The organism is Pseudomonas sp. CFBP 8772, from assembly GCF_014841665.1.
Classification (GTDB): domain Bacteria; phylum Pseudomonadota; class Gammaproteobacteria; order Pseudomonadales; family Pseudomonadaceae; genus Aquipseudomonas; species Aquipseudomonas graminis_B.
On record NZ_JACYUI010000012.1, the window covers coordinates 1 to 57,671 of the forward strand.

At 59.7% G+C, this 57,671-nt stretch carries 50 protein-coding genes and 3 pseudogenes (1 of these 53 running past the window's edge); 28 read left to right on the top strand and 25 right to left on the bottom strand.

Annotation, left to right across the window (positions count from 1 at the left end; all coding sequences use genetic code 11):
• A partial coding sequence (locus IFT99_RS26145; RefSeq protein ID WP_206758800.1) for a hypothetical protein occupies positions 1-198 on the top strand: 198 nt, incomplete at its 5' end.
• On the opposite strand, the gene tyrS is transcribed toward IFT99_RS26145, so the two are convergent.
• Complete coding sequence (gene tyrS, locus IFT99_RS20960) at positions 179-1,378, bottom strand: tyrosine--tRNA ligase (protein WP_192134846.1); 1,200 nt, start codon at positions 1,376-1,378, stop codon at positions 179-181. The two genes, IFT99_RS26145 and tyrS, sit on opposite strands and share 20 nt — an antisense overlap.
• A gap of 211 nt (positions 1,379-1,589) precedes the next feature.
• Here tyrS and IFT99_RS26965 point away from each other — a divergent pair.
• The 3 genes and pseudogenes from IFT99_RS26965 to IFT99_RS20970 form a co-directional block, all read left to right on the top strand.
• Positions 1,590-1,836, top strand: a pseudogene (locus IFT99_RS26965) (peptidase M23); the annotation flags it as partial.
• A gap of 74 nt (positions 1,837-1,910) precedes the next feature.
• Positions 1,911-3,023, top strand: a pseudogene (locus tag IFT99_RS20965) (peptidoglycan DD-metalloendopeptidase family protein); the annotation flags it as partial.
• A gap of 3 nt (positions 3,024-3,026) precedes the next feature.
• Complete coding sequence (locus IFT99_RS20970) at positions 3,027-4,118, top strand: anhydro-N-acetylmuramic acid kinase (RefSeq protein WP_065991367.1); 1,092 nt, start codon at positions 3,027-3,029, stop codon at positions 4,116-4,118.
• A 62-nt stretch (positions 4,119-4,180) separates the two neighbouring features.
• Here the strand turns inward: IFT99_RS20970 and erpA are convergent, their stop codons facing one another.
• Positions 4,181-4,531 carry an iron-sulfur cluster insertion protein ErpA gene (erpA, locus tag IFT99_RS20975; RefSeq protein ID WP_065991366.1) on the bottom strand — a complete coding sequence of 117 codons (351 nt, stop codon included), beginning with the start codon at positions 4,529-4,531 and terminating at the stop codon, positions 4,181-4,183.
• 176 nt (positions 4,532-4,707) lie between these two features.
• Entirely contained in the window at positions 4,708-5,742 is a 1,035-nt protein-coding gene (argC, locus tag IFT99_RS20980) for an N-acetyl-gamma-glutamyl-phosphate reductase (RefSeq protein ID WP_192134848.1), read from the bottom strand.
• 133 nt (positions 5,743-5,875) lie between these two features.
• On the opposite strand from argC, the gene hemJ reads away from it, so the two are divergent.
• The 5 genes from hemJ to coq7 all read left to right on the top strand — a co-directional run bounded on the left by hemJ (position 5,876) and on the right by coq7 (position 9,299).
• The gene (gene hemJ, locus IFT99_RS20985) at positions 5,876-6,301 is read left to right on the top strand and encodes a protoporphyrinogen oxidase HemJ (RefSeq protein WP_065991364.1); all 426 of its coding nucleotides are present in this window, start codon (positions 5,876-5,878) and stop codon (positions 6,299-6,301) included.
• Positions 6,302-6,345: 44 nt separating this feature from the next.
• Positions 6,346-7,260: a DUF805 domain-containing protein gene (locus tag IFT99_RS20990; RefSeq protein ID WP_192134849.1), complete on the top strand. Its 915-nt coding sequence runs from the start codon at positions 6,346-6,348 to the stop codon at positions 7,258-7,260.
• 55 nt (positions 7,261-7,315) lie between these two features.
• Positions 7,316-8,101, top strand: a complete 786-nt coding sequence (locus IFT99_RS20995; RefSeq protein WP_065991362.1) for an SDR family NAD(P)-dependent oxidoreductase — start codon at positions 7,316-7,318, stop codon at positions 8,099-8,101.
• An 86-nt stretch (positions 8,102-8,187) separates the two neighbouring features.
• A complete protein-coding gene (locus IFT99_RS21000) occupies positions 8,188-8,526 on the top strand; it encodes an HIT domain-containing protein (protein ID WP_192134851.1) in 339 nt (112 codons plus the stop codon).
• 125 nt (positions 8,527-8,651) lie between these two features.
• Positions 8,652-9,299 (top strand): 2-polyprenyl-3-methyl-6-methoxy-1,4-benzoquinone monooxygenase, encoded by a 648-nt coding sequence (coq7, locus tag IFT99_RS21005; protein WP_065991360.1) that lies wholly within the window; start codon positions 8,652-8,654, stop codon positions 9,297-9,299.
• Positions 9,300-9,404: 105 nt separating this feature from the next.
• On the opposite strand, the gene speD is transcribed toward coq7, so the two are convergent.
• The gene (gene speD / locus IFT99_RS21010) at positions 9,405-10,199 is read right to left on the bottom strand and encodes an adenosylmethionine decarboxylase (protein ID WP_037019204.1); all 795 of its coding nucleotides are present in this window, start codon (positions 10,197-10,199) and stop codon (positions 9,405-9,407) included.
• A gap of 235 nt (positions 10,200-10,434) precedes the next feature.
• Entirely contained in the window at positions 10,435-10,857 is a 423-nt protein-coding gene (locus tag IFT99_RS21015) for an OsmC family protein (RefSeq protein WP_037019202.1), read from the bottom strand.
• 206 nt (positions 10,858-11,063) lie between these two features.
• Here IFT99_RS21015 and crp point away from each other — a divergent pair, with 206 nt between their 5' ends.
• The gene (gene crp / locus IFT99_RS21020; protein WP_065991358.1) at positions 11,064-11,708 is read left to right on the top strand and encodes a cAMP-activated global transcriptional regulator CRP; all 645 of its coding nucleotides are present in this window, start codon (positions 11,064-11,066) and stop codon (positions 11,706-11,708) included.
• A gap of 28 nt (positions 11,709-11,736) precedes the next feature.
• Here the strand turns inward: crp and IFT99_RS21025 are convergent, their stop codons facing one another.
• Genes IFT99_RS21025 through IFT99_RS21040 form a run of 4 tightly spaced genes read right to left on the bottom strand, consistent with a single transcriptional unit; the run spans position 11,737 to position 14,982 of the window.
• Positions 11,737-12,432, bottom strand: coding sequence for a lipoate--protein ligase family protein (locus IFT99_RS21025; protein WP_192134853.1), 696 nt, complete (start codon positions 12,430-12,432; stop codon positions 11,737-11,739).
• 49 nt (positions 12,433-12,481) lie between these two features.
• Positions 12,482-13,318, bottom strand: a complete 837-nt coding sequence (trpC, locus tag IFT99_RS21030) for an indole-3-glycerol phosphate synthase TrpC (protein ID WP_065991356.1) — start codon at positions 13,316-13,318, stop codon at positions 12,482-12,484.
• The gene (trpD, locus tag IFT99_RS21035; RefSeq protein ID WP_192135072.1) at positions 13,315-14,364 is read right to left on the bottom strand and encodes an anthranilate phosphoribosyltransferase; all 1,050 of its coding nucleotides are present in this window, start codon (positions 14,362-14,364) and stop codon (positions 13,315-13,317) included. Before trpD ends, trpC begins: the two co-directional genes overlap by 4 nt.
• Positions 14,365-14,382: 18 nt before the next feature.
• Positions 14,383-14,982, bottom strand: coding sequence for an aminodeoxychorismate/anthranilate synthase component II (locus tag IFT99_RS21040; RefSeq protein WP_065991355.1), 600 nt, complete (start codon positions 14,980-14,982; stop codon positions 14,383-14,385).
• 469 nt (positions 14,983-15,451) lie between these two features.
• Here IFT99_RS21040 and estP point away from each other — a divergent pair, with 469 nt between their 5' ends.
• On the top strand, positions 15,452-17,392 hold the full coding sequence (gene estP / locus IFT99_RS21045) for an esterase EstP (RefSeq protein ID WP_192134861.1): 1,941 nt from the start codon (positions 15,452-15,454) through the stop codon (positions 17,390-17,392).
• Between the two features lie 57 nt (positions 17,393-17,449).
• Here estP and trpE read toward each other — a convergent pair whose 3' ends face one another.
• The 10 genes from trpE to IFT99_RS21095 form a co-directional block, all read right to left on the bottom strand.
• Positions 17,450-18,931, bottom strand: coding sequence for an anthranilate synthase component I (gene trpE / locus IFT99_RS21050; protein WP_192134863.1), 1,482 nt, complete (start codon positions 18,929-18,931; stop codon positions 17,450-17,452).
• Between the two features lie 68 nt (positions 18,932-18,999).
• Positions 19,000-19,782: a phosphoglycolate phosphatase gene (locus IFT99_RS21055; RefSeq protein WP_192135074.1), complete on the bottom strand. Its 783-nt coding sequence runs from the start codon at positions 19,780-19,782 to the stop codon at positions 19,000-19,002.
• 47 nt (positions 19,783-19,829) lie between these two features.
• A complete protein-coding gene (gene rpe, locus IFT99_RS21060; protein ID WP_192134865.1) occupies positions 19,830-20,501 on the bottom strand; it encodes a ribulose-phosphate 3-epimerase in 672 nt (223 codons plus the stop codon).
• A 157-nt stretch (positions 20,502-20,658) separates the two neighbouring features.
• On the bottom strand, positions 20,659-21,807 hold the full coding sequence (locus IFT99_RS21065) for an iron-containing alcohol dehydrogenase (protein ID WP_192134867.1): 1,149 nt from the start codon (positions 21,805-21,807) through the stop codon (positions 20,659-20,661).
• 746 nt (positions 21,808-22,553) lie between these two features.
• Positions 22,554-23,378, bottom strand: a complete 825-nt coding sequence (locus IFT99_RS21070) for an ABC transporter permease (RefSeq protein WP_065991348.1) — start codon at positions 23,376-23,378, stop codon at positions 22,554-22,556.
• Positions 23,379-23,389: 11 nt separating this feature from the next.
• Positions 23,390-24,637, bottom strand: coding sequence for an ABC transporter permease (locus IFT99_RS21075; protein WP_192134869.1), 1,248 nt, complete (start codon positions 24,635-24,637; stop codon positions 23,390-23,392).
• A gap of 111 nt (positions 24,638-24,748) precedes the next feature.
• The gene (locus IFT99_RS21080; protein WP_192134871.1) at positions 24,749-25,780 is read right to left on the bottom strand and encodes a polyamine ABC transporter substrate-binding protein; all 1,032 of its coding nucleotides are present in this window, start codon (positions 25,778-25,780) and stop codon (positions 24,749-24,751) included.
• 90 nt (positions 25,781-25,870) lie between these two features.
• Positions 25,871-26,995 carry an ABC transporter ATP-binding protein gene (locus IFT99_RS21085; RefSeq protein ID WP_065991345.1) on the bottom strand — a complete coding sequence of 375 codons (1,125 nt, stop codon included), beginning with the start codon at positions 26,993-26,995 and terminating at the stop codon, positions 25,871-25,873.
• A 290-nt stretch (positions 26,996-27,285) separates the two neighbouring features.
• Positions 27,286-27,915, bottom strand: coding sequence for a response regulator (locus IFT99_RS21090; protein WP_065991344.1), 630 nt, complete (start codon positions 27,913-27,915; stop codon positions 27,286-27,288).
• Positions 27,912-29,900: a PAS domain-containing sensor histidine kinase gene (locus IFT99_RS21095; RefSeq protein ID WP_446731151.1), complete on the bottom strand. Its 1,989-nt coding sequence runs from the start codon at positions 29,898-29,900 to the stop codon at positions 27,912-27,914. The genes IFT99_RS21090 and IFT99_RS21095 overlap by 4 nt, the downstream gene beginning before the upstream one ends.
• A gap of 222 nt (positions 29,901-30,122) precedes the next feature.
• On the opposite strand from IFT99_RS21095, the gene IFT99_RS21100 reads away from it, so the two are divergent.
• Positions 30,123-31,106, top strand: a complete 984-nt coding sequence (locus IFT99_RS21100; protein WP_192134873.1) for an alpha/beta hydrolase family protein — start codon at positions 30,123-30,125, stop codon at positions 31,104-31,106.
• A gap of 53 nt (positions 31,107-31,159) precedes the next feature.
• Here IFT99_RS21100 and IFT99_RS21105 read toward each other — a convergent pair whose 3' ends face one another.
• From IFT99_RS21105 to IFT99_RS21115, 3 genes are read right to left on the bottom strand one after another with little or no spacing between them, the layout of a single operon-like run.
• The gene (locus IFT99_RS21105) at positions 31,160-31,933 is read right to left on the bottom strand and encodes a DnaJ domain-containing protein (RefSeq protein ID WP_192134882.1); all 774 of its coding nucleotides are present in this window, start codon (positions 31,931-31,933) and stop codon (positions 31,160-31,162) included.
• Positions 31,934-32,602 carry an N-acetylmuramate alpha-1-phosphate uridylyltransferase MurU gene (murU, locus tag IFT99_RS21110; protein ID WP_192134884.1) on the bottom strand — a complete coding sequence of 223 codons (669 nt, stop codon included), beginning with the start codon at positions 32,600-32,602 and terminating at the stop codon, positions 31,934-31,936.
• A gap of 58 nt (positions 32,603-32,660) precedes the next feature.
• Complete coding sequence (locus tag IFT99_RS21115; protein WP_065991339.1) at positions 32,661-33,704, bottom strand: aminoglycoside phosphotransferase family protein; 1,044 nt, start codon at positions 33,702-33,704, stop codon at positions 32,661-32,663.
• Positions 33,705-33,833: 129 nt separating this feature from the next.
• On the opposite strand from IFT99_RS21115, the gene IFT99_RS21120 reads away from it, so the two are divergent.
• From IFT99_RS21120 to IFT99_RS21170, 11 genes are all read left to right on the top strand, one after another.
• Positions 33,834-36,617, top strand: a complete 2,784-nt coding sequence (locus IFT99_RS21120) for an LPS-assembly protein LptD (RefSeq protein WP_192134886.1) — start codon at positions 33,834-33,836, stop codon at positions 36,615-36,617.
• Positions 36,598-37,920 (top strand): peptidylprolyl isomerase, encoded by a 1,323-nt coding sequence (locus IFT99_RS21125; protein ID WP_192134888.1) that lies wholly within the window; start codon positions 36,598-36,600, stop codon positions 37,918-37,920. The genes IFT99_RS21120 and IFT99_RS21125 overlap by 20 nt, the downstream gene beginning before the upstream one ends.
• A complete protein-coding gene (gene pdxA / locus IFT99_RS21130; protein WP_192134890.1) occupies positions 37,917-38,906 on the top strand; it encodes a 4-hydroxythreonine-4-phosphate dehydrogenase PdxA in 990 nt (329 codons plus the stop codon). The genes IFT99_RS21125 and pdxA overlap by 4 nt, the downstream gene beginning before the upstream one ends.
• Positions 38,903-39,709, top strand: coding sequence for a 16S rRNA (adenine(1518)-N(6)/adenine(1519)-N(6))-dimethyltransferase RsmA (gene rsmA / locus IFT99_RS21135; protein WP_065991336.1), 807 nt, complete (start codon positions 38,903-38,905; stop codon positions 39,707-39,709). Before pdxA ends, rsmA begins: the two co-directional genes overlap by 4 nt.
• 118 nt (positions 39,710-39,827) lie before the next feature.
• Positions 39,828-40,208 carry a Co2+/Mg2+ efflux protein ApaG gene (gene apaG, locus IFT99_RS21140; RefSeq protein ID WP_192134892.1) on the top strand — a complete coding sequence of 127 codons (381 nt, stop codon included), beginning with the start codon at positions 39,828-39,830 and terminating at the stop codon, positions 40,206-40,208.
• Positions 40,208-41,089, top strand: a complete 882-nt coding sequence (locus IFT99_RS21145; protein ID WP_192134894.1) for a symmetrical bis(5'-nucleosyl)-tetraphosphatase — start codon at positions 40,208-40,210, stop codon at positions 41,087-41,089. The genes apaG and IFT99_RS21145 overlap by 1 nt, the downstream gene beginning before the upstream one ends.
• Before the next feature lie 53 nt (positions 41,090-41,142).
• The gene (glpE, locus tag IFT99_RS21150) at positions 41,143-41,463 is read left to right on the top strand and encodes a thiosulfate sulfurtransferase GlpE (protein ID WP_065991333.1); all 321 of its coding nucleotides are present in this window, start codon (positions 41,143-41,145) and stop codon (positions 41,461-41,463) included.
• A 287-nt stretch (positions 41,464-41,750) separates the two neighbouring features.
• Positions 41,751-43,673: a PrkA family serine protein kinase gene (locus tag IFT99_RS21155; protein WP_065991332.1), complete on the top strand. Its 1,923-nt coding sequence runs from the start codon at positions 41,751-41,753 to the stop codon at positions 43,671-43,673.
• A gap of 118 nt (positions 43,674-43,791) precedes the next feature.
• Positions 43,792-45,063: a YeaH/YhbH family protein gene (locus IFT99_RS21160; protein WP_074886967.1), complete on the top strand. Its 1,272-nt coding sequence runs from the start codon at positions 43,792-43,794 to the stop codon at positions 45,061-45,063.
• A complete protein-coding gene (locus IFT99_RS21165) occupies positions 45,060-46,622 on the top strand; it encodes a SpoVR family protein (protein ID WP_133775468.1) in 1,563 nt (520 codons plus the stop codon). The genes IFT99_RS21160 and IFT99_RS21165 overlap by 4 nt, the downstream gene beginning before the upstream one ends.
• A 70-nt stretch (positions 46,623-46,692) precedes the next feature.
• Positions 46,693-47,922 carry a multifunctional CCA addition/repair protein gene (locus IFT99_RS21170; RefSeq protein WP_192134895.1) on the top strand — a complete coding sequence of 410 codons (1,230 nt, stop codon included), beginning with the start codon at positions 46,693-46,695 and terminating at the stop codon, positions 47,920-47,922.
• Positions 47,923-47,969: 47 nt separating this feature from the next.
• Here IFT99_RS21170 and folK read toward each other — a convergent pair whose 3' ends face one another.
• Complete coding sequence (gene folK, locus IFT99_RS21175) at positions 47,970-48,497, bottom strand: 2-amino-4-hydroxy-6-hydroxymethyldihydropteridine diphosphokinase (protein WP_192134897.1); 528 nt, start codon at positions 48,495-48,497, stop codon at positions 47,970-47,972.
• Positions 48,488-48,841 carry a dihydroneopterin aldolase gene (folB, locus tag IFT99_RS21180; RefSeq protein WP_065991327.1) on the bottom strand — a complete coding sequence of 118 codons (354 nt, stop codon included), beginning with the start codon at positions 48,839-48,841 and terminating at the stop codon, positions 48,488-48,490. Before folB ends, folK begins: the two co-directional genes overlap by 10 nt.
• Before the next feature lie 74 nt (positions 48,842-48,915).
• Between folB and plsY the strand changes: the two genes are divergently transcribed.
• Positions 48,916-49,485 carry a glycerol-3-phosphate 1-O-acyltransferase PlsY gene (plsY, locus tag IFT99_RS21185; RefSeq protein ID WP_065991326.1) on the top strand — a complete coding sequence of 190 codons (570 nt, stop codon included), beginning with the start codon at positions 48,916-48,918 and terminating at the stop codon, positions 49,483-49,485.
• Positions 49,486-49,532: 47 nt separating this feature from the next.
• Here plsY and tsaD read toward each other — a convergent pair whose 3' ends face one another.
• A complete protein-coding gene (gene tsaD, locus IFT99_RS21190; protein WP_192134899.1) occupies positions 49,533-50,558 on the bottom strand; it encodes a tRNA (adenosine(37)-N6)-threonylcarbamoyltransferase complex transferase subunit TsaD in 1,026 nt (341 codons plus the stop codon).
• 196 nt (positions 50,559-50,754) lie between these two features.
• Here tsaD and rpsU point away from each other — a divergent pair, with 196 nt between their 5' ends.
• The 4 genes and pseudogenes from rpsU to IFT99_RS21210 form a co-directional block, all read left to right on the top strand.
• Complete coding sequence (rpsU, locus tag IFT99_RS21195) at positions 50,755-50,970, top strand: 30S ribosomal protein S21 (RefSeq protein WP_002551877.1); 216 nt, start codon at positions 50,755-50,757, stop codon at positions 50,968-50,970.
• Positions 50,971-51,232: 262 nt separating this feature from the next.
• Positions 51,233-53,200 (top strand): DNA primase, encoded by a 1,968-nt coding sequence (gene dnaG, locus IFT99_RS21200; RefSeq protein WP_065991325.1) that lies wholly within the window; start codon positions 51,233-51,235, stop codon positions 53,198-53,200.
• Between the two features lie 67 nt (positions 53,201-53,267).
• Positions 53,268-55,112 carry an RNA polymerase sigma factor RpoD gene (gene rpoD, locus IFT99_RS21205; protein ID WP_192134901.1) on the top strand — a complete coding sequence of 615 codons (1,845 nt, stop codon included), beginning with the start codon at positions 53,268-53,270 and terminating at the stop codon, positions 55,110-55,112.
• Positions 55,113-55,552: 440 nt separating this feature from the next.
• A pseudogene (locus tag IFT99_RS21210) lies at positions 55,553-57,671 on the top strand (EAL domain-containing protein) (its annotated part continues 824 nt past the right edge of the window); the annotation flags it as partial.

The following is a 57,671-nucleotide window of genomic DNA, read 5'->3' on the forward strand; positions in this document are numbered from 1 at the left end:
ACAACCTGCTGTCAACTGCCTTTTTCACCGCTGTCGATTCAAGCATCTGAACCGAAGCACTCCTCGCTGCTTACTTCGTCCAACTCTTTGATTATCAAGGAGTTTTCCGTTTCGTCTGCGCCGGAAGTGGGGCGAATTATAGACAGATCCAGAGACGCGTCAAGCCCTTATTTGAACTTTATTCCGAACGAAGTGTAATCCGGCCGAACGCCTTCTTGCCGGCCTGACATACATGGGTCGCGCCCAGCCTGAATACAAACCCGCGATCCACAACTTCACCATCTATACGCACGCCGCCAGATGCCAACAGGTCGCGAGCGACCGCAGCGTTCTTAACCAGCCCCGCCTTATTAAGGACGGCAGCAATCGGCATGTCTTCGGCTGCAGCGACGTCGATCTCCGGGAGATCCTCCGGAAGCTCTCCATCCTTCATACGGTTTCCAGCAGAACGATGGGCAGAAGCCGCAGCTTCCTCACCATGGAAGCGCGCAACGATCTCTTCGGCCAGCTTGATCTTGATGTCACGTGGATTGGCGCCCGCTTCGCAATCCGCTTTAAAAGCAGCGATCTCTTCCATGGAGCGGAAGCTCAGCAGCTCAAAGTAACGCCACATCAGCGCATCAGGGATGGAGACGAGCTTGCTGTACATAATGCCGGGCGCTTCTTGGATACCTACGTAGTTACCCAACGACTTGGACATCTTCTTGACGCCGTCCAATCCTTCCAGCAATGGCATCGTCAGAACACACTGAGCCTCCTGACCATATGCACGCTGCAGCTCGCGCCCCATCAGCAAGTTGAATTTCTGATCGGTCCCGCCCAGCTCAACGTCGGCGCGCAAAGCAACCGAGTCGTAACCCTGGACCAGCGGATAAAGGAATTCGTGGATGGCGATGGACTGGTTCGACTTGTAACGCTTGTCGAAGTCATCACGCTCCAGCATGCGCGCTACGGTGTACTGGGAAGAGAGTCGGATGAAGTCTGCAGGACTGAGTTGATCCATCCAGGTGGAATTGAACGCCACCTCGGTTTTGGCCGGATCAAGAATCTTGAACACCTGAGCCTTGTAGGTCTCGGCGTAGTCGAGCACTTGCTCGCGGGTAAGCGGGGGACGGGTGGCACTCTTGCCACTCGGATCACCAATCATGCCGGTGAAGTCGCCGATCAGGAAAATCACCTGATGACCAAGATCCTGGAATTGACGCAACTTATTAATAAGCACCGTATGCCCGAGGTGAAGGTCGGGCGCGGTCGGATCAAAACCGGCCTTGATGCGAAGTGGCTGCCCACGCTTGAGCTTTGTGACCAGCTCGGCCTCGACCAGGAGTTCATCTGCACCACGCTTGATCAGCGCTAGCTGCTCTTCAACCGACTTCATAACCGCCCCGTAATGCCGTATTTCAAAGGGAAACAACCATACAAGATCAGCGCCCAAATACAAGTTCTGACAATAGGAGCGCGACGAATCGCGGAGCGAGCCGATCGCAAGCTTGCCTCAGGCGAGATTTGGTTATATTTTATACAGTTATTTCATCTTCATCATGTCATTCATCTTTTCCATTTCATCTTTTTCAAAGTCAAAATTACCTATGACCGACACTCCGCCTAAAGCGCCACCGCTTTATCCGAAGAGCCACCTGCTCGCAGCCAGCGGCATCGCCGCACTGCTTAGCCTGGCTCTCCTCGTATTCCCATCCAGCGACGTCGAAGCCAAACGAACCAACCTTGCTCTGGAACTGGACACACCTGCCGACCAGATCAAGCAAGAACAAGACGCTCAAGAACAGACTCAAGCCACAGAGGCACCCGTAGATTCTCCCTTCGCCCAGATCGAAGGTGATGCGGCTGAACCGGCTGATGCCGCGAAGACAGCAAGTGACACCAGGGCCGCCCCGAAAGAGGTTGCTACTGCCAAAGGCCCGACGCACCGGGAAGTGGTGGTCTCAAAGGGCGATACGCTGTCGACGTTGTTCAGCAAAGTCGGCCTGCCTGCGACGGCGGTGCACGACGTTATTGCCAGCGACAAACAAGCCAAGCAGTTCAGTCAGCTGAAAAATGGCCAGGTGCTACAATTCGAGCTCTCGCCTGAGGGCAATCTCAAGCAGTTGCACAGCAAGCTGAGCGAGACAGAAAGCATCAGTTTGTCTCGCACAGACAAGGGCTATACGTTTACCCGTGACGTGAGCAAACCTAATGTACGCACGGCCTATGTGCATGGCACGATCAACAACTCACTGTCGCAATCCGCCCAACGCGCAGGCCTCAGCCATACGATGACAATGGAGATGGCAAACATCTTCGGGTACGACGTCGACTTCACCCAGGATATCCGCAAGGGCGACGAATTCGATGTGATTTACGAGCAGAAGGTTGTCAACGGCAAGACGGTCAGTACAGGCAATATCCTTTCGGCTCGCTTCGTAAACCGTGGCAAAACCTACACCGCTGTGCGGTATACGAACAAACAGGGCAACACCAACTATTACACTGCGGACGGCAACAGCATGCGTAAGGCGTTCATCCGTACGCCGGTCGAATTCGCCCGCATCAGCTCACTGTTCTCATCCGGTCGCAAACACCCGATCCTGAACAAGATTCGCGCCCACCAAGGCATCGACTACGCTGCACCTCGTGGCACCCCAATCAAAGCCACTGGCGATGGCAAAGTCATCCTTGCCGGTCGGCGCGGCGGTTACGGCAACACTGTGATCATTCAGCACGGTGAAACCTACCGGACGCTGTACGGCCACATGCAGGGTTTTGCCAAGGGCATTCAGTCCGGATCCAGCGTCAAGCAGGGCCAGGTCATTGGCTATATTGGAACCACCGGCCTGTCCACGGGTCCTCATGTTCATTACGAGTTCCAGGTAAATGGCGTTCATGTCGACCCGCTGGGGCAGAAGCTGCCGATGGCTGATCCGATCGCCAAGTCCGAAAAACAGCGGTTCATGCAGGAGAGCCAACCTTTGATGGCTCGCATGGACCAGGAAAAGGCCACCATGCTGGCCTCGAGTAAGCGCTGACCCATGACTTTGTATGTAGGTGTAATGTCCGGAAGCAGTCTGGACGGACTCGACTTCGCGCTGGTAGAACAGGATGACCGACCACGTTTGCTCGGCACCTACTACATTCCCATGCCGGACGACCTTCGCGCCGAACTGCTGGGGCTCTGCGCCAGCGGCCCGGACGAGTTGGCCCGCGCCGGCATCGCCGAGCAGAAATGGGTTCGTCTCGCGGCTCAAGGCGTGCTGGCCCTGCTGGACCAGCAGAGCGTGTCAGCCGGTGAAATCCGCGCGATCGGCAGTCACGGTCAGACGATTCGTCATGAGCCGGCCCGCGGCTTCACCATCCAGATTGGCAACCCTGCCCTGCTCGCCGAGCTAACGGGCATCACCGTGGTCAGCGACTTCCGCAAGCGCGATATCGCCGCAGGTGGCCAGGGGGCGCCGCTGGTTCCCGCTTTCCATGAAGCGTTGTTCGACGATAACAAAGACTACCGCGCCGTGCTCAACGTCGGTGGTTTCAGCAACCTCAGCCTGATCGAAATCGACAAACCGGTTTCCGGCTTCGACTCAGGGCCAGGCAATGTGCTGCTGGACGCCTGGATTCAGGCACAGCGGGGCGTGAGCTATGACCGCGATGGCGCGTGGGGCGCGAGCGGGACAGTCAATGATGCGCTGCTGAAGTCCATGCTCAGTGATCAGTTCTTTCAAACGAAGGGGCCTAAGAGCACGGGTCGTGAAGTATTCAACCTTGGCTGGGTTCACCACCATCTGTTCCAGATGCCAACGCTGAGACCCGAAGATGTGCAAGCAACACTGCTCGAAGTCACCGCATTGAGCATTACCGAGTCCCTGCAATCGGCACAGGCGCAGACCAAAGAACTGCTGGTCTGCGGCGGCGGCGCTCACAACAAGGCGTTGATGGATCGGCTGGCGGCGCTACTGCCGGCAACAAAGGTTTCTAGCACTGCAGAGTTCGGCGTTGATCCTGATTGGGTCGAAGCGATGGCGTTTGCCTGGCTTGCCCATTGCGCGCTGGAGAGCGTACCCGCCAACCGTCCAAGCGTGACGGGGGCCAAAGGCCTGCGAGTGCTGGGCGCGATCTACCCGGCCTGACCCAACGCCCACCATGCAAAACGCCGCGCAAATGCGCGGCGTTTTTGTATGTATCGCCTGGATCAGATCGAGAACGAAGAGCCACAGCCACAGGTAGTCGCGGCATTGGGGTTCTTGATCACGAAGCGAGAGCCTTCAAGCCCCTCCTGATAATCCACCTCCGCACCTGCCAGGTACTGGAAGCTCATAGGGTCGACCACCAGACTGACGCCCTCGCGCTCGACGATGGTGTCATCATCGGCGACGTCTTCGTCAAAGGTGAAACCGTACTGGAAACCGGAACAACCGCCACCGGTCACGAAGACACGGAGCTTCAGGCGATCATTACCCTCTTCATCGACCAGAGTTTTCACCTTGTGCGCGGCACCGTGGGTGAATTCCAAAGCCACTGGGGTAAAGGATTCAACGCTCATGTTCAAAATCTCCCGGCGCTAAGCCGTCATAATGCGTAATGACGCGCATTATCCGCTTCTCCTAGAAAATTGGTCAACTATTGTGACGGCAGCCACAGGTCGCAAGCGACAAGCCGCAAAAAACAGCCGCTATCACCAGCGAGTTGAGACTTGCCGCTTGAGGCCTGAAGCCGCTATTACGGCAACATCCCCGCATGGGACAGGCCTAGGCGTTCATCAAGGCCAAACATGATGTTCATGTTCTGCACGGCCTGGCCCGAAGCGCCTTTGACCAGATTGTCGATGACCGACAGCACCACCACCAAATCCCCGTCCTGAGGCCGATGCACGGCCATGCGGCACACATTGGCGCCACGTACGCTCCGGGTTTCCGGATGGCTTCCGGCGGGCATCACGTCGACGAAAGGCTCATTGGCATAGCGCTTTTCGAACAACGCCTGCAGATCGACCGACTTGTCCACGACGGTTGCGTACAACGTGGCGTGAATCCCACGGATCATCGGCGTCAGGTGCGGCACGAACGTCAGCCCGATATCGCCACCTGCAGCACGGCGTAGCCCTTGAGTGATTTCGGGGAGATGGCGATGGCCTTTAACGGCATAGGCCTTGAAGCTCTCGCTGGTTTCGGAATACAGCGAGCCCACACTGGCGCCGCGACCTGCACCACTGACACCCGATTTGCAGTCCGCGATCAGGCGCAATGGATCAGCAAGGCCCGCTTCGAGCAGTGGCAGAAAACCCAACTGAGTGGCGGTCGGATAGCAGCCAGGCACTGCAATCAGGCGCGCGCCCTTGATGTGCTCGCGATTGACTTCCGGCAGGCCGTAAACCGCTTCGTCGAGCAATTCGGGCGCGCCGTGGGGCTGGTTGTACCACTTGGCCCACTCGACCGGGTCTTGCAGACGGAAGTCAGCGGAGAGGTCGATGACCTTGGTGCCCGCGGCGAGCAACTCGCCCGCCAGCGCATGTGCGACACCGTGGGGCGTGGCGAAGAACACCACATCGCACGCGCCCAGCACTTTGACGTCCGGTACGCTGAACGCCAGGCCGTCATAGTGACCACGCAGGTTGGGATACATGTCAGCGACAGGCAAACCTGCCTCGGAGCGCGAGGTGATCGCAACCACTTCAGCCTCTGGGTGTTGCGCCAGAAGACGCAGCAACTCGACGCCGGTGTAACCCGTACCGCCGACGATACCGACCTTGACCATAACCTGCCCCTCAACCAAACCAGTGGAAAGCCGCTGATCATATGGGTCGATTGCCGATGGGACAACCGCGAACGTGACGTACGGGCGCGGAAGCCACTACTATTTGGCACCGTGTCCCTGGAAACAAACCAAAATGCTCTATCTCTGGATTAAAGCGCTGCACATCATTGCAATGGTGTGCTGGTTCGCCGCCCTGTTCTATCTGCCGCGATTGTTCGTCTATCACGCCATGAGCGAAGACTCCGTAAGCCGCGAGCGTTTCTGCACCATGGAACGCAAGTTGTACCGCGGGATCATGATGCCCTCGATGATCGCTACCCTGGTATTCGGTATCTGGCTGATCGTTCTCGCACCGGGTTTCCTGCAGCAAGGCTGGTTGCATGCCAAGCTCACCCTCGTTGTCCTGTTGATTGGTTACCACCACGTGTGCGGCGCGCAGGTCAAACGCTTCGCGCGCGGCGAACCTGGTCGCAGCCATGTGTTCTATCGCTGGTTCAACGAGGTACCCGTGTTGATCTTGCTGGCGGTGGTCATTCTGGTCGTCGTCAAACCGTTCTGACGCGCATTGCTCATATCGTATGAACTAAAGACAAGGAAGCCAGCATGGCGGAGCACTTCAAGATCGTTTTCGAGGGACAGCTGCGAACAGGCGTTGAGCTGGAGACAGCGCGCCAGAACCTGGCGCAGCTGTTCAAGACTGAGGTGTCCGGCGTTGATCGTCTCTTCACCGGCAAACCCGTGACCATCAAGCGAAGCCTGACGCGGGACGACGCGCAGCGTTATCTCGCGGCGTTGAACGATGCAGGTGTCGAGGGCCGTATCGAGCCCGAGGAGCCCGTGTCATTGAGGCTTGAGGACGTGGTCGAAGATACTCCACAGCGTCCGGCTTTCGAACCTGCGGCCTCGCCCTACGCACCGCCGCGCACGCCGGCCGCACAAAACTGGCCCGCCGTAGGCGACTTGAAGGTGTTCTCCATTCGGGGGCGAATCGGCCGTCTGCGCTACCTGGCGTGGAGTCTGGCGCTGGTGGCCGTCGGCCTGCTGGTCGCTGCCGTGTGCGTCGGCGTTCTCAGCGTTTCGCTGGTGGCGGGCGGACTGCTCGGCACCGTTGCCCTCGTCGCGTTCGTGGTTGTCAGCATCCAGATCGGCGCCCAGCGGTTGCACGACGCCGGTTGGTCAGCCTGGTTGCTGTTGCTGAATCTGGTGCCGGTGGTGGGCAGCTTCTTTCCGATCCTGATGATGGCAGTCCCTGGCAACACGGGCCCGAATCGGTATGGTCCGCCGCCGCCCGGCAACACACCGCACGTCAAGGTCCTCGCCATTCTGTGGCTCGCGGTGCTGGCGCTGGCCCTAGTGGCCGGGATGATGGGTGGTCTGAACACTGTTCAGGAGCAGGTCGAAGCCACCACCAGCGAATACGAGCAAGCGCTGCCTTACGACGATGACGCGGAACAACCGGTCGTTCCCGTTGATCCTGTCGATAGTGGTGACTCGTCCGACAGCAACGACGACCAATAACTATCTGGCAGCAAGGACGCTGTCTCAATACAAGCTGCAAACACTGGAGAATTGCATGACCCGTTATGCCATGGTCACAGGTGCATCCAGCGGTATTGGCCTGGCGATGGCCGAAGCGCTCGCCCGCCGGGGTCGCAACCTTATTCTCGTGGCCAGGCACCGGGAGATGCTCGAGAGCATCGCCATCGAGTTCACCCAACGCTTTGGTGTCGAGGTGCTGTTCCGTGCCTGCGATCTGGGTGAGCCGCTGCGCCTCTCGGGCTTTCTGCTTGAACTCGAGGAAGGCTCGCGAAGCATCGACTTGCTGGTTAACTGCGCTGGCATCGGCAACAGCGGGCCCTTTCTCGCTCAAGAGTGGGCGCAAGAGCAGGACCTGCTCGACCTTAATGTGCTCGCGTTGACGCGTCTCTGTCACACGGTTGGCAACCTGATGGCGGTGCAAGGCGGCGGCCAGATACTCAACGTTGCGTCGATCATGGGCTTTCAGCCGGGACCATGGATGAGCACCTATGCGGCGAGCAAAGCGTACGTCCTGCATTTTTCCGAAGGGCTTCGCGAGGAGCTGCACAAGACCGGCGTGAAGATTTCGGTGTTGTGCCCCGGTCCGACGCGCACAGCGTTTTTCCGCACCGCACAACTGGATGCCGGCAAGTTTACGCACGACGACCACATGACCGCCGAGGAGGTCGCGCTGTACACGGTACGCGCGCTCGACAAGAACCGTGCGGTGATCATCCCGGGTTGGCGAAACAGGCTACTGACACGCCTGCCGCGCTTTGCCAGTCGCTGGATGACGCGAAAGCTCTGGGGCTCGATGCTCAAATCTCGTACGTCAGTCTGACGGGGCACATCGCAACAAACGTCTGGGCGTGAACCGGGACGCTCAGTACACTGCCTTCATCCCCCTCGAAACGGAGCAAGAAGGCTGTGGATACTTTGTTTACCAAGATCATCAATCGGGAAATCCCGGCGAAGATCATCTACGAAGATGATCAAGTGCTGGCCTTTCACGACATCGCCCCCCAGGCGCCTGTGCATTTTCTGGTTATCCCGAAGAAGCCGATTGCCACCCTCAACGACGTGACTGAAGACGATAAGAGCCTGCTGGGCCACATTCTGTTCACAGCCCAGCGCCTGGCAAAAGAACTGGGTTGCGAGGACGGCTTCCGCGTGGTCATGAACACCAACGAAAAAGGCGGTCAGACCGTCTATCACATCCACATGCACGTGCTGGGTCAGCGCCAGATGAACTGGCCGCCGGGCTGAGTCATCCTCTCCGGTCTTCGTCGACCTGCCGGATGCGCGCCAACGCCCCGGCGGGCTGACACCGGACAAGCCCGGTTACACCGTTTGAGGTAGACTGACCGCCGTGGATTTACCCGGAGGCGCCCATGGCTACCGAACGTCACTACTCCCCTATCGACCGTTTCCTGCTTCAAGCCGACGCAGCGATGAAGACGCTGCTGCCCGTCAGCGCGCACGCACATCGTCCTTCGCCTGCCATCGTTCAACCCGATGTCAAGATGAATGAGTCCGACACCCGGCATGTCGCAGGGCTCATGCGCATCAATCACACTGGCGAAGTCTGTGCTCAGGCGTTGTATCAGGGGCAGGCACTCACCGCGAAACTACCTCAGGTGCGCAAAGCCATGGAGCACGCCGCCGAGGAAGAAATCGACCATCTGGTGTGGTGCGAGCAACGCATTCATCAGTTGGGCAGTCATACCAGTGTGCTCAACCCATTGTTCTACGGTGCTTCGTTTGGCATCGGCGCAGTGGCTGGCTTGATCAGCGATCGAATCAGCCTGGGCTTCGTTGCCGCGACGGAAGATCAGGTGTGCAAACACTTGAATGAGCATTTGGAGCAATTGCCAGTCGAGGATGAGAAGTCGCGGGCGATTCTCGAACAGATGCGCGCCGACGAGGAGCATCACGCAGAAAGCGCGATCGAGGCAGGCGGTTTCCGCTTCCCGGCGCCGGTGAAGTTCGGCATGAGCCTGTTGGCAAAAATCATGACCAAAACCACCTACAGGATCTGATCGAATCTGCGGTCGGCCGGCCTTTATCAGCGAATAAAGCTGCCGCGAAAGACCGGAAACAAAAAAGGCGCCTTAACAGGCGCCTTTTTTTGTATCACTGAGACCTTAGACCGGCATGTTGCGGCCGTAGAAGATTTCAAGCATCTCGTGCTTCACGCGGCCGGTCACCTGCTCGCGCTGTTCAGCGGAGAGATTGCTGGTGGCGTCGCCGAACAGGTAGTTGTCCAGCTCGAACTGCTTGAGCAGCATTTTGGTGTGGAACAGGTTTTCCTGGTACACGTTCACGTCAGTCATCTGGTAGCTGTCGCGCGTGTCATCGGAAAGGTAATTCTGGATCGAGTTGATCTCGTGGTCGATGAAATGCTTCTTGCCTTCGACGTCACGGGTGAAGCCGCGCACGCGATAGTCGACGGTCACGATGTCGGACTCGAACTTGTGGATCAGGTAATTCAAAGCCTTCAACGGGGAAATCACGCCGCAGGTCGACACATCGATGTCCACACGGAACGTGGCGATGCCGTCAACGGGGTGGATTTCAGGGTAGGTGTGAACCGTAATGTGGCTCTTGTCCAGGTGCGCGAGAATGGTTTCCGGCAGCGGACCCGGCGATTCTTCGATCTGGCTGTCAGTCGGCGTGACCGGCTGCTCGGAGATCAGAATGGTCACACTGGCGCCTTGTGGATCGTAGTCCTGACGCGCGATGTTCAGGATGTTCGCGCCAATGATATCGACGACATCGGTGAGAATCCGCGTCAGGCGTTCGGCATCGTACACACTGTTGATGTACTCGACGTAGGCCTGCTGGTCCTGCGGGGTTTCCGCATAGCAGATGTCATAGATGTTGAAGCTCAAGGTCTTGGTCAGGTTATTGAACCCGTGGAGCTTGAGTTTGCTTTTCACCGTTAAAAACTCTCTATATGGGTGCGGCGCTGGCCGCGTGATCAAGCATGCCCGTCAACTGAGCCCGGCTCAGCTGCGTAGGACGGTTAACACCTCTTCGCGTTGGCGATTTTGGTTGTCTGGTCGGAGGCGAGCCGGCTACCCGGCGGTCGCGCCCTGAAAAAGGGGCGCATTATGCAGACGTCAGAAGTCGCATGCCATAGCCTGCACCGCTTTTGTGAAAATTGAGCGTTGCTCAACCCAGTTCGATGATCTCGTAGTCGTGGGTGATTTCGACGCCGGCATTACCCAGCATGATCGACGCCGAGCAGTATTTCTCGGCGGACAGCTCGATCGCACGTTTGACCTGCGTCTCTTTGAGGCCGCGCCCTTTAACCACGAAGTGCAAATGGATCTTGGTGAACACCTTGGGATCTTCGTTTGCGCGCTCGGCTTCCAGGAACGCCTCACAACTCTCGATGGGCTGACGGGCTTTCTTGAGAATGCTGACCACGTCGTAATTGCTGCAGCCACCCAGGCCAATCAGCACCATTTCCATCGGGCGAACACCCAGATTGCGACCGCCGCTTTCTGGCGGGCCATCCATCACAACCACATGGCCGCTGCCGGACTCACCGAGGAACATCGCCTCACCCGCCCATTGAATACGCGCTTTCATCACCGGACTCCAATGCTTGAAAAATGGCGGCCAGCTTAGCACAGGGCCCTGCCGTCGCTGAGTGGACGGGACATTCCCGGCAACGACCGAAATGTAGGAAGTGTCTGAAAAATTGGCTAATTGCCGCTGTTGAACTGCGTCAAATGGCAACTACTGCCGATACCTCTAAGAATGCCTAAGGGCGCAGTTTTTTACGGGATACAGCCATGCTCGCCGTGCAGCCTCCGAACAAGATGAAAATCGCCGACAAACTGCTGCCGCACGCCCAGCGGCGGCGATGCCTGGCGAAGACCAATATCCTCTGCGCAGGCGAGGAGTCGGATTCGCTGTACCTGCTCATCAAGGGCTCGGTGACGATCCTGATCGAAGACAACGAAGGTCGCGAGATGATCGTGGCCTATCTCAATACGGGGGACTTTTTTGGCGAATTGGGACTTTTCGAGCAGACGGCCGCCGGTGCCCACCGCAGCGCCTGGGTGCGCGCCAAAACCGAATGTGAAGTGGCCGAGATCAGCTACGCCAAGTTCCGCGAGCTCAGTCAGCAGGATCCCGAATTGATGTACGCCATCGGTGCGCAAATCGCCGAGCGTCTGCGCAACACCACCCGCAAGGTGGGCGATCTGGCGTTTCTGGACGTCACTGGCCGCGTTGCCCGCAGCCTGCTCGATCTGTGCAAGCAGCCTGACGCGATGACCCACCCCGATGGCATGCAGATCAAAATCACCCGCCAAGAGATTGGCCGTATCGTAGGGTGTTCGCGGGAGATGGTTGGTCGTGTGCTCAAATCGCTCGAAGAGCAAAACCTGGTGCATGTCCGGGGCAAAACCATGGTGGTTTTCGGCACCCGTTAACACACGGACCGGGGTATTGGCAGGTGAGTCAGATTCCGGCCAGCAGGCGTGTATAGCGTTCACTCAAACGGCCAAGAAAATCCGGCGCGTCGAACAGCTCATGCAGAGCGATATGGCTTTGCGCTTCGCACCGCGCATCGAGTTCACAGGTTTCATTGAAGCGATTGACTGCGTTGACCATCTCAACGCGCTCGTCATCCAGCAGCATCGCGGCATGGGCCAACACCACCGGCCGCTTGCCACCCTGACTCTGCCGCCAGCGCTGCGCAGTACCCACCATCTTGCGAGCGTTGAGGTTGACGTTGAAACGGCCATCGCAGAAGGCCCCTTCGACTTCGCCCAAGGATGCAGCGCCACCCAGCTCACTCAGCGTATCGAGGATCGGCTGACACAGGCGCATGTAGGCGTTCTCGATGCGGTCGCGATCCAGATCGGTGTCCGGCTGCACATACACAAGCGCCACGTTGACCGTCGAGGGCGATTGCGGCACGGGCTCGCCGCCACTTTCACGCAACAGCACAGGCCAGCCACTGTCGGCGAGCGTTTCGCTGGCTTCAGTGGCGCCAGGAAGACGGCTCAACCGCCTTGGCATGACCAGCGCGCGGTCGGTAGGCCGCCAGAACAGCAACCCGCTCTCGGCGTGCCCATCACACACTGACGCCAGCAGATCCTGCTCGGCCTTGAGGCCGGCTTCAACGCACGTTGCCAAGAGCTGAAGGGTCATGCTGCCTCCTGACGTGAGTGGCGACGGCTTTCTGGCCTACACCGGTGGATCAGTCCAAACCGCCGGACTTGATCGCGGTGCCTTTCTCCGGGAAGAACAGTCGCTGCAATTCCACACCCGGCTTCTCGGCGCGCATGAATGCCTCACCCACCAAGAAGGAATAAACGTCGTTGATCTCCATCAGCTCGACATCCGCGCGGTTGAGAATCCCGCTTTCCGTGATGACCAGGCGATCACGGGGGATGCGCGGCAGCAGATCGAGCGTGGTTTCCAGACTGACGTCGAACGTGTGCAGATTGCGGTTGTTGACGCCCACCAGCGGAGTGTCGAGGGTTTTCAATGCCCGCTCCAGCTCGTCGCCATCGTGGACTTCTACCAGCACATCCAGGCCGACACCTTTGGCGACTGAGGCCAGCTCGGCCATCTTCACATCATCCAGCGCCGAAACGATCAGCAGGATGCAGTCGGCCCCCAATGCCCGCGCTTCGACGATCTGATACGGGTCGATCATGAAGTCCTTGCGGATAACCGGCAGCGAACACGTCGCCCGGGCCTGCTTCAAATACTCATCAGCGCCCTGGAAGAAATCGACGTCGGTCAGCACAGAAAGACAGGTGGCCCCGCCTGCTTCGTAGCTAGTGGCAATCTCCGCAGGATGAAAGTTTTCGCGGATCACGCCCTTGCTCGGCGACGCCTTCTTGATCTCTGCAATGACGGCCGGCTGCTTGCGCTTGGCCTGGGCAATCATCGCGGCAGCAAAACCACGCGGTGCATCGGCTGCTTTCGCCAGAGTTTCCAATTCGGCGAGGCTGACACTGGCACGGCGCGCAGCGACTTCCTCGACCTTTCGGGCCAGAATCTTTTCCAAAACCGTCGGCACACTCATTCTTCATTCTCCTGCTTGAATACCGCGGTAAAGGCACCCAGTTCTTCCAGCTTTTCGCGGGCCAGGCCCGTGTGTAATGCGTCGTGGGCCAACGCCACGCCTTCTTTCAATGACGAAGCATGATCAGCCGCGTAAAGCGCGGCGCCGGCGTTCAGCACGATCATTTCGGCGGCTTTCTGGCCGTGCTCGGACTTGCGCCGACCCAGCGCGTCACGAATCAATTCCAGCGACTGCGCCGGGCTGTCGACCACCAGACCGAACAGGCTCTGGCTTTTCATGCCCAGATCTTCCGGCTGTACCCAGTATTCGGTCACTTCGCCGTTCTTCAGTTCCGCGACAAAGGTCGGCGCGGCGATGCTGAATTCGTCCAGGCCATCCTGGGAATGCACCACCAGAACGTGTTTGCTGCCCATGCGCAGCAGCACCTCGGCCAATGGCCGGCACAGCGCCTGACTGAATACGCCGACCACCTGGTGCTTGACGCCCGCCGGGTTAGTCAATGGACCGAGCATGTTGAACAGTGTGCGCAGGCCCAGTTCCTTGCGTGGCCCTGCGGCGTGTTTCATCGCGCCGTGGTGGGTTTGCGCGAACATAAAACCGATGCCGACGCTGTCAATGCAGCGCGCCACTTGCACCGGGGTCAGGTTCAGGTAGACGCCTGCGGCTTCCAGCAGATCGGCGCTGCCACTCTTGCCGGAGACCGCGCGATTGCCGTGCTTGGCGACTGTGCAACCGGCCGCCGCGATCACGAACGAGGCAGCGGTCGAGACATTGAATATGTTGGCACCATCGCCACCGGTACCGACGATGTCGACCACGCCGTCGAGGGTTTTGAGTTGAACCTGATCCGCCAGCTCACGCATGACCGACACTGCACCAACGATCTCGTCAATGCTTTCGCTTTTCATGCGCATGCCCATCAGAAATGCGCCGATCTGCGCCTGGGTGCACTGGCCTGTCATGATTTCGCGCATGACCTCGCGCATTTCATCGGTGCTCAGGTCCAGTTGATTCACAACCCGGCCCAGCGCCGTTTTGATATCCATTGCCATGTCGATGTGTCCTTAACCCTGACGGGTGCCGCCGGTCTGCTTGAGGAAGTTGGCGAACAGCTCGTGGCCCTGCTCGGAAAGAATCGACTCAGGGTGAAACTGTACGCCCTCGACGTTAAGGGTTTTGTGACGCAGGCCCATGATTTCATCAACGGACCCATCTTCGCGCTGGGTCCAGGCGGTCAACTCCAGGCACTCCGGGAGTGTTTCGCGCTTGACCACCAGCGAGTGATAGCGGGTCACGGTCAGCGGATGCTTGAGGCCTTCGAACACGCCTTTGTCTTCGTGGATCAGCTCGCTGGTCTTGCCGTGCATGACCTGGCGCGCACGCACCACGTCGCCGCCAAACGCCTGGCCAATCGACTGATGACCCAGGCAGACGCCGAGCACGGGCAGCTTGCCAGCGAAGTGTTTGATCACGTCGATGGACACACCTGCTTCGTTCGGCGTGCACGGGCCGGGGGAAACGACGATACGTTCGGGGTTCAGGGCTTCGATTTCGGCGATGGTCATTTCGTCGTTGCGAATCACTTTGACGTCGGCACCCAGCTCGCCCAGGTACTGCACGACGTTGTAGGTGAAGGAGTCGTAGTTATCGATCATCAGCAGCATGGTGCTCAACCTTTTGAATGACTGACTTTTAACGTGGCCTTCCGTTTTCTGACCGCAGTTGCGCGCAGAGGGTCGCGGGAGGGATTCCGGCGAGTCACTGCAAAACCGAGGCATCAGAAGGCATATCAATGCAGATCCGGCGGAGCCGGCGGGGGAAATAGTCAGGCGCGCCAACGCCAACGGGCGTGGCCCTTGATAACGCGCATCAAGAAGCTGCTGACAATCGACACAGGAAAGGTCTCGTTCATACGTTGCCGCACAGTAGCGTACCGCCGCAGGGCGCGCAATATCGCAGTGCCCGGATGGCGCGGGGCAGCGGCCGATTGGCAGGATTTGAATGCCCGCAAGGTGCAGATCGCAGCCTGAAGGCCGGTACAGAATATTTGCCGTGAATGCCACGGCATCGTGGGCGATTTGTGTCGCGGCTGCTACCTTCTCGTACAGCACTAAAACAATAAGGGATGCCCCCATGATCAAAGCCACACTGCGCTGGCCGTTCGCGGCTTGCCTGCTCTCGCTCGCCTGTTCCTCGGCCCTGGCCGCCTCCTCCCCCTATTCAACGATGATCGTGTTTGGCGACAGCCTCGCCGACGCCGGGCAGTTTCCCGATGCCGGCGGACCACCCGGCGCCACCTTGCGTTTCACTAACCGCACCGGCCCGACATACCTGAACGGCAGCGGCGAGGCATTCGGTCTGAACTCATCGACGCTGCTGGGCGAAATGCTTGGCGTGGCGCCCGGGGATTTGCAGGCATCGACCTCCCCCGTCCGCGCGGCGCAAGGGTTGCCGGATGGCAACAACTGGGCTGTGGGTGGCGACCGGACCGATCAGATTCTCGCGGCGATCACCACCCAATCTCAGATTGCCAATACTGACGCCTCGACCGGCGTGACAACGGTGTTCCGGACGCGACCCGGTTATCTGGTTGAAAACAGCTCGCGGGCTGACCCCAACGCCCTTTACTACCTGACCGGGGGCGGCAATGACTTCCTTCAGGGCCGGGTGCTGAGTGCGGGACAGGCCGTCAATGCGGCGAACAACCTGGCGAACGGCGCACAAATCCTGTCCCAGAGCGGCGCGCGTTACATCATGGTCTGGCTGCTGCCTGACATCGGCCGCACACCCGCTGTATTCGGCACGCCATTGCAGGGGCCATCGTCGTTGCTGAGCGGGGTGTTCAACCAGCAGTTGGTCAATCGGCTGGGGCAAATCGATGCCGAGGTCATTCCGCTCAATGTGCCGGGGCTCATACGTGATGTCCTGACCGACCCGGCGCGCTACGGGCTGGCGGCCGATCAGAACCTGGTCGGCACCTGTTTCAACGGCAACAACTGCACCGCCAACAGCGTTTACGGGATTGGCGGCCTGACGCCTGATCCGACCAAACTGCTGTTCAACGACGGCGTGCACCCGACCGTCGCGGGTCAGCGTCTGATCGCCGACTACGGGTATTCGATTCTGTCCGCACCGTGGGAAATCACGCTGCTGCCGGAAATGGCCAACGGAACGTTGCGCGCGCAGCAGGATGAACTGCGCAGTCAGTGGCTGGCGGATTGGGGCAATTGGCAGAACGTCGGTGAATGGCGCGCCATCGTCGCCGGTGGCGGTCAGAAACTGGATTTCGACGCGCAAGGCAATTCCGCCAGCGGCGACGGTCACGGCTACAACCTCACGGTGGGCGGCAGCTATCGCTTCGCTGAAGACTGGAGAGCCGGGCTGGTTGCAGGTGCTTACCGGCAAACACTCGAAGCCGGCGCCAAGGATTCGGACTACAAACTCAACAGCTATATCGCGACCGCATTCGTGCAGTATCAGGCGCAGCACTGGTGGGCAGAACTGGCGGCCTCAGGCGGAAAACTCGACTACGACAACCTCAAGCGCAAGTTCGCGCTGGGCATCAGCGAAGGCGCGGAGAAAGGCGACACCGACGGCGACCTGTGGGCGGTCAGTGGGCGCGTGGGCTTCGACCTGGCCGAACAGAGCAGTCGCTGGCATTTCTCGCCGTTCATCAGCGCCGACTATTCCCACGTCAACGTCGATGGCTACTCGGAGGACAGTGCTCGCGCGACCGCACTCAACTACGACGACCAGACGCGCAAGTCAAAGCGGCTAGGCGCGGGGCTTCAAGGGAAGTTGGACGTCACGCCGCAGACCCAGGTGTTTGGCGAAGTGGCCCATGAGCGTGAGTTCGAGACTGACCAGCAGGACGTGACCATCGCGCTGAACAGCGTGCCCGGCCTGGATTTTGATCTGAAGGGCTATGACCCGCAGCGCAGTTTAAATCGCGCAAGCGTGGGCCTGAGCCAGAAGCTGGCGCCCGACCTCACACTGCGTGCCGGCTATAACTGGCGCAAGAATGATGACGTGACCCAGCAAGGGGTGAATCTGGCGGTGAGTCTGGATTTCTGAAGCTACCAGGCATGTGGGAGCGACCGGGGTGGCGCTCCCACAGGGACGTCTAAATCTTCAAGCCTCTGGCGTCTGCTGCGCCAGCGCCACGGCGCGGAACATCGCGCGGCGCTTGTTGAGGGTTTCTTCCCACTCCAGCGCCGGCACAGAATCCGCGACAATGCCGCCACCAGCCTGCACATGCAGCTCGCCGTTCTTGATCACCGCGGTACGAATAGCGATCGCGGTGTCCATGTTGCCGTTCCAGGCAAAGTAGCCCACTGCGCCGCCGTACACACCGCGCTTGACCGGTTCCAGCTCGTCGATGATTTCCATCGCACGAATCTTCGGCGCGCCCGACAAGGTTCCCGCCGGCAGGATGGCCCGCAGCGCATCCATCGCCGTCAGGCCACTCTTCAGCTGGCCGGTGACGTTCGACACGATGTGCATGACGTTTGAATAACGCTCGATGACCATCTTCTCGGTGAGCTTCACCGAACCGACTTCCGAAACCCGCCCGGTGTCGTTGCGTCCCAGATCGATGAGCATCAGGTGCTCGGCGATCTCTTTGTCGTCAGACAGCAAATCGACTTCCAGCGCGTAGTCTTCTTCCTCGGTGGCGCCGCGAGGACGCGTCCCGGCAATCGGGCGTACGGTGATCAAGTTGTCTTCGACCCGTACCAGCACTTCCGGCGAACTGCCGACGACGTGGAAGTCGCCGAAGTTGAAGAAGTACATGTAGGGCGTCGGATTGAAACACCGCAACGCGCGGTACAGGTCGATCGGTGCGGCCTTGAAGTCGATGGACATGCGCTGCGACGGCACGACCTGCATGCAGTCGCCCGCGAGGATGTATTCCTTGATCGTGTCGACGGCTTTTTCATAATCCGACTGGGTGAAGCTTGAACGGAACACCGGGTCCGCCGCCTGCGGACGGGTCAGGTCCAGACCACGGCGGGGCGTGATCGGCTGACGCAGTTTCTCCATCAACGCTTCGAGTCGCGCCAGGCCACCTTCATAGGCTTCAGGCTGAGCCGGATCGACCAGCACGATCGCGTGCATCTTGCCGGCCAGGTTATCGAACACCACGACGGCATCCGACACCATCAACAGAATATCCGGCACGCCCAGTGGATCAGGATTCGGGCATGCGCCCAGGCGCGGCTCTACATAACGCACGCAGTCATAACCGAAATACCCCACCAGACCGCCGTTGAAGCGTGGCAGACCGGCGATGGTCGGGACGTTGTAGCGGGCCTTGAAGGTCTCGACGAAGTCCAGCGGGTCTTCAGCTTCCAGGCGCTCGATCTCAACACCGTCGTGGGTCACGCTGACGGTGTGGTCGTGCACACGCATGACCGTGCGGCACGGCAGTCCGATGATCGAGTAACGCCCCCACTTCTCCCCGCCCTGCACGGACTCAAGCAGGTAGGAATTGGGCTCGTCAGCAAGCTTCAGATAGATGGACAGCGGCGTGTCGAAGTCAGCCAGGGTTTCGTAGGCAAGGGGAATGCGGTTGTAGCCTTCAGCGGCCAAACGCAGGAATTCTTCGCGGGTCATATCAGCCTCGTGGTCTGAGGTAAAACGGTCAGGGATGCAAACGCGCCGGGGCTCCGGCCAGGTTCAAGTCAGGCGCGCCAACGCCAGCGGGCCAGGGCCTTGATGACTTTCATCCAGAGTTTGCGAGTGACCACCACGATGGATTCTCTAAAGGAGGGGGCTTTGATGTCGGGCAACGTTATCTCAGCGCCCTGCGCTAAGCAACCGGCAGAACTGCCCGGAATCAGCATGCGCAAGTCATCGATCACCAGCGCCGGTGACTCTTCTGCGATAGGACGGCCGTGGTTGTAGCCGTAACTCAATGCCACACAGGCGACACCCGCCGCTTTGGCCGCCAGCACGTCGTTGCGCGAGTCACCCACGAACAGCGACTGAGACCCCGGTATACCGGCCATTTTCATGACAAAAAACAGCGCGGCCGGGTCGGGCTTCTGCTGCGGCAGCGTGTCGCCGCCGACGATCCAGCGAAAGAACCGCCCGAGCTTGAGGTCATCCAGCAAGGGGGCAACGAAGCGTTCCGGCTTGTTGGTGATCAGCGCCATCTCGACGCCCATCTTCTGCAGCCATTTCAGGGTTTCGCGCACGCCGGGGTAGACCTTGGTCAGGGCATGGCTGCCGCTATAGGCCTCCATGAAAATCGCCAGCGCAGCCTCGGTGGACTCTTCGTCCACGGCGGTGTGATCCATGCCGTTCGCCAAGGCGCGGCGAACCAGCACGCGTACGCCGTTGCCGATCCAGTCACGTACCCGTTCGATGCCCGCCGGCGGCCGGCCGAGCTGGATCAGGGTCTTGTCCACCGCTGCAGCCAGATCCGGCACCGAGTCGATCAGTGTGCCGTCGAGGTCGAACATGATCAGCCTGGGCAGACGTCCCGGAAACAGCTGTTCGAAGCCGCTGGTCAACGGGCCAACGCCAGTTCTGCGTGCATCTTCGCAATGACTTCGCGGTAATCAGGCGCATTGAAAATGGCCGAGCCCGCGACGAAGGTGTCAGCACCGGCTGCGGCAATCTCACGGATGTTGTTGACGTTGACGCCGCCGTCGATCTCCAGACGGATGTCGCGACCGGACGCATCGATCAGCGCACGAGCCTCGCGCAGCTTGTTGAGCGTGCCGGGGATAAATTTCTGACCACCGAAGCCCGGGTTGACGCTCATGAGCAGGATCATGTCGACCTTGTCCATGACGTACTCAAGCAGGTTCAGCGGGGTCGCCGGGTTGAACACCAGACCTGCCTTACAGCCGCCTTCGCGGATCAGTTGCAGGGAGCGATCAATGTGCTGGGTCGCTTCCGGGTGGAAGGTGATGTAAGTGGCGCCGGCTTCGATGAAGTCGCCGATGATGCGATCCACCGGGCTGACCATCAGATGGACATCGATGGGGGCGGTGATGCCGTATTTGCGCAACGCCGCGCAGACCATCGGTCCGATCGTCAGGTTGGGGACGTAGTGGTTGTCCATGACGTCGAAGTGGACGATGTCGGCGCCAGCGGCCAGGACGTTGTCGACTTCCTCTCCCAGGCGGGCGAAATCGGCGGACAGAATGGAAGGAGCAATAGCGAAGGGCTGCATGACGCACCTTTTATGAGCGAAATCACGGTGGCGCGCATTGTACTCCAAGAGTTTGAAACGTGCGTTGGGTCGCAAGTGAGTCAGTCAAGGGACGTGAGCTGTGGCCATAAACATACGCGCCGCGCCGCGCAGGCGGCACGTCATTGCGTCAGCCTGATCAATACGCCGCATGGTAGATTTTCTCGATGTCGGCGGCGGTCAGCTTCCGTGGATTGTTGCGCATCAGGCGTTCGATCCTGCTGGCCTCCTCGGCCATCGCGGGAATGGCGTCTTCGGGCACGTTGAAGCTACGCAGCCCGGACGGGATTTCCACCGCGGCGCACAAGTCGGCCATTGCTTTGACTGCCAGGTCTGCGGCGTCCCTGTCGCTCAAGTGCGCGACGCGGACGCCCATCGCATCGGCGATGTCGCGCATCCGTTCGACGCAGGCCAGCTTGTTCCACTCCATCACATACGGCAGCAACAGCGCGTTGCTCACGCCATGAGCGATGTTGAACCGCCCTCCCAATGGATACGCCAACGCATGGACTGCGCCAACCCCGGCATTGCCGAACGCCATGCCGGCCATGAGGCTGGCGGTGGCCATGTCTTCTCGCGCCTGCAAATTCGAAGGATTGGCGTAGGCCTTGGGCAGCGCCTTGACGATCAGTTTGATGGCGCCCAAGGCGATGGCGTCGGTGATCGGCGAGGCATTGACTGAAAGGTATGACTCGATGGCATGCACCAGCGCATCGACTCCGCTGGCTGCCGTGACACTGCGCGGACAGGTCAGGGTCATCAACGGGCTGACCAGCGCGACGTCGGGCAACAGGTAATCGCTGACGATGCCTTTTTTCAGCTGTGCCTGCTTGTCTGAAAAGATCGCCACGTTGGTGACTTCCGAACCGGTGCCTGCGGTGGTCGGGATGGCAATCAGCGGGGGGCCTTTGCGCTTGACCAGATCAACGCCGAACAACTCGGCCAGAGGCCCTTCGTGACTCGCGAACGCGGCGACGCCTTTGGCGATGTCGATGGCACTGCCGCCGCCCACACCGATCAGGCCGTCGTGACCGCCCTCTCGGTAGGCCCGGGTGCAGTCCTCGACGATAGAGATTTCGGGCTCGGGTTTGACCTGATCAAACAGGCCATAACGACGGCCGCCCAATTGCGCCAGCGCGAGGTCGACCGTTCCGGACTTAACCAGTATCGCGTCGGTGACGATGAGCGGGTTTTGAACGTTGAGCCGGGTCAGCTCGGCGGACAACTGCTCAATCGCGGCGGGGCCGGTGATCAGTTTGTTGGCGATCTTGAAAGCAGAAACACTCATCGGGCTCGTCCTTTATGTTGCTGTTGGAGCCGTGGCTCTTTTACAAGGCAGGATTGGCATGCGCTGAGTGAAACATAGACCGGATCGTGCGGGGCGTCAGTTTTGTGGTGCGGGAAGATCCCTCGGTGTGCGCTATCAATCTGCGGTGTGGCACCTGACGTCTTCCCGGCTAAAGCCAGTCCTACAAAGAGCAGGCGGTGTGTCAGCAACAATCATTGGACGCACGCGGTGTGTCAGCAACACTCACTGGGTGCACGCGCTGCATGTGTAGGACCGGCTTCAGCCGGGAAGAGGCCTTTGAGTGCGCTATTAATCTGCGGTGTGCCACCTGACGTCTTCCCGGCTAAAGCCGGTCCCACAAAGAGCAGGCGGTGTGTCAGCAATAATCATTGGACGCACGCGGTGTGTCAGCAACACTCACTGGGTGCACGCACTGCATGTGTAGGACCGGCTTCAGCCGGGAAGAGGCCTGCGTGGACACCGTCCATTTTGCAGTGTGCCGCAGGCCGCTTTCCCGGCTAAAGCCAGTCCCACAAAGAGCAGGCGGTGTGTCAGCAACAATCATTGGACGCACGCGGTGTGTCAGCAACACTCACTGGATGAACGCGCTGCATGTGTAGGACCGGCTTCAGCCGGGAAGAGGCCCTTGGGTGCGCTATCAATTTTGCGGTGTGGCACCTGGCGCCTTCCCGGCTAAAGCCGGTCCTACCATTCTCGTTTCAGCCAGTTCCTCCGGTGGGCTTTGATTACTCCACCGCCGTGCGCAGTTTCTCGCTCCGGCCGCGCAGCCATTCGAGCACCAGCAGGAGCACCACGGAGAATCCGATGAGCAGGGTTGCCGCGGCTGCGATGGTCGGGCTGAGGTTTTCGCGGATGCCGCTGAACATCTGCCGGGGCAAGGTCGCCTGGCCTGGACCGGCGAGGAACAGCGTGACAACCACTTCATCGAACGAGGTCGCGAAGGCAAACAGCGCCCCGGAGATCACCCCCGGCGCAATCAGCGGCAGGGTCACGCGCCGGAACGCCGTCGTTGGCGAAGCGCCCAGACTCGCCGCTGCACGCACCAGGTTGTAATTGAAGCCCTGCAACGTGGCAGACACGGTGATGATCACAAACGGCACACCCAATACGGCGTGCACCAGGATCAGCGAGATGTAGCTATTGCCCAGACCCAGCGGGGCAAAAAACAGATAACTCGCCACCCCGACAATCACCACCGGAACCACCATCGGCGAAATCACCAGCGCCATCACCAGCGCCTTGCCAGGGAAGTTACTGCGCGTCAGTCCGATGGCCGCCAACGTCCCGAAACCCATCGCCAGCACCGTGGCAGCCGGAGCGACAATCAGGCTGTTTTTCAGCGCGCGCATCCACTCGGCCGAGCCGAAAAAGTCCTGATACCAGTGCAGCGAAAAGCCCTGCAGCGGGTAGACCAGAAAACTCCCGGAGTTGAACGACAGCGGCACGATCACCAGCACCGGCAGCACCAGAAACAACAAAATCAACCCGCATAACGTGCGCAGCGTGTAATGCCAGACCCGCTCGATCGGCGAGGAATAAGGGCTCAACATGGTCGTTCTCCTCAGCTCAGACGCAGGCGGCTGGCGCCGACCAGCCAGTTGTAGATCAGGTACAGCACAACGGTCGCCAGCAGCAGCAACCCGCCCAGCGCCGTCGCCATGCCCCAGTTGATGCTGGTATTGGTGTAGAACGCCACGAAATAACTGACCATCTGATCGTTCGGGCTGCCGAGCAGCGCCGGGGTGATGTAGTAGCCGATGGCAAGGATGAACACCAACAGACAGCCCGCGCCCACACCGGCGTAGGTCTGCGGGAAGTACACGCGCCAGAAACTGGCGAACGGGTTGCAGCCCAGGGAGATCGCCGCGCGCATGTAGGTCGGCGAGATGCCTTTCATCACGCTGTAGATAGGCAGGATCATGAACGGCAGCATGATGTGCACCATCGAGATGTAAACGCCGACCCGGTTGAACACCAGTTCCAGCGGTTTATCGATGATGCCCATGGCCATCAGCGCGCCATTGATCAGGCCGCTCGATTGCAGCAACACGATCCAGGCTGCGACTCGCACCAGGATCGACGTCCAGAACGGCAGCAGGACCAGAATCATCAACAGGTTGCTCTGCCGCGCAGGCAGATTGGCCAACAGGTACGCCAGCGGGTAGGCCAGCAGCAGGCAGATCACGGTGATCACCAGGCCCATCCAGAAGGTGCGGGCAAAGATGTCGATGTAAATCGCCTGATCGGGTGTGGCCGGTGCCAGTTCACCGAGGTCATCGATGCGGTGGTCGACAGCGGCCAGCAGATAATAAGGGGTGAAACTTGAGGTGTTGCGGCGGATCGCCTGCCAATACGCGGGATCGCCCCAGCGTTCATCGATGGCTTCCAGGGCCTCTTTATAAGAAGCCGGCTCTTCCTTGAATGGCATGGCGCGGGCCGTTTTCGCCAACAGGCTGCGGTAGCCCGCCAGCTCTTGGTTCAAGCGTTTGGACAGATCGCCCAGGGTCTGATTCTTGCGCGCTTCGGCCAGGTCCTGGCTCGCGGCTTTGTAGACCGCGTCAGGCGGCAGCCCCTTGCCGTCCCATTTCGCCACTTCCACCACCGTGAGCGGCATGCCACCCACCACTTCCGGGTTACTGACGCTTTTGTAGAGCAGCGCCGCAATCGGCACGAGAAACACCAGCAGCAGGAAGATCACCAATGGCGCGATCAACGCCTGAGCCTTCCAGCGATTGACGCGCTCGGCACGGGCCAGGCGTTGCTTCAGGGTCGGGCTGGCGCCTTCAGTCAGGGGCACGGCGGTGGCCATAGTGAACTCCGAAATCTCTCAACAAAGAGCGCGTCCCCTGCTCTGCTTTCAGACAGTTCAGACGACGCACCCGGATCTAACTCACAACCAAGTGCTTACTGGGCAGTGCGCTTATTTGGCGGCCCAAGAGTTGAAGCGCTGTTCCAGCGACTCACCGAAGTCGGCCCAGAATTTCACGTCGATCTGCACCTGATCCTTGATGTTCTCAGGGGTGGTCGGCATATTTTTCAGGGTTTCAGCACTCAGCAACGGGACCGCGCCGGTGTTGGCCGGGCCGTAAGCGATGTTTTCGGAATAGGTTTTTTGCTGCTCTGGCTTGAGGGAGTAAGCGATGAACTTCTTCGCCTCTTCGGCGTTTTTCGCGCCCTTCGGAATGGCCCATGCGTCGAAGTCATACACGCCGCCGGTCCAGACCACTTTCAAGTTGCTCTCTTTCTGCACGGCAGCGATCCGACCGTTGTAGGCCGAGCTCATCACGACGTCGCCCGACTGCAGATACTGAGGCGGCTGTGCGCCTGCTTCCCACCACTGAATGCTTGGCTTGAGCTTGTCGAGCATCTTGAAGGCGCGATCCTGGCCTTCCTTGGTCCCTAGCACCTTGTAGACGTCTTTCGGCGCAACGCCGTCAGCCATCAGCGCGAATTCCAGGGTGTATTTGGCGCCCTTGCGCAGGCCACGCTTGCCCGGGAATTTCTCGGTGTCCCAGAAATCAGCCCAGCCGGTCGGTGCGGATTTCAGCTTGTCGGCGTTGTAGGCCAGCACGGTGGACCAGACGAAAAAGCCCACGCCGCACTCGGAAATTGCGCCCTTTACGTAGTTGTCTTTGTTGCCGAGATCGACCGACGCCAGCGACTCGAACATGTCTTCGTCACAGCCGCGGGACAGCTCTGGCGATTCCACTTCCACCAGATCCCAGGTCACGCTCTTGGTGTCGACCATGGCTTTGACCTTGGCCATCTCACCGTTGTACTCGCCCGCGATGATCTTGCCGTTGCCGGCTTTTTCCCACGGCGCGTAGAAGGCCTTTTCCTGGGCCGCCTTGTTCGCGCCACCGAAGGAAATGACCGTCAGGTCCGCTGCCATGGCTTGCGCGGCGCACATCATGCCGACCGATAAGGCGGTGAGCTTCAATGTCTTGAGCATCAGTTTTTCTCTCCACGAACAATGTTGGTTAAGCGATGGGGGCGATTGGCTCGCCTCTGGGTTCTTCGGTTGACGCGTACCGCAGGTGTATCAATGTGCATCCAGCAACGGGTCCAGCGCTCGGGCGTGCTCGACCTGCCATCCAATGGGCACGACATCGCCAACGCTCAACGCCGGATCAAGCTCGGCGATGGGCTGCTTGACGAAGAAATCGGTTTTCCCGGCCACTTCCAGACGCACCCGCACGTGATCACCAAGGTAGATAAATTCGGCAACGCGGCCGGAGAAGCGGTTGACGCAACTCTCGCTGCGGCCGTTGAGGTTCACGCGCTCGGGACGAATGGAAAGCGTGACCGGGCTGCCGGTGGCACCGACGTTGATCGCCAGCGCTTCGACTTTTTCGCCGCGCGCCAGGCCGACCACGCAGCGGTCGCCGCTCTGGCTTAGCAAGGTGCCGCTGATGCGGTTGTTCTCGCCGATGAAGTTGGCGACGAAGGTGTTTTTCGGCTCTTCGTAGAGGGTGCGCGGTGGAGCAATCTGCTGGATTTCGCCCTGATGGAACACCGCGACGCGGTCCGACATCGTCAGCGCTTCGCCCTGGTCGTGGGTGACGTAAACGACGGTCACGCCCAGACGCTGGTGCAGGTGCTTGATTTCCATCTGCATGTGTTCGCGCAGCTGTTTGTCGAGTGCCCCGAGGGGTTCGTCCATCAGCACCAGCTGCGGTTCGAAGACCAACGCCCGGGCCAGCGCGACACGTTGCTGCTGACCACCCGACAGCTGCGCGGGGTAACGATGGGCGAAGGTGCCGAGCTGCACCATGTCGAGGGCGCGTTTGACCTTTTCGGCCACGTCGGTCTTGCTCATGCCGCGCACCGACAGCGGAAACGCCAGGTTTTCAGCGACGGTCATGTGCGGGAACAGCGCGTAATTCTGGAACACCATGCCGATGTCGCGCTTGTGCGGCGGCACGTTGTTGATCGAACGGCCGGCCAGCAGGATCTCGCCAGCAGTCGGTGTCTCGAAGCCGGCGAGCATCATCAGGCTGGTGGTTTTGCCGGAACCGGATGGCCCGAGCAGGGTGAGGAATTCGCCTTTGCAAATATCCAGGTTGAGGTCTTTGACGATCAGGGCTTCGCCGTCGTAGCTCTTTTGCACACCGCGAAAGCTGACCAGAACATCACTCGCCCCAGCGCTTGAATCGACGTTGCTCATTGCCCACACCTTTGTTTGATCCACCGTAGGGATCAAGCCTAGATGAGGCTGAAGGCCGCGCAAATCGGGGCGTGAGAGAGAATGGCCTAGGTGGGGTGGAAGGTTTCGGGTAGGGATTGCCCTACAGGGATGGCGGGGATAGGTATGTCGCCCGGAAGGTATTTATGACCTGGTCTGGCGTCTTCGCGAGCAAGCTCACTCCTACAGGGGATCGCAATAACCTGTAGGAGTGAGCTTGCTCGCGATAGCGTTTTACGAAGTACCAAAGGAAGTCGTTTTTAGACACGCAATCAAACCAACTTGTGTTCCATCGCATACTTCACCAGCTCGGCCAGCGAGTTGATTTTCAGCTTTTGCATCAGGCGCGCCTTGTGGGTACTGATGGTCTTACTGCTCAACGCCAGTTGCTGGGCGATGTCGTTGACGTTGGCGCCCTGGGCCAGGCGTTCGAACACTGAAAACTCGCGTTCGGACAACAATGAGTGCAACGGCCGGCTGTCCGTGAGCCCGACTTCAAACACCATGCGATCAGCCAGGTCCGGGTCGATATAGCGCCCGCCTGCGGCCACTCGCCGGATCGCTGTCAGCAGCAACGCGGGGTCGCTGTCTTTGGTGGCATACCCGGCGGCGCCGACCTTCAGGGCCCGCGCGGCCATCTGCGCCTCATCGTGCATCGACAGCACCAGAATCGCAGGGGGATTGCTCAGCGCGCGGATTCGCGGGATCGCCTCCAGGCCGTTGACCCCTGGCATGGAGATATCCAGCAGCACGACTTCGCACGGGATGTGACGCAACGCCTCCAGCAACTGCTCGCCATTGCCGGCCTCCCCGACCACTTGCAGATCCTTTGCCAGGCCGATCAGCTGTTTGATGCCCTCTCGGACAATCGTGTGATCTTCGGCAACCAATACGCGAATCAATGCACGTGCTCCTCAGCGACCGGGTCCAGCGGAATGTGGATGCGCAAGGTTGTGCCTTCTCCGGGCAAGCTGTCCAGATGCAATTGCCCGCCCATGATCAGAACCCGCTCGCGCATGCCCACCAGTCCGAACGAGGCCGGACGCTCGGCGCCCAGATCGAAGCCCTTGCCGTCATCGGCGATGCGCAAGCACAGCACGCCGTCGCTCAGCGTCAGGCTCAGCTCGACCGTGTGCGCTTCGGCATGGCGCATGACGTTGGTCAGCGACTCCTGAAGGATGCGGAACAGCCCGATGGCCGTTGCATCCGGAAGACTCGGCAGATTGTCCGGCACCTGCACCAGGCAGGGGATCTGGGTGCGCGCTTCAAAGCGTCGGGCCTGCCACTCAATGGCCGAGGCGATGCCTGCATCGAGAATCGGTGGCCGCAGGGCGGTTGCCACGTCTCGCACCAACTGGAACAACTGAGCAATCAGGCGTTTCATGCTGTTCAGCCGATCCCGCAGGCCAGGGTCCAGATCGGCGTAAGCCAGTTCGCACATGGAAGTTTCCAGCTTGAGCACGGTCAGCATCTGACCCAGCTCGTCGTGAACCTCCCTGGCGATGCGCGCCTTTTCTTCTTCGCGCACGGTTTCAAGGTGCGCCGACAGCTCGCGCAACTGCTCGGCCAGCACCTGCAAGCGCGCTTCACTTTCTTGCAGCGCGGCCAGGGAACGGCGCCGTTCGGTCACGTCGGTGATGAACACCACCAGATACTCGGCGTCGCGAAAGCGCAGAAAGCTCAGTGACACATCGGCAGGCAGGATGCTGCCATCCGCGCGCACGCAATTGCTTTCGTAGTTCTGCGGCCCCTCCTCGCTGGAGCGCGCGGTTTTCCACAGATTGAGCCAGCGATCCATGTTCAGCCCCGGCTCGAAATCAATCAGCGGCCGGTCTACTACCCCGCCGGGCGCATAACCCAGCATGGTCTCGGCGGCCTGATTGGCGTAGCGCACATGGCTGTCCCAGTGGACCCAGAGGATGCCGACGGTGCTCTGATCGATGGAGAACTGCGCCAGCCGCAATGCCTCCTCCCCTGCCAGTCGCTTGGCAATGTCATCCCGCGCAGTGAGCAGCTGCTTCTCCAGTTGCTGCTGTTGTTTGCGCTGCCAGTAAACAATCGCCGCGCTGGCCAGGAGCAGGACCAACAGCAGCAGCGCGATGTTCTTCCACAGCCCCGGCGATTCACTGATCTGCGGGTATTTGGGCTGCAGCCACTGTGTGTGCAACTGCTCGAGATCCCGGGCCGGAATGGCGCTCAATGCCTGGCTGATGATTTCGGCGAGCTGCGGCGTGTCCCTTCGGGATGCCACGCGCAGCAACTGCGGAAAGCCGATGTCACCGACCACGGCAAGCCCGGCAAACTCGGCCTCGCGGGACAAACGGCTGAGCTGCGCCTCATCGATGACGGCGTATCGCGCCTGTTGACTGAGCAAGAGCTGCAAAGCCTGACGTTCCAGCGGCACGCCTTGCAGATTGAGGTGAGTGTAATTGCTGCGCAGGTAGTCAGCCGTGGTGCTAGGCATGCGCACGGCAACGCGCACCTGGCTGTCGAGCTTTTCCAGATCCACCGCGCCGGCGCCATCACGTTCGCCGACGATCAACTGCGGCACGCGCATGTACGGATCGGAATACAGCCACAGGCGCAAGCCGGCAGGCGTCTGGGTCAGGCCCGGGGCGAAGTCGATCTGCCCATCGGCGAGGGCTTTTTCAAGCTCGGCCTGATCGGCATAACTGCGCCACAGCAGCTCCACCCGAAGGGTCTTTGCCATGAGATTGATGAGGTCGACGTTGGCGCCCGATAACTGCTGGGCGCGACGATCGAGCTGGGCGTAGGGTGTTTGAAGGACGAGCCCGACGCGCAATGGCCCGCGCTGGGTCAGCCATTCCCGCTGCTCGTGGCTCAAGGGGTCGGCCTGGATGGGTGAGGCGACGGCATGGTGCGACATCGGCAGCACGATCAGCATCAGGCCGATCAAGAGCGCGCGGGTATCGCCGATAACCCGAAGGCACAGCGCACGGATTCTCAAACTGTCGTCTCCATTTCTCTGAATTCCATGCCGATCATGCGCTGTGCCTGTCGCTCGCTGAAGCGCGGCGATTGCCTGGCCTGACAAACAGCCGTCAACCCATTAGTCTGCCGGAATTGTTTCCGGCCTTTGGAATACTCGATGCCCTACACCCTTCGCGCACTATTTCCTGCGCTGTGCCTGACGCTGATACTACCTTGCTCGCCGCTCGTCATGGCCGCGGACCCGGCGCCGGATAAAGACGCCAAGTCGGCTGAAGCGCCGGTCGAGCGGGCCGCATTGCCGTCGCGCAGCGAAGAAGACACCCTGGCGCTTGAGCGTCAGGTGCCGCAGGTCGAGCAACAGCAATTGCAGGCGGGCGACGAGACCTTTCTGGCGTTGTGGAAACCGGCGAACGTCGATGAGCCCAAAGGCGCAGTGATCATCGTGCCGGGCGCCGATGAGTCAGCGGATTGGCCGATTGCGGTCGCACCGCTGCGTCGCAAGCTGCCGGACGTCGGGTGGTCCAGCCTCAGTCTGAGCATGCCGGACGCTCACAACGACGGCATTTTTGCCCGTGCGGCGGATGCCCCGGCAGCGGCGGGTGGCGGCGATAAAGCCAAAGACGCTGCGGTGAAAGCCCCCGACCCTGCGGCCACAGCCGAAGCGGAAGCTGCAGCGGCTGCCGAGCAGGCATCTGCCCAGGCGGAAATGGCCAAGGCCAACGCCGAGAAAATCTTCGCCAGGATCGACAGCGCCGTGGCGTTCGCCCAGCAGAACAAGGCCCGCAGCATCGTCCTCCTCGGCCATGGCAGCGGCGCTTACTGGGCAGCGCGATACATGAGCGAGCGCCCCTCGCCGGCTATTCAACGCTTGGTCATGGTCACGGCCGTGGACACCGGCAAGGAAACACCAGGGCTGATGGAGCTGCTGCCGACGCTGAAAGTCCCGACAGCAGACTTCGTCAACAAGGATCGTCCGGTGCCACGTCAGCAGGCACAAGACCGACTGGACGTTAGCAAACGAACTAAAAACGCTCGATTTACCCAAGTGGCGTTGAGTGCGATTCCCGGGAATCCGGCGATGGAGCAGGATCAACTGTTTCGCCGCGTCCGGGGTTGGCTGGAAGGGGACGCAGCAAAGTAGCGATTACCGCCTTCGACGCTGCCCGTGGGCGGGGCAGCCTTCAAAAGGAAGCGTCAGCGGAACCCGCGCCGATCGCGAATCACTGCATAGGCATGATGCAGCTCGCGGGTTTTCTCGGTGGCATCACGGACCTGTAGTTGATTGGCGCCACTGCCGGCGATCTTGTCCGGGTGGTGACGACTCAGCAATCGACGGTAGGCGCGCTTGATCTGCGCAGGTTCGGCATCCGCTTTCACCCCCAACAGACGCAGCGCGTCCTGAAACTCGCCGCCACTGCTGGCGGGAGCGCCCCTCGAACGTTGTTCGTCTTCGGTTAATGACAACCCTTCGACTTTGCCCGCAGCCCAGCCCAGCCATTTGCCCCACAGCACGATCAACTCGCGTTCGGTGCGCGACGCCCTGCCATCCGCCCACGCCATGCGCCAACAGGCGCGCAACAAACCTTCTGCCGCGTGGGGCTGGCTTTTCAGGCGCGTGAGGTGGACGCGCAAATTGTCGCGCCCGTCCTTGCCCCGATTGAACGCCTGAATCGCCCGCCGTTGCGCCGCCTCGCTGAGGTCCAGTCGGCGCATTTCAACGCGCGCCTGCTGTATATGCCCGTCGACCACCCGACCTTCGCTCTTCGCCAGACGACCCAGCAGAATGAAAATGAGCTCGTCATCGCGCGGTACGGTGCGGCCGCTGGCACGCTCGCGCATCTCCGCCCAGCTCCGGAAATGCAGCCGCCGATCAAGCGCCTGTCCCAGAAGTGCACCGAGCATGGCACCGGGAATGCTGGCAATCAGATACCCGACGCCACCGCCGACCACCGTGAATGGCCACAGCATCTAGGGCTTCACCGCAAGGATCTGCTCGACTTCGGCCAGTCGTTCATGGGTACCGACATCCACCCAGCGGCCGGCAAAACGTTCGCCGGTCACCAGGCCTTTCGCCATGGCGTCACGCAATAAGGGCGCCAGCTTGAATGCGCCCCCGCTGCATTTCGCGAAGAGTTGCGGGTGCAGGACCGCGATGCCGCTGTAGGTCAGGCGCGGCGGAGCTGCGTCGTCGTGCACCTGCCCGTCGACCAGCGCGAAATCGCCCGCGGGGTGATGCGGCGGATTGTCCACCAGCACCAGATGGGCAAGCCCCTTGAGCGGTTTCGTCAATGAACTGAAATCGAAGTCGACCCAGATGTCACCGTTGACGACGATAAAAGGCTCGTCGCCCAGCAGCGGCAGCGCACGGAAGATCCCGCCGCCCGTCTCAAGGGGCTCGCCCTCAGGGGAGTAGCGGATATTCAAACCCCACAGGCGACCGTCGCCGAGATGATCTTCGATCTGCTGGCCCAACCACGCATGGTTGATCACAACGTCTTCAACGCCGGCCGCTTTGATCGCGCGCAAGTGGTATTCAATCAGTGGAACGCCGCCGGCTCGCACCAGCGGTTTGGGCGTGTGCAGGGTCAACGGGCGCAGGCGCTCGCCTTTGCCCGCCGCCAGAATCATCGCTTTCATGCGGCCCTCATCAAGACAATCTTCACGTGCAGTCCCTCTTCAATGGCAGTCCATCCCATTACCCGACAGATGCTGGTTTTGCCTGTGTCGGTTTTGTATGGCCAAGGCTGGTCAACAGATTACTCAACTCAACCAACTCCGGGCGTCGCGCCAACACCGCTTCTATATAGGAGAAGAAGCGCGGCACATCGGCTAGGTAGCGTGGTTTGCCGTCACGGTGGCAGATCCGGGCGAAAATACCGATCACTTTCAAATGCCGCTGCACGCCCATCAAATCACTGGCACGACGGAATTCATCGAATTCGTCCTGCACCGGGATGCCCGCCGCGACGGCCTTGTTCCAATACAGCTCAAGCCAGCCGGCTACGCGCGCCTCCGGCCAGCTCAGGAATGCATCCTTGAACAGGCAGGTGATGTCGTAGGTAACCGGGCCGTACACCGCGTCCTGAAAATCCAGCACGCCAGGGTTCGGTTCGCTGAGCATCAAGTTGCGCGGCATGTAATCGCGGTGCACCAGCACCTTCGGCTGGGCCAGCGCGCTCTCGATCAGCAGATCGCTGACGGCCTGCCAACTGGCCTGCTGCGCCTGATCGAACTCCACGCCCAGATGACGCTTCACGTACCACTCGGGGAACAGTTCCAGCTCGCGGCGCAGAAGTGCCACGTCGTAACTCGGCAACGGCGCGTCCATCGGCAGTTGCTGGTAGGCGAGCAGTGCGTCGATTGCGTCAATGAACAGCTGATCGGCGTTTCGCTCGTCGATGACATCCAGGTAGGTCTGACGACCCAGGTCATTCAACAAAAGGAAGCCCTGACTCAGGTCTTCGGCATAAATTTTCGGAACATTAATGCCCGACCCGCTCAATAAATGAGCGATATCCACGAAGGGTTTGCAGTTTTCCTGGGGGGGCGGCGCGTCCATGACAATAAAAGTGCGGCCCTCCCCCTCCCAGCGGAAGTAGCGCCGGAAACTGGCATCGCTACTGGCGGCAGTCAACGTGGCCGGGGGTATTGGCCCCCAGCCCTGGGCCTCAAATAAACGCGGGAGCTGCTCATCGAGCCAAACTTTCAGGTGTTGCAGGCGTACATCTTGATCTGGCATTGCAAGGGTCTCCGACGGCGCTAGCCGTCAAGCGGGTCATGCTTTATTATCCGACATCTTTTTCAGCCCATCGAGAGGCGTGCGGCCCCCCCGCGGGCAGATGGCGCGCAGGAAGCCCGGACTAATAAGATGGCATTGAAATCCCCCGCGTTTCGTAAAAAATTTCCGTTGCTCGTAACCGGCAGTTTGCTGGCGATGCAACCCCTGGCCGTCCCGTACGTGGTTGCCGCCGAACAGTATGACTGCTCGGTGTCTGCAACAGGTGCATGGGATTGCTCTCCGAAAACCAACGCAGCCCAGTTGCCTCCGCGCCCCGTGCACGACGCCAACAGTGTTTCGTCCAACAGCAGCACGGCAGATGGCGCTCAGACGACCACCACTTCCGACGGCGAAGTCGTGCCCAAAACGATGCTGGTCACCGAGGCCAAGGGCCGTGGCCTGAAATCGCGCAGCGCCGATTACAGCCACCTGGACTGGGTTCCGCGCGAGAAACTGACCGCAGCCCAACTGGCTGAGACCGGTCCGTACTGCTCGGGCGCCTACATCGAACCGATCCGTCCGGGCATGGACGACAAGACGCCGAAGAGCGACGCACCGACGTTCATCGGCGCCAAGGCTTCGCGTTATCAGCAGGAAGAGCAGGTTGCGACCCTGGCCGGTGACGTTGTCCTGCGTCAGGGCAGCATGCAGGTCGAGGCTGACGAAGCCAGCCTTCACCAGGCCGAGAACCGTGGCGAGCTGAACGGCGATGTCCGTCTGCGCGACAACGGCGCCCTGATCGTCGGCGATCACGCTGAAGTCCAGCTCGACACCGGCGAAGCCAAAGTCGACAACGCCGAGTACGTGCTGCACAAAAACAACGTTCGCGGTAACGCCCTGTACGCTCGTCGTGCCGAGAACGCGATCATCCGCTTGAAGGACGGCACGTACACCACGTGCGAACCGAACAGCAACGCGTGGACCGTGAAGGGCAACAACATCACCCTGAACCCGGCCACCGGTTTCGGTACTGCCACCAACGCCACACTGCGCGTTCATGACATTCCGATCCTGTACACGCCTTACATCTATTTCCCGATCGACGACCGTCGCCAGTCCGGCTTCCTGCCACCGACCATCGGTACCGGCACCGACACCGGCTTCTCGTTGCTCACCCCGTACTATTTCAACCTGGCGCCGAACTATGACGCCACGTTGTACCCGACCTACATGGCCAAGCGTGGCATGTTGCTGGAAGGCGAGTTCCGTTACCTGACCAAGACAAGCGAAGGTCAGTTCGGTGCGGCTTACCTGAACGACGACAACGACGATCGAAAAAATCAGTCGGACTACAAAGACACCCGCTGGTTGATCAACTGGCAGGATCGAAGTGGTCTGGATTCGCGTCTGACCAGCAAGATCGACTACACCAAAGTCAGCGATCCTTACTACTTCAAGGACCTGAAAAGCGGTCAGGAAGGCGTAAGCACTCACGACTATCTGAACCAGCAAGGTGCGGTCTACTACCGTGGTGACAACTACACCGCGACGCTGAACGCTCAGCAGTATCAGCTGACCACCGTGACCCAGATCACGCCTTATGGCCGCCTGCCTCAGCTCACGCTGAATGGTTCGCTGCCGTTCCAGCCTGCAGGCTTCAAGTTCGATTACGAGACTGAGCTGGTTCGCTTTGATCGTGATTTGAGAACCGGTGGCTACACCAACGAAGACGACGTGACCTCGCCGCGCCTAGACACCAACGTCCGGGGTCTTGCTCGTGCGAATGGCGATCGTCTGAACCTCGCGCCGTCAATCAGCCTGCCGCTGACTGCCAGCTACGGTTTTGTAACGCCCAAGTTGAAGTACGTTTACACCCAATACGATCTGGATCTGGACTCGCTGGGCAAAAGTTCTCTGCTGGCGGATGAGACCTACCACAGCAGTGAGAACCGCAGCGTTCCGATCTTCAGCGTCGACAGCGGCTTGTACTTCGATCGCAACACCAACTGGTTCGGTAAAAACTACCGCCAGACACTTGAGCCTCGTGCGTACTATCTCTATGTTCCAGAGAAGGATCAGACCGACATCCCGATTTTCGACTCGGGTGAAACTACGTTCAACTACGCCTCGCTGTTCCGCGACAACCGCTTCGTCGGCTCCGACCGTATCGGTGACGAAAACAAACTGTCGCTGGGCGTGACCAACCGCTGGATCGAAGACAACGGTTTCGAACGTCAGCGCGTGAGCATCGGTCAGGCGGTGTACTTCGCAGATCGCAAGGTGCAACTGCCGGGCATCGCCTACGAAGACCGCAAGGACGCGCAGTCCGACGTGTCTCCGTATGCGCTTGAGTACGAATACCGCTTCAACCGCGACTGGCGTGCCACGTCGGACTTCAACTGGGACCCGGACAGCCGCAGCACTCGCTCCGGCAGCGCAATGGTCCACTACCAGCCTGAAGACGAGCCGGGCAAGATCATCAACGCCGGCTATCGCTATCGCAACGACCAGGTCCGTTACGACCAGACAACAGGTCGCTGGAGCGTCGGCGGGGGTGATTACACCTACCCGGATGGCACCGTCATCAAGGACTACTACAAGATTCAGCAACATGACTTCTCGGTCATCTGGCCTGTGGTTCCGCAGTGGAGCGCAATCGCCCGCTGGCAGTACGACTACAACCGTGACCGTACCCTCGAAGCCTTTGGTGGTTTTGAATATGACAACTGCTGCTGGAAGCTGCGTCTGATCAACCGGTACTGGGTCGACTATGACGAGTCCACCCAAGAGATACCGCAGAACGAGAAAGGCGACCGCGGCGTCTTCCTACAAATCGTGTTGAAGGGACTTGGCGGCGTCGTTGGCCAAAAAGTTGAAAGCTTCCTCGACAAAGGCATCCAAGGTTATCGTGAACGTGAAGACCAAGCTTTCTGATTGTCTGCGCCCGCTGATGCTGGGCGCGCTGCTTATCGGTACTGTTGCGCACGCTGAAGTGCGCACCATCGACAAGGTAGTTGCCATCGTCGACAACGACGTGGTCATGCAAAGCCAGCTCGACCAGCGCACCCGTGAGGTTCAGCAAACCATCGCCAAGCGCGGGCAGGGTGTTCCGCCTGCCAGCGCACTGGAGTCTCAGGTCCTGGATCGTCTGATCCTGGAAAACCTGCAGATCCAGATCGGCGAACGCTCCGGCATTCGCATCAGCGATGAAGAGCTGAACCAGGCAGTTGCCACCATCGCTCAACGCAACAACATGAGTGTTGACCAGTTCAAGGCCGCACTGACCCACGACGGGCTGTCCTATACCAGCGCACGTGAGCAGATCCGCCGGGAAATGATCATCAGCCGTGTGCGTCAGCGCCGGGTTGCCGAACGCATCCAGGTCTCGGAGCAGGAAGTGAAGAACTTTCTGGCCTCCGATCTGGGCAAAGCTCAGTTTTCCGAAGAGTTCCACCTGGCCAACATCTTGATCCCGACGCCGGACAGCGCGACGTCGGATCAGATTCAGGCCGCTGCAGCCAAAGCCAAGGACCTCTACGGCAAGCTGCAACGAGGCGCGAACTTCGAGCAGATGGCGATCGCGTCTTCGGCCAGTGAAAGTGCTCTGGACGGTGGTGACATGGGCTGGCGTAAAGCCGCTCAACTGCCGCCTCCGTTCGGCGACATGCTGTCGTCGATGCGTCCGGGCGAGGTTACCCCTCCTGCGCGTACACCGGGCGGCTTCATCATTCTCAAACTGGTGGAAAAACGCGGCGGCGAGACTCAGACCCAGATGCGCGACGAGGTTCACGTTCGTCACATCCTGATCAAGCCAAGCGAAATCCGCAGCCCGGCTGAAACCAAGTTGCTGGCTCAACGTATCTACGATCGCATCCAGAATGGCGAGGACTTCGGCGAACTGGCGAAGGCCTTCTCCGAAGACCCGGGTTCGGCGCTTAACGGCGGCGACATGAACTGGGTTGACCCGCGCTCGCTGGTTCCGGAGTTCCGTGACGTCATGAACGAGACCGCTCAGGGTGTCGTGTCCAAGCCGTTCGAAACCCAATTCGGCTGGCACGTTCTGGAAGTCCTCGGCCGTCGCTCGACTGACAGCACCAGTCAGGCGCGTGAGCAACAGGCGATGACCGTGCTGCGTAACCGCAAGTACGACGAAGAACTGCAAACCTGGTTGCGTCAGATCCGTGATGAAGCCTACGTCGAGATCAAGCTCCCCGGAGCTGATCAGGCGGCCAAGTGAAACCACAGCGTTTCGCCCTGACACCCGGCGAGCCGGCCGGCATAGGCCCTGACCTTTGCCTGCTCCTCGCCGCGCAGTCCCAGCCCCATCCCCTGATTGCCATTACCAGCTGCGACCTGCTCACCGAGCGGGCCGCCCAGCTGGGCGCGGCTGTCAGCCTGATCCCCGTCACACCCGCCGCATGGCCTGATGCCCCCGCCCCCGCTGGCAGTCTGTATGTCTGGGACACGCCGATTCAGGCGCCAGTCGTTGCCGGCCAGCTCGACAAGGCCAACGGTGGTTTCGTGCTCGAAACCCTGATCCGAGCAGGCCAGGGCTGCATCGATGGCCACTTCGCGGGCATGATCACAGCGCCGGTGCACAAGGGCGTGATCAACGACAGTGGCATCCCGTTCTCCGGCCACACTGAATTCCTTGCCGAGCTGACCCACACCGAACAGGTGGTGATGATGCTGGCGACCGGAGATCTGCGCGTGGCGCTGGTGACCACTCACCTGCCCCTGCGTGACGTTGCCGATGCGATCACTGCTGAACGGCTTGAGCGTGTGACGCGCATCCTGCACGCGGATCTGGTCAACAAGTTCGGCATCGCCCACCCGCGGATTCTGGTCTGTGGCCTCAACCCCCATGCCGGCGAAAGCGGGCATCTGGGCCGCGAAGAAATCGACATCATCGAACCTACTCTGGCGCTTCTGCGCAGCGAGGGCCTGGATCTATATGGCCCGCTGCCCGCCGACACGCTCTTTACCCCCAAATATCTGGAGCACTGCGACGCAGTGCTGGCGATGTACCACGACCAGGGCCTGCCCGTGCTGAAGTACAAAGGCTTCGGCGCCGCCGTCAACATCACGCTGGGCCTGCCGATCATTCGCACCTCCGTGGATCACGGCACGGCGCTGGATCTGGCAGGCACCGGCAAGATTGACACCGGCAGCCTCAGGGTCGCTCTGGAAACCGCCTATCAGATGGCCGAGACCCATTCATGAACGAGCAATACCAACACAAGGCGCGCAAGCGTTTTGGCCAGAACTTCCTGCATGACGCTGGCGTGATCGACAAGATCCTGCGCTCCATCCGTGCCAAGGCCGAAGACCGCATGCTGGAAATCGGCCCGGGACAAGGCGCTCTGACCCAAGGCCTGCTGAACAGCGGCGCGCAACTGGACGTCGTCGAGCTCGACAAAGACCTCGTGCCGATCCTCATGCATCAATTCGGCAGCAAGCCAAATTTCAGCCTGCATCAGGGTGACGCGCTGAAATTCGACTTCACCAGCCTGAATGCCGCACCCAACAGCCTGCGCGTCGTCGGCAACCTGCCGTACAACATCTCGACGCCGCTGATTTTCCATCTGCTGCAGAACGCCCACCTGATCCGCGACATGCATTTCATGCTGCAGAAAGAAGTGGTCGAGCGTCTCGCGGCAGGTCCTGGCGGCGGGGATTGGGGTCGCCTGTCGATCATGGTTCAGTACCACTGCCGCGTGGAGCATCTGTTCAACGTCGGCCCCGGCGCGTTCAATCCGCCGCCGAAAGTGGATTCGGCCATCGTTCGTCTTGTGCCGCACGAAACCCTGCCGCACCCGGCCAAGGATCACCGCGTCCTTGAGCGGGTCGTCCGCGAAGCGTTCAACCAGCGCCGCAAGACCCTGCGCAACACGTTGAAGGCCCTGCTGACCAGCGAGGAAATCACTGAAGCCGGCGTCGATGGCAGCCTGCGTCCAGAGCAGCTGGACCTGGCGGCGTTTGTTCGCCTGGCCGACACGCTCAGCGAAAAGCCTGTCGTCGCCTGACCTTCTGGGGACATGTCCGGTCAAAGCCTGAGTACTTGCTTATCCGTGACATGTCCTAGACTGATTTCCAACCTGGCCACTTCCGGCTTTCTCCGCTTTCGCTTTTAAGGCCTCTTGCATGTCTGATTCTCGTTACCAGGTCGACGTCAGCGTCGAGACCCGTTTCCTGGCGGAACAATCGCAGCCTGAGCACAACCGCTTCGCCTTCGCCTACACCATCACCGTGCACAACAACGGCGAACTGCCAGCCAAGCTGCTGTCACGCCACTGGGTGATCACCGACGGTGACGGTCAGGTTGAAGAGGTTCGCGGCGAAGGCATCGTGGGCCAGCAACCGCTGATCCAGCCAGGACAAAGCCACACCTACACCAGCGGCACCGTGATGACCACCAAGGTGGGCAACATGCAGGGCACTTATCAAATGCTCGGAGAAGACGGCAAGCGCTTCGACGCTGTCATCGCTCCCTTCCGTCTGGCCGTACCGGGGGCGCTTCACTGATGGCGGTCTACGCAGTCGGTGACCTGCAAGGCTGCCTTGAACCGCTGAAGTGCCTGCTCGAGCGCGTTGCATTCGAGCCCGGCAAAGACACGCTCTGGCTGGTCGGCGACCTCGTCAACCGAGGCCCGCAGTCACTGGAAACCCTGCGTTATCTCTATGCCATGCGCGACTCGGTCGTCTGCGTGCTGGGTAATCATGACCTGCACCTGCTGGCTGCCGGCCGCAATATAGAGCGCCTGAAGAAAGGCGACACGCTGCGGGAGATTCTGGAAGCGCCGGACGCCGTCGTGCTGCTCGACTGGCTGCGCCAACAGAAGCTGATGCATTACGACGCCGAACGCGATATCGCACTGGTGCATGCCGGAATCCCGCCGCAATGGACGCTGAAAAAAGCGCTGCGCTGCGCCGAAGAAGTCGAGCAGGCGCTGCGCGATGACAATCGCTTCGAGCCTTTTCTCGACGGCATGTATGGCAATGAACCTGCGAAGTGGGACAAGGATTTGCAGGGCGTCACCCGGCTGCGGGTCATTACCAACTACTTCACGCGCATGCGTTTTTGCACCAGCGACGGCAAGCTTGATCTCAAAAGCAAGGAAGGTCTCGACAGTGCGCCGGCGGGCTACGCGCCGTGGTTCAAGCACAAAGAGCGCAAGACCAAAGGCGTGGGTATCATTTTCGGCCACTGGGCCGCACTTGAAGGCCAATGTGACGAGGCCGGGGTGTATGCGCTGGACACGGGCTGTGTCTGGGGCGGCGCGATGACGCTGCTCAACGTTGACACCCGCGTGCTGATTCGTTGCGAATGCGACGAGCGTGGCAACGCAAAGGCACCCGCTCCTGCGACATCCTCCGTCAACGAGCCAATTCCGCTGCAGCAGTAATTCCCCCTACGTTCTCGACCGTTCGAGGACCCGACGGCCCAGGAGCCCGAGCCATGACTGACTTCAAACGCATTTCACCCGAACAAGTCCATGCCCTACGCGAACAAGGCGCGGTGCTGGTGGACGTACGGGACGCGCAGACCTACGCGACCCAGCACATTCCGGACTCCCATCACCTCGACAACCATTCCATCGCCGACTTCATCCGTCAGGCCGATCTGGACAAACCGTTGGTCGTCCTCTGCTATCACGGTAATTCCAGCCAGAGCGCAGCAGCCTATCTTGTAGGTCAGGGCTTCTCCGAGGTCTACAGCATGGATGGCGGTTTCGAGTTGTGGAAAACCAAATTTCCCGAAGAAACCGCACAAGGCTGATCGAAAAATATTTTTGCTGGCCGCTATCCCGCGTCCTACGCGGGCTCGCGCCCTCTTCTGACGAACGGGTATGCCCTCTTCATACCCATCGCTTCTTTCTGTGCCCGAATCCGAACTACTCTTAGCCTCAGGCCATCCGAATCAGGGGAGAGCCGGTACACCGGCGCGTGGGTCATCGGTCGCTACTTTTATGGTGTTTGGGGGGTAATGGCAGCCGCGTGATCGGCTGCCATCCAGCATCAACTGACGATCCGCCGCCGGCTCCACGTATCGAGCGAGGTGACGTCATGAGTATTTTTAGCCACTTCCAACAACGCTTTGAATCGACACGGCAGGAAGAGCTCTCGCTACAGGAGTATCTGGAGCTCTGCAAAACCGACCGCAGCGCATACGCTTCCGCCGCAGAACGTCTGCTGATGGCCATCGGTGAGCCTGAGTTGTTCGACACGTCGACCAATTCCAGGCTGTCCAGAATCTTCTCCAACAAGGTCATTCGGCGCTATCCCGCGTTCGAAGAATTCCACGGCATGGAAGACTGCATCGAGCAAATCGTCTCGTACTTCCGCCACGCCGCCCAAGGCCTTGAAGAGAAGAAACAGATCCTTTACCTGCTCGGCCCGGTAGGCGGTGGTAAATCGTCCCTGGCTGAAAAACTCAAATCTCTGGTTGAAAAAGTACCGTTCTACGCCATCAAAGGGTCACCGGTTTTCGAATCCCCTTTGGGCCTGTTCAAACCCACCGAAGACGGGACGATCCTCGAAGAGGACTACGGCATCCCGCGCCGGTACCTGAACACCATCATGTCGCCATGGGCGACCAAACGGCTGGCCGAGTTCGGCGGCGACATCAGTCAATTCAAAGTGGTGAAGCTCTACCCTTCCATCCTTAACCAGATTGCCGTCGCCAAAACCGAGCCCGGTGACGAGAACAACCAGGACATTTCGGCGCTGGTGGGTAAGGTCGATATCCGCAAGCTCGAGGAATACCCACAGAACGACGCCGACGCTTACAGCTATTCGGGCGCACTGTGTCGGGCCAACCAGGGCCTGATGGAATTCGTGGAAATGTTCAAGGCGCCAATCAAGGTGCTCCACCCGCTGCTGACCGCCACTCAGGAAGGTAACTACAACAGTACCGAAGGCCTGGGCGCGATTCCGTTCACCGGTATTTTGCTGGCCCACTCCAACGAATCGGAATGGCACAGCTTCCGCAACAACAAGAACAACGAAGCGTTCATCGACCGGATTTACATCGTGAAGGTGCCGTACTGCCTGCGCGTTAATGACGAGATCAAGATTTACGACAAGTTGCTGTTCAACAGCTCCCTGGCCAAAGCCCATTGCGCGCCGGACACCCTGAAAATGCTCGCACAGTTCACCGTGCTGTCGCGGCTCAAGGAGCCGGACAACTCCAACATCTATTCGAAGATGAGGGTGTACGACGGCGAGAACCTCAAGGACACCGACCCGAAGGCCAAGTCGATTCAGGAATACCGCGACAGCGCTGGTGTCGACGAAGGCATGAACGGTCTCTCTACCCGATTCGCGTTCAAGATCCTGTCGAAGGTCTTCAACTTCGATCCTCACGAAATTGCCGCCAACCCGGTTCACTTGCTGTACGTCCTGGAGCAGCAGATCGAGCAGGAGCAGTTTCAGGCCGAAACCCGCGAGCGTTATCTGCGCTTCATCAAGGAATACCTGGCGCCGCGCTACATCGAGTTCATCGGCAAGGAAATCCAGACCGCCTACCTCGAGTCCTACAGCGAGTACGGTCAGAACATTTTCGACCGCTATGTGCTGTACGCAGACTTCTGGATTCAGGACCAGGAATATCGCGATCCGGAAACCGGCGAGATCCTCAATCGCGTGGCGTTGAACGAGGAACTGGAAAAGATCGAGAAACCCGCAGGTATCAGCAACCCGAAAGACTTCCGCAACGAGATCGTCAACTTCGTGCTGCGCGCCCGCGCCAACAACAATGGCAAGAACCCGACTTGGCTGAGCTACGAGAAGCTGCGGGTGGTGATCGAGAAGAAGATGTTCTCGAATACCGAAGACCTGCTGCCGGTCATCAGTTTCAACGCGAAGGCCAGTAAAGAGGATCAGCAGAAGCACAACGACTTCGTCACACGAATGGTCGAGCGGGGCTACACCGATAAACAGGTAAGGCTTCTTTCCGAATGGTACCTGCGGGTCCGGAAATCGCAGTAAGGCAGCTGCAAGCGTCAAGCAACAAGCTGCAGGAAGAAAGCGCGTCAAATCTGCTACCCGGATAGCCGCTTCTACTTGCAGCTTGCAGCTCACCACTTGAAGCTCCCCGGAGGGGCCTATGAGCTATGTGATCGACCGACGTCTCAATGGCAAGAACAAGAGCACGGTAAATCGGCAGCGCTTTCTGCGTCGTTACCGTGATCACATCAAGAAGGCAGTTGAAGAAGCCGTCAGCCGGCGCTCCATTACTGACATGGAGCACGGCGAACAGATCAGTATCCCGGGGCGGGATATCGACGAGCCGGTGCTTCACCATGGTCGCGGCGGCAAGCAAACGGTGGTTCATCCGGGTAACAAGGAGTTCACCACTGGTGAGCACATCGCACGCCCCCAAGGGGGTGGCGGTGGCAAAGGGCCTGGCAAGGCGGGCAATTCCGGCGAAGGCATGGATGAGTTCGTGTTCCAGATCACCCAGGAAGAGTTTCTCGAATTCATGTTCGAGGACTTGGAGCTGCCCAATCTGGTCAAGCGCAACCTGAGTGGCACTGACACTTTCAAAACCGTTCGCGCCGGCATCAGCAACGAAGGCAACCCTTCACGGATTAACATCATCCGCACGTTGCGCTCGGCACATGCGCGGCGTATCGCGCTGTCCGGCAGCAGCCGGGCCAAGCTACGGCAGGTGCAGGCCGAACTGGAGCGCCTGAGGATCGAGGAGCCGGATAACTTCGGTGACATTCAGGAACTGGAAATCGAGGCCGCGAAACTTCAGGCACGCATCCGCCGTGTCCCGTACCTGGACACCTTCGACCTCAAATACAACCTGCTGGTCAAACAGCCCAACCCCAGCTCCAAAGCCGTGATGTTCTGCCTGATGGACGTGTCCGGGTCGATGACCCAGGCGACCAAGGACATTGCCAAGCGCTTTTTCATCCTGCTGTACCTGTTCCTCAAACGTAACTACGACAAGATCGAAGTGGTCTTCATCCGCCACCACACGAGCGCGCGCGAAGTCGACGAAGAGGAGTTTTTCTATTCTCGGGAAACCGGCGGCACCATCGTGTCCAGCGCATTGAAGCTGATGCAGGAGATCATGGCCGAGCGCTACCCCACCAATGAATGGAATATTTACGCAGCCCAGGCCTCGGACGGCGACAACTGGAACGACGACTCACCCATTTGCCGCGACATCCTGATCAAACAGATCATGCCGTTCGTGCAGTACTACACCTACGTCGAAATCACCCCGCGCGAACATCAGGCGCTGTGGTTCGAATACGAGCGCATCGGCGAAGCCTTCGCCGACACGTTCGCCCAGCAGCAGCTGGTCTCTGCCGGTGATATCTATCCGGTGTTCCGTGAACTCTTCCAGCGCAGGTTAGTGACATGACCGCTAGAGAGCAGAAGCGCCAACCCCTCTCCACGGGTTCAGAGTGGACGTTCGAACTGATCCAGGCATACGACCGGGAGATCAGCCGCATCGCCGAACGGTACGCGCTGGACACTTACCCCAATCAGATCGAGGTGATCACCGCCGAGCAAATGATGGACGCCTATGCGTCCGTCGGCATGCCGCTGGGTTATCACCATTGGTCCTACGGCAAGCACTTCCTCAGCACGGAGAAATCCTACTCGCGCGGGCAGATGGGTCTGGCGTACGAGATCGTCATCAACTCCGACCCATGTATCGCCTATCTGATGGAAGAGAACACCATCTGCATGCAGGCGCTGGTGGTGGCCCATGCCTGCTACGGGCATAACAGCTTTTTCAAGGGCAACTACCTGTTCCGCACCTGGACCGACGCCAGCTCGATCATTGATTACCTGGTCTTCGCCAAGCAGTACATCATGCAGTGCGAAGAGCGCCACGGGATCGATGCGGTCGAGGATCTGCTCGATTCCTGCCACGCGCTGATGAACTACGGCGTCGATCGCTACAAGCGGCCCTACCCGATTTCGGCGGAGGAAGAACGGCGCCGCATGAAGGACCGGGAGGAGCACCTGCAGAAACAGATCAACGATCTATGGCGCACGATTCCGAAAAGCGCGAGCAAGAACGACAAAGAGGATTTCTCGCGTTTCCCCGCCGAACCTCAGGAAAACATCCTTTACTTCATCGAAAAACACGCGCCGTTGCTGGAGCCCTGGCAGCGTGAAGTCGTGCGCATCGTGCGCAAAATCGCCCAGTATTTTTACCCGCAGCGTCAGACCCAGGTGATGAACGAGGGATGGGCGACGTTTTGGCATTACACGCTGATGAATGATCTGTACGACGAAGGGCTGGTGACTGACGGCTTCATGCTGGAATTCCTGACTTCCCACACCAGTGTTGTCTATCAGCCGGGCTTCGACAGTCCTTACTACAGCGGTATCAATCCCTACACGCTGGGGTTTGCGATGTATCAGGACATCCGGCGCATGTGCGAGCACCCGACCGAAGAAGACCGTCACTGGTTTCCTGATCTGGCCGGCACCGACTGGCTGACGGCGGTGAAGTTTGCGATGAGCAGCTTCAAGGACGAGAGCTTCATCCTGCAGTACCTGTCGCCCAAGGTGATTCGCGACCTGAAGCTGTTCAGCATCCTGGACGATGATCAGAAGGACGATCTCCTCGTGCCCGCCATCCACGATGAAACCGGCTACAAGGTGATTCGTGAAACCCTCGCCGCGCAATACAACCTCGGCAACCGCGAACCCAACGTGCAGATCTACAGCATCGACCGTCGCGGCGACCGCTCCCTGACCCTGCGTCACCAACAGCACGACCGCAAACCCCTTGGCGATTCGACGGACGAAGTGCTGAAGCACCTGCACCGGCTGTGGGGTTTTGATATCCATCTGGAGACGCTGCAGGGCGACCAGGTCATGAAAGTCCACCATGTGCCGCCGAGAAGCGAACACGCTGACAGTGAATATCCCCGGCTGGACCTGGCGGTCGTCCACTTATAAACCATGAGCGTTTCCAGCCTCCGCGATCGCGACTTAAGGTTTATCCTGTCGCCCTCACGGAGGCTTTTTTATGCAGATTTATAAAGTTGGCGGCGCAGTACGCGATCGCCTGCTTGGCAAACCGGTCACTGACATCGACTGGGTAGTGGTGGGTGCATCGACTGAAGAGATGCTGGTGAAGGGCTACCGCCCGGTGGGAACGGATTTCCCCGTCTTCCTGCATCCGCTCACCGGTGAGGAATACGCGCTGGCTCGCACCGAGCGCAAGACTGGCAAGGGATATGGCGGCTTTGTTTTCCACGCCCACCCGGACGTCACGCTGGAGCAAGATCTGATCCGCCGCGACCTGACCATCAATGCTATTGCCGAAGACAAGAACGGCCAGCTGACTGATCCCTATCATGGCCAGCAGGACCTCGAAGCCCGAGTGTTGCGTCACGTTTCACCCGCGTTCGCCGAAGATCCCTTGCGCGTCCTGCGTGTGGCCCGTTTCGCCGCGCGCTATGCCCCCGACGGTTTCACCATTGCTCCGGAAACCCTCGAACTCATGGGTCAGCTGAGCGGTTCGGGTGAACTGGAAGCGCTGACACCGGAACGCAGCTGGAAGGAAATTTCCCGCGCGCTGATGGAAAAAGAGCCCCAGGTGTTCATCGAGGTCCTGCGTGAATGTGGCGCCCTGAAAATACTCATGCCAGAAGTCGACGCGCTGTTTGGCGTGCCTCAGCCGGAAGCCCACCACCCTGAGATCGACACCGGCGTGCACGTCCTCAGCGTGTTGCATCAGTCCGCCCTGCACCGCCAGCCGCTAAGCGTGCGCTGGGCGTGCTTGCTGCACGATTTGGGCAAGGGACTCACGCCGGTAGAGGAATGGCCGCGCCACATCGCCCACGAGCATAAAGGGCTCAAAGCGATCAAGGCGGTGAACCAGCGTTTCAAAGTGCCAAGGGACTGTCAGGAACTGGCGCTGCTGGTGGGCGAATACCACACCCACGGCCATCGCGCGCTGGAATTGAAGCCCTCGACATTGCTGGACTTGCTGCAGAGCTTTGACGTGTATCGCCGACCGCAGCGTTTCGAGGAATTCATCGCCGCCTGCGAAATGGACGCCCGAGGCCGCAAGGGTTTCGAGGAGCGCACGTACCCGCAAGCCGAATATCTGCGCGGCGCTGCCGAGGCGGCCCGGCAAGTGGCGGTTCAGCCGCTATTGGAGAAAGGTTTTCAGGGCCAACAACTGGGCGAAGCGCTCAAACGGGAGCGGCTGGATACGCTGAAGGTGTACAAGGCGTCGTATCAGCTTTGAGCCGCTGAGCCGACTGCGGCTCATTGCGGCTGCTTGTTTGACGTGTGTTAAACCGCAGCCAGCAGGAGGGCCGGGGTGAGTGGCTCGCCACGCCATTCGAAGGCAACCGGCCAGAGTTTCTGATCGATGTTCGCGTCGGCCCAAAGCCGGGCAAACGAGACGCCGGCCTCAGGGTGCAGGCGTTGCGGCGCGATCAGCGACAACGGCCACAGCACGAACGCATTTTTGAGGATTTCGGCGCGTGGCAGAATCAGGCCGTCGAAGTTGCCGACCTGCTCGCCATACAGCAGGACATCAATATCCAGCGGCAAACCTTTGCGATCAGGGGCATAACGCCCGTTATCGGCTTCGATGAATTTGAGGCGGCGGTCCAGTTCAGTCAGCGGCAGATCCGTCAGTGCCGAAACCACCAGATTGAAAAACGGCCCGCTCTTGATCCCCACCGGGTGACTTTCGAACACCGGCGAGCAGGTCATCTCGGTGAGGAAACCGGCAAGGGCGTCGAGGCCTGCGCACAGATGGCGCTCCCGCTCGATATTGCTGCCCAGTCCCAGAAAAATCCGTGTCAGCGACATCCGCGCTCGATCTCCACCCCAACGCCCTTCGCCGCTGGCACGGCTCCCGGCTTGGTCAATTTGAGGTGCAGCCAGGGAATGTTGAACTCGCTCATAAGCACTTCGGCCAGACGTTCGGCAAAGGTTTCAACCAGTTGGAATTGAGAGACTTCGGCGAACGCCTGAATACGCGCGGACACACTGGCGTAATCGAGCGCTTTGCTCAGGTCATCGCCTGCGGCTGCAGGCCGATTGTCCCAGGCAAAACTCAGGTCCAGACGCAGGCACTGGCGAATGCCACGCTCCCAGTCGTAGGCGCCGATGACGGTATCGACCTCCAGACCTTCAATGAAAACTCTGTCCAAGCCTATCTCTCCGCTGCACGACAAGGGCGCAATGCGCCGTTAGAATCAAGGCAACCTCGCCCGGAATGGTTAGCATGTTTTGGTTACTGGCGGTCCTCGCCTACCTGCTCGGCTCACTGTCCTTCGCCATCCTGATCAGCCGCATAACCGGTCGCCCGGACCCGCGCGCCAGTGGGTCGGGCAACGCCGGCGCCACCAACATGCTGCGCGTGGCCGGCAAGAAGCTCGCGGTGCTGACCTTGGTTGGCGACGTCTGCAAAGGCATGATCCCGGTGCTGATCGCCAGAGCTCTGAGCCTCGACCCACGCCTGCAAGCCTGGATCGGTCTGTGCGCCGTCCTGGGGCATCTGTTCCCGCTTTACTTTCGTTTCCGCGGCGGCAAGGGCGTGGCCACGGCCGCCGGCATGTTGCTGGCCTTGTATCCGCCAGCTGCCCTGCTCGCCATCGGCGCCTGGCTGCTGACGTTCTACCTCACTCGCACCAGCTCACTGGCGTCGTTGATCGCCACGCCGCTGACGCTGCCGCTGCTTGCCTGGCAGGAACCCCACGCCTTGCTGCCGATGAGCGTACTGACGCTGCTCATCGTCTGGCGCCATCGGGGCAATCTACGCGACCTGTTTGCGGGGCGCGAACGGCATTTCTGAAACGACACCTGGCAGAGGCCCAACCCGTGGCTTGCGCTGCCTTGCCATTAAAGACCTGGCAGCTGCTCCATTGGCCAGCGCGCCTGCACGGTAATGCTCAGACTTTCCCTCTGCCCTGCCTGCAATCGCTGGCAGCCGGCAAAGGCGATCATCGCGCCGTTGTCGGTGCAGAACTCGGGCCTCGCGTAATAGACATTTCCGCCCAGGCCTTCAAGCATCTGTTCCAGCGACAGGCGCAACGCCTTGTTTGCGCTCACGCCGCCGGCAATGACCAGACGTTTCAACCCGGTCTGCTTCAGCGCGCGTTTGCACTTGATGGTCAAAGTGTCCACCACCGCCTGCTGGAAGGCCAGTGAGATGTCGCAACGGGTTTGCTCGCTGTCGTCCCCGGCGATCTGGCACTGCTGCCAGGTGTTCAGGGAGAAGGTTTTCAGGCCGCTGAAGCTGAAATCCAGCCCGGGACGATCCGTCATCGGACGCGGAAAGACAAAACGCCCGGCCACACCGGATTGCGCCAGACGGGAAATCTCCGGACCGCCAGGGTAATTCAGGCCCATCATTTTCGCGGTTTTGTCGAAGGCTTCGCCGGCGGCGTCGTCCAGGGTTTCGCCCAGCAGCTCATAAAGACCAATGCCATCGACGCGAACCAGCTGCGTATGGCCGCCGGAAACCAACAAAGCGACGAACGGAAACTCAGGCGGATTTTCCTCCAGCATAGGTGCGAGCAAATGCCCTTCCATGTGGTGAACACCCAGTGCCGGGATGTCCCACGCGAACGCCAGAGCCTGTGCGCACGAGGCACCTACCAGCAGGGCCCCGACCAGCCCGGGGCCAGCGGTGTAGGCAATGGCATCGATCTCGGTCACGGCGCAGTCGGCCTCGGCCAAGACCTGACGAATCAAGGGCAGCATGCGTTTTACGTGGTCACGCGAGGCAAGCTCCGGGACCACCCCGCCATAGACGCGGTGCAGGTCGATCTGGCTGAATAATGCATCGGCAAGCAGCCCGCGTTCGCTGTCGTACAGCGCGACACCGGTCTCATCGCAGGAAGTTTCCATTCCCAGTACTAGCATGGGGTACGCCTTGTGGAGGCTGAATTCGAAGGCGCGCATAATAGTCGCCGCTCATGCCTGCGACCAGTGCTTTTCGATCAGAGGCTTTGCATTCCGCGAAGCAAGGGGTTAACATCCGCAACCCTTAAAAACCGACGTACTTAGTGCAAGCGTTGCAGTAAGCGTTGACCCCGGTAATGAATGAAGGTAGCTCTGGATGCCAGCCGTCAAAGTTAAAGAGAACGAACCCTTCGACGTAGCTCTGCGTCGTTTCAAGCGCTCCTGCGAAAAAGCCGGTGTTCTGGCTGAAGTTCGTAGCCGCGAATTTTACGAGAAGCCGACTTCTGAGCGTAAGCGTAAAGCAGCAGCTGCTGTTAAGCGTCACGCCAAGAAAGTACAGCGCGAACAGCGCCGCGCCGTTCGTCTGTATTAATACAGACGTCTGACGCAAGCTTCTGCCTTGCCCGGCCTTCAAAGCCGGGCTGTCGGCAGTTGCAGTTCTAGCCTCAAGCAACACCGTTCAAGCAACACAAGACAGAGGCTGTTGACGCCGCAGATGCGACCGAGACAAATCCCGTCGATTTCTTCCAGCCTGATTCAGGCCGCGTTGACCCGTCTACACTGACCAAGCAACCGTCGTTACGGTTTGGATTCGCCACGATCTTTCTGGCGGGGCGCCTGATGATGAGAACGCCATGGCCGGACTGATTCCCCAAGGTTTTATTGACGACCTCCTGAACCGCACCGACATCGTCGATGTTGTCAGCTCACGCGTTCAATTAAAAAAGACCGGCAAGAACTTCAGCGCCTGTTGTCCTTTCCATAAAGAGAAGACACCGTCGTTCAGCGTCAGCCCGGACAAACAGTTTTATTACTGCTTCGGTTGTGGCGCGGGTGGCAATGCCCTCGGCTTCATCATGGACCACGACAACCTGGATTTCCCCCAAGCCGTCGAAGACCTTGCCAAAGCCGCCGGGATGGAAGTCCCTCGCGAACAAGGCGTAAAAGGGCAAAAGCCCCGCCAGCCTACTGATTCGCCGCTTTACCCTCTGCTAACCGCCGCCGCCGACTTTTACCGGGCTGCGCTGAAAAGCCATCCAACGCGAAAATCCGCGGTGGAATACCTGAAAGGCCGTGGCCTGTCAGGCGAGATCGCCCGCGACTTCGGACTGGGCTTCGCCCCCCCTGGCTGGGATAACCTCTACAAGCACTTAAGCAGCGACACCCTTCAGCAGAAGGCGATGATCGACGCTGGCTTGCTGATCGAAAACGCCGAAACCGGCAAACGCTACGACCGCTTTCGCGACCGGGTGATGTTCCCCATTCGCGACAGCCGCGGCCGTGTGATCGCATTTGGCGGGCGGGTACTGGGCGACGACAAGCCTAAATACCTGAACTCTCCTGAAACCCCGGTGTTTCATAAGGGTCAGGAGTTGTACGGTTTATTCGAAGCTCGCAAATTTAACCGTAACCTGGACGAGATTATCGTCGTCGAAGGTTACATGGACGTCATTGCACTGGCCCAACAAGGCTTGCGCAATGCCGTTGCGACACTGGGTACGGCGACCAGTGAAGAGCATTTGAAGCGGCTGTTTCGTGTGGTACCGAACGTGCTGTTCTGCTTCGACGGCGACCAGGCTGGCCGAAATGCCGCCTGGCGTGCACTGGAAGCAACGATTCCCGGCTTGCAGGATGGCCGGCGCGCGAGGTTTCTGTTTCTGCCCGAAGGGGAAGATCCCGACACCTTGGTGCGCGCCGAAGGCACTGACGCGTTCAAGGCGCGAATCAACCAGCACGCACAACCGCTGGCCGACTATTTTTTCGAGCAACTGACCAAGGAGGCCGATCCGCGCTCCCTGGAAGGCAAGGCGCATATGGTGACGCTGGCCGCGCCGCTGATCGAAAAAGTGCCGGGCGCCAATTTGCGCGAATTGATGCGTCGGCGCCTGAAAGAAATCACCGGGCTGGACACCGCTGCGGTCAACCAGTTGATGCAGTCTGCGCCGGCGGAAGCTCAGCCCAGCTACGATCCCGGCTTCGATTACGAGGCCGTGCCGGATTACGGCGATTACCAGCAGCACGACTATCAGGCGCAGCAGGAATGGACACCGAACGCGCCGGGCGGTCAGCAGAAGAAATGGGACAAGAAGCCGTGGGACAAAGGCAAGAAATGGGACAAGAACGGCAAGCGTCCTGATTTCGAACCTCGCGGTCCACGCACACCGGCGACGGTAGAGCCACCGGCGCTGACAGCACTCAGAACGCTACTGCACCACCCTGAGCTGTCGGCACAGGTCGCCAACGCCAGTACGTTCGCCGATGAAGAAAACGTGTATTCGCAGCTTCTCGTGGCACTGATTGACGCTACACAGAAAAACCCGAAGCTACGCACGATGCAGTTGATTGCCCGCTGGCATGGCACCGATCAAGGACGATTATTGCGTCAACTGGCGGAAAAGGAATGGCTGATATCGGCCGATAACCTTGAACAACAGTTTTTCGACACTATAACTAGCTTGTCTGCCCGCCAACGCGAGCGACATCTGGAGCAATTGATCAGGAAGGAACGGCAGTCAGGCCTGAGCGCAGAAGAAAAAGTTCAGCTGCTCAACCTGTTAAATCGCAAAGTTCCTGCACAAACCCCGACCTCAACTGGCGTGTGAGGTCATAGCTCGGGTATAATCCCCGGCTTGTTTTTTGCCCGCCAAGACCTTCAGTGGATAGGGTGTTATGTCCGGAAAAGCGCAACAGCAGTCTCGTATCAAAGAGTTGATCACCCTGGGTCGTGAGCAGAAGTATCTGACTTACGCAGAGGTCAACGACCACCTGCCTGAGGATATTTCAGATCCTGAGCAGGTGGAAGACATCATCCGCATGATCAACGACATGGGGATCCCCGTACACGAGAGTGCTCCGGATGCGGACGCCCTTATGTTGGCCGACGCCGACACTGACGAGGCAGCCGCTGAAGAAGCCGCTGCAGCGTTGGCTGCGGTCGAGACCGACATCGGTCGCACGACTGACCCAGTGCGCATGTACATGCGTGAAATGGGTACGGTCGAGCTTCTGACGCGTGAAGGCGAAATCGAAATCGCCAAGCGTATCGAAGAAGGCATCCGTGAAGTGATGGGCGCGATCGCGCACTTCCCTGGCACGGTTGAGCACATTCTCTCAGAGTACACTCGCGTTACTACCGAAGGCGGTCGTCTGTCCGACGTCCTGAGCGGCTATATCGACCCGGACGACGGCATCGCGCCGCCAGCCGAAGTCCCGCCGCCAGTCGACCCGAAGGCCGAGAAAGCCGAAGGTGCTGACGACGAAGAAGAAGACGCTTCCGACGATGAAGAGGACGAGGTCGAAAGTGGACCGGACCCAGTCATCGCCGCCCAGCGCTTCGGTGCCGTTTCAGACCAGATGGCCATTGCCCTCAAGGCCGTGAAAAAGCACGGCCGCGGCAGCAAGCAGGCCAACGCTGAACTGCTGGCCCTGGCCGAGCTGTTCATGCCGATCAAGCTGGTTCCGAAACAGTTTGAAGGTCTGGTTGAGCGTGTTCGCGGTGCCCTTGAGCGTCTGCGTGCGCAAGAACGCGCCATCATGCAGCTGTGTGTTCGTGATGCACGCATGCCGCGCGCCGACTTCCTTCGCCAGTTCCCGGGCAATGAAGTTGACCAGAGCTGGACAGACGGGCTGGCCAAAGGCAAAAGCAAATACGCTGAAGCCATTGGTCGGCTTCAGGCCGACATTCAACGTTGCCAGCAAAAGCTGACCGCGCTGGAAGAAGAAACCGGGCTGACCATCCTGGAAATCAAGGACATCAACCGTCGGATGTCGATCGGTGAGGCCAAGGCCCGCCGCGCGAAGAAAGAAATGGTTGAAGCCAACCTGCGTCTGGTGATCTCGATCGCCAAGAAGTACACCAACCGTGGCCTGCAATTCCTCGATCTGATCCAGGAAGGCAACATCGGTCTGATGAAGGCGGTGGACAAGTTCGAATACCGTCGCGGTTACAAGTTCTCGACGTACGCCACCTGGTGGATTCGTCAGGCAATCACTCGCTCGATCGCTGACCAGGCACGCACCATCCGTATCCCGGTGCACATGATCGAGACGATCAACAAGCTCAACCGCATTTCCCGTCAGATGTTGCAGGAAATGGGTCGCGAACCGACGCCGGAAGAGCTGGGCGAACGCATGGAAATGCCCGAGGACAAGATCCGCAAGGTATTGAAGATCGCTAAAGAGCCGATCTCCATGGAAACCCCGATCGGTGACGACGAAGACTCGCACCTGGGTGACTTCATTGAAGACTCGACCATGCAGTCGCCAATCGATGTCGCCACGGTAGAGAGCTTGAAAGAAGCGACGCGCGAAGTGCTGTCGGGCCTCACCGCCCGTGAAGCTAAGGTCCTGCGTATGCGTTTCGGTATCGACATGAACACCGACCACACCCTCGAGGAAGTCGGTAAGCAGTTCGATGTTACCCGTGAACGTATCCGTCAGATAGAAGCCAAGGCGTTGCGCAAGCTGCGTCACCCGACGCGAAGCGAACACCTGCGCTCGTTCCTCGACGAGTAAGCGACACGTCGTACCAAAACCCCCGGCATTGCTGGGGGTTTTGCGTTTTAAGGAATAAATTTCCGGCAGAGTGCCACTGTTGTCCAGCCCGACTACACTCGGTTGATTCTCACCCATGAATCACCGAGGCTGCCATGATTTGGATGCCGGCCATTGCTCTCTTATGCGTGCTCGCCCCCGCTGCTGTCACTGCCCAGGCGTTGCTTCACGACGGGGAAAACAGGCAAGGGATGCATCAGGAGTGGCTGCCCGGCGAGGATACTGAACCCGGGAATGCACCCGGTATAAGTCTCCATCTGCCCACTGAATTGATCAGCGACCGATTTGCAGGTATCGATCAAAGTCGCCAACCCGAACAATTCAGCGGACTGGACGATTCGCCCTCCGCCTCGCAGGCGGCCACTCACTCCAGTGAGCGCAGCAAGCTCTGGCACGAATTTCTGCTCATCGGACTGCCCGGATTGCTGTTTCTGACGACGGTACTGGCCATCGTGGTCCGGATCAACCGTCGTCTCAGTTCCGAGATCTCCCGCCGAATCGCCCTGGAACAAGAACTGCGCAGCAGCGAGTATCACTATCGCGGGATGATCGAGAGCCTCTCGGCCATCGCGTGGGAAGCCAATACCCACGACTATTCCTACAACTATGTCTCGCCCCACGCGCAGGATTTGTTGGGGTATCCGCTGCACCAATGGCGAAGGCCCGGATTCTGGCGGAGTATCGTTCATCCGGAGGACGTCGACTACGCCCAGGCCTATTGCGACCGGGAGGTGGCGGAAGGCAACGATCACAGCGTCGATTATCGAGTCCTGAGCGCCGACGGCAGGGTGGTCTGGATTCGAGACATCGTAAGCATGATCGGCTATGGCCGAGAGCCTGTGATGCGGGGGCTGATGATCGACATCAGCGAAGCCAAGCAAACCGAAGAGGCGCTGCGTCTTTCGGAAGGGAAGTTCGCCTCGGTGTTTGCGCAGTGTCCTGACATGCTGGTCATCGCGCGTCTTTCGGACGGCTGCTTTCTGGAGGCGAATCCAGCATTTCTGGAGCAGATCGGCGTCAGCCCTGCTGAAGTCGTCGGGCGCGTGCCTGCCGAGCTGAACATCTGGGGTATTCCCGACATCGGCCACAGCCTGCTGCAACGCCTTCAGAAGGGCAGCATCCGCAATCTGGAAATGCCGTTTCGGCGCAGTGATGGTCGGCTGTTCACCGGGCTTCTGTCAGCCGAGCCTTTTGATCTGGACTCCACGGCGGCAGTGGTTCTGGTGGTGAGGGACATCACGCCACTCAAGGAGGCCCAGCAACAGCTGCAGATGTCCGAAGAGAAATTTGCCAAAGCGTTCCACTCCTCCCCTGACGGCCTGCTGATTACGCGGCAAAACGACGGGCTGCTGGTGGAGGTGAACGACGGCTTCAGCCGCATCACCGGCTATCACAGCTCGTTGTCGCTGGACCGCACCACCCTTGACCTGGGCATCTGGGTAGATTTGAACGAGCGACAGCAACTGCTTGAGCAACTGAGACGTGACGGTTTCGTGAAGGACTTTACCAGCCACATCCGTCGCAGGGATGGTCAGATCCGTCTGTGCGAGATTTCCGCGCGACCGCTTCTGATTGCCGGTGAAGACTGCATGCTCACCATCGCGCGCGACATCACCGACCGCCACCAGATGCAGGAAAAGCTGCAACTGGCCGCAACGGTATTCGAGAGCACAGCGGAAGGCGTACTGATCACCGACACCCGGCAGCGAATCAATGCCGTGAACCGCGCTTTCAGCGAGATCACTGGCTACAGCGAACTCGAAGCGCTCGGTAACACGCCAAGCTTGTTGGCGTCCGGACTCCACGACAGCGCGTTCTACGCCGCCATGTGGTACCAACTGACAGCAGAGGGTCATTGGCAGGGCGAGATCAGCAACCGGCGCAAAAATGGCGAGATCTATCCGAGCTGGCTGACCATCAGTGCCGTGCGCAATCGCGGTAAATTCATCACCCACTTCGTTGCAGTGTTCGCTGATATTTCCAGCCTGAAGCAGGCTCAGGCCCGGCTGGATTATCAGGCACACCACGACCCGCTGACCGGTCTGCCCAACCGCACGCTGTTCGAAAGCCGACTGCACGCCGCGCTGGCTCACTCCAGAGCGGCTTACAGCCTTGGCGCGGTGTTGTTTCTGGACCTGGACCGCTTCAAGCACATCAACGACAGCCTCGGCCACCCGGTCGGTGACCTGCTGCTGAAAAGCATAGCGGTACGCCTGAAGGAGAACCTGCGCGACATCGACACCGTCGCGCGACTCGGCGGTGATGAATTCATCATTCTGTTGCCCGGCCTGCAAAACCCGAGCGACGCCGAAGCGGTCGCCACCAAGCTGCTCAACAGTTTTTCGTCGCCGTTCCAGGCGGGCGAACATGAATTCTTCATGAGCACCAGCATCGGCAGCGCGCTGTTTCCCACCGATGGCGCCGATGTGGCCACGCTGATCAAGAATGCTGACGCAGCGATGTATCGCTCGAAGGCCAAGGGGCGCAACCGCGTAGAGCATTACACGCGCGATCTGACCA

What these genes read in the sequence shown, in the direction of transcription:
- IFT99_RS20990 (WP_192134849.1), top strand. Translation starts at nt 6,346, where the DNA reads ATGGCGGAGCACTTCAAGATCGTTTTCGAGGGACAGCTGCGAACAGGC.
- IFT99_RS21115 (WP_065991339.1), bottom strand. Translation starts at nt 33,704, where the DNA reads ATGCCAGATCAAGATGTACGCCTGCAACACCTGAAAGTTTGGCTCGAT.
- IFT99_RS21065 (WP_192134867.1), bottom strand. Translation starts at nt 21,807, where the DNA reads ATGAGTGTTTCTGCTTTCAAGATCGCCAACAAACTGATCACCGGCCCC.
- apaG (WP_192134892.1), top strand. Translation starts at nt 39,828, where the DNA reads ATGTCTGATTCTCGTTACCAGGTCGACGTCAGCGTCGAGACCCGTTTC.
- IFT99_RS21100 (WP_192134873.1), top strand. Translation starts at nt 30,123, where the DNA reads ATGCCCTACACCCTTCGCGCACTATTTCCTGCGCTGTGCCTGACGCTG.
- glpE (WP_065991333.1), top strand. Translation starts at nt 41,143, where the DNA reads ATGACTGACTTCAAACGCATTTCACCCGAACAAGTCCATGCCCTACGC.
- IFT99_RS21070 (WP_065991348.1), bottom strand. Translation starts at nt 23,378, where the DNA reads ATGTTGAGCCCTTATTCCTCGCCGATCGAGCGGGTCTGGCATTACACG.
- IFT99_RS21120 (WP_192134886.1), top strand. Translation starts at nt 33,834, where the DNA reads ATGGCATTGAAATCCCCCGCGTTTCGTAAAAAATTTCCGTTGCTCGTA.
- rsmA (WP_065991336.1), top strand. Translation starts at nt 38,903, where the DNA reads ATGAACGAGCAATACCAACACAAGGCGCGCAAGCGTTTTGGCCAGAAC.
- IFT99_RS21170 (WP_192134895.1), top strand. Translation starts at nt 46,693, where the DNA reads ATGCAGATTTATAAAGTTGGCGGCGCAGTACGCGATCGCCTGCTTGGC.
- IFT99_RS20970 (WP_065991367.1), top strand. Translation starts at nt 3,027, where the DNA reads ATGACTTTGTATGTAGGTGTAATGTCCGGAAGCAGTCTGGACGGACTC.
- IFT99_RS21155 (WP_065991332.1), top strand. Translation starts at nt 41,751, where the DNA reads ATGAGTATTTTTAGCCACTTCCAACAACGCTTTGAATCGACACGGCAG.
- IFT99_RS21025 (WP_192134853.1), bottom strand. Translation starts at nt 12,432, where the DNA reads ATGACCCTTCAGCTCTTGGCAACGTGCGTTGAAGCCGGCCTCAAGGCC.
- tsaD (WP_192134899.1), bottom strand. Translation starts at nt 50,558, where the DNA reads ATGCTAGTACTGGGAATGGAAACTTCCTGCGATGAGACCGGTGTCGCG.
- IFT99_RS21160 (WP_074886967.1), top strand. Translation starts at nt 43,792, where the DNA reads ATGAGCTATGTGATCGACCGACGTCTCAATGGCAAGAACAAGAGCACG.
- IFT99_RS20995 (WP_065991362.1), top strand. Translation starts at nt 7,316, where the DNA reads ATGACCCGTTATGCCATGGTCACAGGTGCATCCAGCGGTATTGGCCTG.
- IFT99_RS21015 (WP_037019202.1), bottom strand. Translation starts at nt 10,857, where the DNA reads ATGAAAGCGCGTATTCAATGGGCGGGTGAGGCGATGTTCCTCGGTGAG.
- crp (WP_065991358.1), top strand. Translation starts at nt 11,064, where the DNA reads ATGCTCGCCGTGCAGCCTCCGAACAAGATGAAAATCGCCGACAAACTG.
- trpD (WP_192135072.1), bottom strand. Translation starts at nt 14,364, where the DNA reads ATGGATATCAAAACGGCGCTGGGCCGGGTTGTGAATCAACTGGACCTG.
- trpC (WP_065991356.1), bottom strand. Translation starts at nt 13,318, where the DNA reads ATGAGTGTGCCGACGGTTTTGGAAAAGATTCTGGCCCGAAAGGTCGAG.
- IFT99_RS21095 (WP_446731151.1), bottom strand. Translation starts at nt 29,900, where the DNA reads ATGTCGCACCATGCCGTCGCCTCACCCATCCAGGCCGACCCCTTGAGC.
- trpE (WP_192134863.1), bottom strand. Translation starts at nt 18,931, where the DNA reads ATGACCCGCGAAGAATTCCTGCGTTTGGCCGCTGAAGGCTACAACCGC.
- folK (WP_192134897.1), bottom strand. Translation starts at nt 48,497, where the DNA reads ATGTCGCTGACACGGATTTTTCTGGGACTGGGCAGCAATATCGAGCGG.
- IFT99_RS21085 (WP_065991345.1), bottom strand. Translation starts at nt 26,995, where the DNA reads ATGAGCAACGTCGATTCAAGCGCTGGGGCGAGTGATGTTCTGGTCAGC.
- IFT99_RS21040 (WP_065991355.1), bottom strand. Translation starts at nt 14,982, where the DNA reads ATGCTGCTGATGATCGATAACTACGACTCCTTCACCTACAACGTCGTG.
- hemJ (WP_065991364.1), top strand. Translation starts at nt 5,876, where the DNA reads ATGCTCTATCTCTGGATTAAAGCGCTGCACATCATTGCAATGGTGTGC.
- erpA (WP_065991366.1), bottom strand. Translation starts at nt 4,531, where the DNA reads ATGAGCGTTGAATCCTTTACCCCAGTGGCTTTGGAATTCACCCACGGT.
- IFT99_RS21145 (WP_192134894.1), top strand. Translation starts at nt 40,208, where the DNA reads ATGGCGGTCTACGCAGTCGGTGACCTGCAAGGCTGCCTTGAACCGCTG.
- argC (WP_192134848.1), bottom strand. Translation starts at nt 5,742, where the DNA reads ATGGTCAAGGTCGGTATCGTCGGCGGTACGGGTTACACCGGCGTCGAG.
- IFT99_RS21080 (WP_192134871.1), bottom strand. Translation starts at nt 25,780, where the DNA reads ATGCTCAAGACATTGAAGCTCACCGCCTTATCGGTCGGCATGATGTGC.
- coq7 (WP_065991360.1), top strand. Translation starts at nt 8,652, where the DNA reads ATGGCTACCGAACGTCACTACTCCCCTATCGACCGTTTCCTGCTTCAA.
- IFT99_RS21075 (WP_192134869.1), bottom strand. Translation starts at nt 24,637, where the DNA reads ATGGCCACCGCCGTGCCCCTGACTGAAGGCGCCAGCCCGACCCTGAAG.
- murU (WP_192134884.1), bottom strand. Translation starts at nt 32,602, where the DNA reads ATGAAAGCGATGATTCTGGCGGCGGGCAAAGGCGAGCGCCTGCGCCCG.
- dnaG (WP_065991325.1), top strand. Translation starts at nt 51,233, where the DNA reads ATGGCCGGACTGATTCCCCAAGGTTTTATTGACGACCTCCTGAACCGC.
- IFT99_RS21105 (WP_192134882.1), bottom strand. Translation starts at nt 31,933, where the DNA reads ATGCTGTGGCCATTCACGGTGGTCGGCGGTGGCGTCGGGTATCTGATT.
- IFT99_RS21165 (WP_133775468.1), top strand. Translation starts at nt 45,060, where the DNA reads ATGACCGCTAGAGAGCAGAAGCGCCAACCCCTCTCCACGGGTTCAGAG.
- plsY (WP_065991326.1), top strand. Translation starts at nt 48,916, where the DNA reads ATGTTTTGGTTACTGGCGGTCCTCGCCTACCTGCTCGGCTCACTGTCC.
- rpsU (WP_002551877.1), top strand. Translation starts at nt 50,755, where the DNA reads ATGCCAGCCGTCAAAGTTAAAGAGAACGAACCCTTCGACGTAGCTCTG.
- estP (WP_192134861.1), top strand. Translation starts at nt 15,452, where the DNA reads ATGATCAAAGCCACACTGCGCTGGCCGTTCGCGGCTTGCCTGCTCTCG.
- IFT99_RS21055 (WP_192135074.1), bottom strand. Translation starts at nt 19,782, where the DNA reads ATGTTCGACCTCGACGGCACACTGATCGACTCGGTGCCGGATCTGGCT.
- rpe (WP_192134865.1), bottom strand. Translation starts at nt 20,501, where the DNA reads ATGCAGCCCTTCGCTATTGCTCCTTCCATTCTGTCCGCCGATTTCGCC.
- rpoD (WP_192134901.1), top strand. Translation starts at nt 53,268, where the DNA reads ATGTCCGGAAAAGCGCAACAGCAGTCTCGTATCAAAGAGTTGATCACC.
- tyrS (WP_192134846.1), bottom strand. Translation starts at nt 1,378, where the DNA reads ATGAAGTCGGTTGAAGAGCAGCTAGCGCTGATCAAGCGTGGTGCAGAT.